The sequence below is a fragment of the Anaerostipes faecis genome (genome assembly GCF_910574135.1).
Lineage (GTDB): Bacteria > Bacillota > Clostridia > Lachnospirales > Lachnospiraceae > Anaerostipes > Anaerostipes hominis.
On the sequence record NZ_CAJSYK010000022.1, the window covers coordinates 1 to 46,742 of the forward strand.

General features: G+C 44.0%; 48 protein-coding genes, 1 tRNA gene and 1 pseudogene. 7 read left to right on the forward strand and 43 right to left on the reverse strand.

Annotation, left to right across the window (positions count from 1 at the left end; translation table 11 throughout):
• Nucleotides 1-495 precede the first annotated feature (495 nt).
• Together QGT46_RS13065 and QGT46_RS13070 are read left to right on the forward strand one after the other, a co-directional pair.
• Nucleotides 496-1,212 carry a hypothetical protein gene (locus tag QGT46_RS13065; protein ID WP_024727130.1) on the forward strand — a complete coding sequence of 239 codons (717 nt, stop codon included), beginning with the start codon at nucleotides 496-498 and terminating at the stop codon, nucleotides 1,210-1,212.
• 193 nt (nucleotides 1,213-1,405) lie between these two features.
• Nucleotides 1,406-3,010: a recombinase family protein gene (locus tag QGT46_RS13070; RefSeq protein ID WP_024727129.1), complete on the forward strand. Its 1,605-nt coding sequence runs from the start codon at nucleotides 1,406-1,408 to the stop codon at nucleotides 3,008-3,010.
• Nucleotides 3,011-3,049: 39 nt separating this feature from the next.
• Here the strand turns inward: QGT46_RS13070 and QGT46_RS13075 are convergent, their stop codons facing one another.
• The 9 genes and pseudogenes from QGT46_RS13075 to QGT46_RS13115 form a co-directional block, all read right to left on the reverse strand.
• Nucleotides 3,050-3,904 (reverse strand): LysM peptidoglycan-binding domain-containing protein, encoded by an 855-nt coding sequence (locus QGT46_RS13075; protein WP_034549186.1) that lies wholly within the window; start codon nucleotides 3,902-3,904, stop codon nucleotides 3,050-3,052.
• Nucleotides 3,905-3,907: 3 nt separating this feature from the next.
• Complete coding sequence (locus QGT46_RS13080) at nucleotides 3,908-4,345, reverse strand: YjdF family protein (RefSeq protein ID WP_024727128.1); 438 nt, start codon at nucleotides 4,343-4,345, stop codon at nucleotides 3,908-3,910.
• A gap of 356 nt (nucleotides 4,346-4,701) precedes the next feature.
• Nucleotides 4,702-5,772, reverse strand: coding sequence for an NADH:flavin oxidoreductase (locus tag QGT46_RS13085; protein ID WP_270433246.1), 1,071 nt, complete (start codon nucleotides 5,770-5,772; stop codon nucleotides 4,702-4,704).
• Between the two features lie 53 nt (nucleotides 5,773-5,825).
• A pseudogene (locus QGT46_RS17550) lies at nucleotides 5,826-6,618 on the reverse strand (diguanylate cyclase domain-containing protein); the annotation flags it as partial.
• A 56-nt stretch (nucleotides 6,619-6,674) separates the two neighbouring features.
• Complete coding sequence (locus tag QGT46_RS13095; protein WP_270433248.1) at nucleotides 6,675-7,331, reverse strand: M23 family metallopeptidase; 657 nt, start codon at nucleotides 7,329-7,331, stop codon at nucleotides 6,675-6,677.
• Between the two features lie 205 nt (nucleotides 7,332-7,536).
• On the reverse strand, nucleotides 7,537-7,791 hold the full coding sequence (locus tag QGT46_RS17060; protein WP_334300625.1) for a hypothetical protein: 255 nt from the start codon (nucleotides 7,789-7,791) through the stop codon (nucleotides 7,537-7,539).
• A 261-nt stretch (nucleotides 7,792-8,052) separates the two neighbouring features.
• On the reverse strand, nucleotides 8,053-8,817 hold the full coding sequence (locus tag QGT46_RS13105) for an arginase family protein (RefSeq protein ID WP_024727124.1): 765 nt from the start codon (nucleotides 8,815-8,817) through the stop codon (nucleotides 8,053-8,055).
• Between the two features lie 10 nt (nucleotides 8,818-8,827).
• Nucleotides 8,828-9,103, reverse strand: a complete 276-nt coding sequence (locus QGT46_RS13110; RefSeq protein WP_024727123.1) for a hypothetical protein — start codon at nucleotides 9,101-9,103, stop codon at nucleotides 8,828-8,830.
• 178 nt (nucleotides 9,104-9,281) lie between these two features.
• The gene (locus QGT46_RS13115) at nucleotides 9,282-9,677 is read right to left on the reverse strand and encodes a DUF3783 domain-containing protein (protein ID WP_024727122.1); all 396 of its coding nucleotides are present in this window, start codon (nucleotides 9,675-9,677) and stop codon (nucleotides 9,282-9,284) included.
• A 119-nt stretch (nucleotides 9,678-9,796) separates the two neighbouring features.
• On the opposite strand from QGT46_RS13115, the gene QGT46_RS13120 reads away from it, so the two are divergent.
• Nucleotides 9,797-10,117, forward strand: coding sequence for a DUF1622 domain-containing protein (locus tag QGT46_RS13120; protein ID WP_024727121.1), 321 nt, complete (start codon nucleotides 9,797-9,799; stop codon nucleotides 10,115-10,117).
• On the opposite strand, the gene QGT46_RS13125 is transcribed toward QGT46_RS13120, so the two are convergent.
• The 32 genes from QGT46_RS13125 to ruvA all read right to left on the reverse strand — a co-directional run bounded on the left by QGT46_RS13125 (nucleotide 10,114) and on the right by ruvA (nucleotide 41,452).
• Nucleotides 10,114-11,292, reverse strand: a complete 1,179-nt coding sequence (locus tag QGT46_RS13125) for a PLP-dependent aminotransferase family protein (RefSeq protein WP_024727120.1) — start codon at nucleotides 11,290-11,292, stop codon at nucleotides 10,114-10,116. The two genes, QGT46_RS13120 and QGT46_RS13125, sit on opposite strands and share 4 nt — an antisense overlap.
• A 131-nt stretch (nucleotides 11,293-11,423) precedes the next feature.
• Entirely contained in the window at nucleotides 11,424-12,440 is a 1,017-nt protein-coding gene (locus QGT46_RS13130; protein ID WP_034549182.1) for a nucleoid-associated protein, read from the reverse strand.
• 178 nt (nucleotides 12,441-12,618) lie between these two features.
• On the reverse strand, nucleotides 12,619-12,963 hold the full coding sequence (locus QGT46_RS13135; protein WP_270433252.1) for a hypothetical protein: 345 nt from the start codon (nucleotides 12,961-12,963) through the stop codon (nucleotides 12,619-12,621).
• Between the two features lie 579 nt (nucleotides 12,964-13,542).
• Nucleotides 13,543-14,580 (reverse strand): electron transfer flavoprotein subunit alpha/FixB family protein, encoded by a 1,038-nt coding sequence (locus QGT46_RS13140; RefSeq protein ID WP_024727118.1) that lies wholly within the window; start codon nucleotides 14,578-14,580, stop codon nucleotides 13,543-13,545.
• 26 nt (nucleotides 14,581-14,606) lie between these two features.
• The gene (locus QGT46_RS13145) at nucleotides 14,607-15,389 is read right to left on the reverse strand and encodes an electron transfer flavoprotein subunit beta/FixA family protein (RefSeq protein ID WP_006565763.1); all 783 of its coding nucleotides are present in this window, start codon (nucleotides 15,387-15,389) and stop codon (nucleotides 14,607-14,609) included.
• A 15-nt stretch (nucleotides 15,390-15,404) separates the two neighbouring features.
• The gene (locus tag QGT46_RS13150; RefSeq protein WP_148459979.1) at nucleotides 15,405-16,556 is read right to left on the reverse strand and encodes an acyl-CoA dehydrogenase; all 1,152 of its coding nucleotides are present in this window, start codon (nucleotides 16,554-16,556) and stop codon (nucleotides 15,405-15,407) included.
• 19 nt (nucleotides 16,557-16,575) lie between these two features.
• Nucleotides 16,576-17,415, reverse strand: a complete 840-nt coding sequence (locus tag QGT46_RS13155; protein WP_024727116.1) for a 3-hydroxybutyryl-CoA dehydrogenase — start codon at nucleotides 17,413-17,415, stop codon at nucleotides 16,576-16,578.
• 45 nt (nucleotides 17,416-17,460) lie between these two features.
• On the reverse strand, nucleotides 17,461-18,237 hold the full coding sequence (locus QGT46_RS13160; protein ID WP_024727115.1) for an enoyl-CoA hydratase-related protein: 777 nt from the start codon (nucleotides 18,235-18,237) through the stop codon (nucleotides 17,461-17,463).
• Nucleotides 18,238-18,262: 25 nt separating this feature from the next.
• Complete coding sequence (locus QGT46_RS13165; RefSeq protein WP_024727114.1) at nucleotides 18,263-19,444, reverse strand: acetyl-CoA C-acetyltransferase; 1,182 nt, start codon at nucleotides 19,442-19,444, stop codon at nucleotides 18,263-18,265.
• Nucleotides 19,445-19,808: 364 nt separating this feature from the next.
• Entirely contained in the window at nucleotides 19,809-20,069 is a 261-nt protein-coding gene (locus tag QGT46_RS13170) for a DUF2000 domain-containing protein (RefSeq protein WP_081723803.1), read from the reverse strand.
• A gap of 70 nt (nucleotides 20,070-20,139) precedes the next feature.
• Nucleotides 20,140-20,586 carry an Hsp20/alpha crystallin family protein gene (locus tag QGT46_RS13175; RefSeq protein ID WP_024727112.1) on the reverse strand — a complete coding sequence of 149 codons (447 nt, stop codon included), beginning with the start codon at nucleotides 20,584-20,586 and terminating at the stop codon, nucleotides 20,140-20,142.
• 310 nt (nucleotides 20,587-20,896) lie between these two features.
• Nucleotides 20,897-21,394, reverse strand: a complete 498-nt coding sequence (gene ilvN, locus QGT46_RS13180; protein ID WP_006565772.1) for an acetolactate synthase small subunit — start codon at nucleotides 21,392-21,394, stop codon at nucleotides 20,897-20,899.
• A gap of 11 nt (nucleotides 21,395-21,405) precedes the next feature.
• Nucleotides 21,406-23,145 carry a biosynthetic-type acetolactate synthase large subunit gene (gene ilvB / locus QGT46_RS13185; protein ID WP_148459978.1) on the reverse strand — a complete coding sequence of 580 codons (1,740 nt, stop codon included), beginning with the start codon at nucleotides 23,143-23,145 and terminating at the stop codon, nucleotides 21,406-21,408.
• Nucleotides 23,146-23,158: 13 nt separating this feature from the next.
• Entirely contained in the window at nucleotides 23,159-23,734 is a 576-nt protein-coding gene (scpB, locus tag QGT46_RS13190) for an SMC-Scp complex subunit ScpB (RefSeq protein ID WP_024727110.1), read from the reverse strand.
• Nucleotides 23,709-24,479, reverse strand: a complete 771-nt coding sequence (locus QGT46_RS13195; protein WP_148459977.1) for a segregation and condensation protein A — start codon at nucleotides 24,477-24,479, stop codon at nucleotides 23,709-23,711. Before QGT46_RS13195 ends, scpB begins: the two co-directional genes overlap by 26 nt.
• 10 nt (nucleotides 24,480-24,489) lie before the next feature.
• A complete protein-coding gene (locus QGT46_RS13200; RefSeq protein WP_024727108.1) occupies nucleotides 24,490-25,359 on the reverse strand; it encodes a metallophosphoesterase in 870 nt (289 codons plus the stop codon).
• Between the two features lie 179 nt (nucleotides 25,360-25,538).
• Nucleotides 25,539-25,892 carry a PTS glucitol/sorbitol transporter subunit IIA gene (locus QGT46_RS13205; RefSeq protein WP_024727107.1) on the reverse strand — a complete coding sequence of 118 codons (354 nt, stop codon included), beginning with the start codon at nucleotides 25,890-25,892 and terminating at the stop codon, nucleotides 25,539-25,541.
• A 29-nt stretch (nucleotides 25,893-25,921) separates the two neighbouring features.
• Complete coding sequence (gene srlE, locus QGT46_RS13210) at nucleotides 25,922-26,935, reverse strand: PTS glucitol/sorbitol transporter subunit IIB (protein WP_006565779.1); 1,014 nt, start codon at nucleotides 26,933-26,935, stop codon at nucleotides 25,922-25,924.
• A 22-nt stretch (nucleotides 26,936-26,957) separates the two neighbouring features.
• On the reverse strand, nucleotides 26,958-27,512 hold the full coding sequence (gene srlA, locus QGT46_RS13215) for a PTS glucitol/sorbitol transporter subunit IIC (protein WP_009290547.1): 555 nt from the start codon (nucleotides 27,510-27,512) through the stop codon (nucleotides 26,958-26,960).
• Nucleotides 27,513-27,527: 15 nt separating this feature from the next.
• Nucleotides 27,528-27,983, reverse strand: a complete 456-nt coding sequence (locus QGT46_RS13220) for a transcriptional regulator GutM (RefSeq protein ID WP_024727106.1) — start codon at nucleotides 27,981-27,983, stop codon at nucleotides 27,528-27,530.
• Nucleotides 27,984-28,000: 17 nt separating this feature from the next.
• The gene (locus QGT46_RS13225; RefSeq protein ID WP_024727105.1) at nucleotides 28,001-29,923 is read right to left on the reverse strand and encodes a BglG family transcription antiterminator; all 1,923 of its coding nucleotides are present in this window, start codon (nucleotides 29,921-29,923) and stop codon (nucleotides 28,001-28,003) included.
• A 36-nt stretch (nucleotides 29,924-29,959) separates the two neighbouring features.
• Nucleotides 29,960-30,775: an SDR family oxidoreductase gene (locus QGT46_RS13230; protein WP_024727104.1), complete on the reverse strand. Its 816-nt coding sequence runs from the start codon at nucleotides 30,773-30,775 to the stop codon at nucleotides 29,960-29,962.
• Between the two features lie 234 nt (nucleotides 30,776-31,009).
• The gene (locus QGT46_RS13235; protein ID WP_148460340.1) at nucleotides 31,010-32,194 is read right to left on the reverse strand and encodes a D-alanyl-D-alanine carboxypeptidase family protein; all 1,185 of its coding nucleotides are present in this window, start codon (nucleotides 32,192-32,194) and stop codon (nucleotides 31,010-31,012) included.
• A gap of 132 nt (nucleotides 32,195-32,326) precedes the next feature.
• Entirely contained in the window at nucleotides 32,327-32,959 is a 633-nt protein-coding gene (locus tag QGT46_RS13240) for a hypothetical protein (protein WP_148460339.1), read from the reverse strand.
• A 14-nt stretch (nucleotides 32,960-32,973) separates the two neighbouring features.
• Nucleotides 32,974-33,492 carry a matrixin family metalloprotease gene (locus tag QGT46_RS13245; RefSeq protein WP_148460338.1) on the reverse strand — a complete coding sequence of 173 codons (519 nt, stop codon included), beginning with the start codon at nucleotides 33,490-33,492 and terminating at the stop codon, nucleotides 32,974-32,976.
• 216 nt (nucleotides 33,493-33,708) lie between these two features.
• The gene (locus tag QGT46_RS13250) at nucleotides 33,709-34,161 is read right to left on the reverse strand and encodes an NUDIX hydrolase (RefSeq protein WP_006565785.1); all 453 of its coding nucleotides are present in this window, start codon (nucleotides 34,159-34,161) and stop codon (nucleotides 33,709-33,711) included.
• 105 nt (nucleotides 34,162-34,266) lie between these two features.
• The gene (locus tag QGT46_RS13255) at nucleotides 34,267-35,751 is read right to left on the reverse strand and encodes a peptidoglycan D,D-transpeptidase FtsI family protein (RefSeq protein WP_024727102.1); all 1,485 of its coding nucleotides are present in this window, start codon (nucleotides 35,749-35,751) and stop codon (nucleotides 34,267-34,269) included.
• Entirely contained in the window at nucleotides 35,645-37,060 is a 1,416-nt protein-coding gene (locus QGT46_RS13260; RefSeq protein WP_024727101.1) for an FtsW/RodA/SpoVE family cell cycle protein, read from the reverse strand. Before QGT46_RS13260 ends, QGT46_RS13255 begins: the two co-directional genes overlap by 107 nt.
• Before the next feature lie 8 nt (nucleotides 37,061-37,068).
• On the reverse strand, nucleotides 37,069-39,444 hold the full coding sequence (locus QGT46_RS13265) for a peptidase U32 family protein (protein ID WP_148460337.1): 2,376 nt from the start codon (nucleotides 39,442-39,444) through the stop codon (nucleotides 37,069-37,071).
• 4 nt (nucleotides 39,445-39,448) lie between these two features.
• Nucleotides 39,449-39,835, reverse strand: a complete 387-nt coding sequence (locus QGT46_RS13270) for a cell division protein ZapA (protein WP_148460336.1) — start codon at nucleotides 39,833-39,835, stop codon at nucleotides 39,449-39,451.
• A 12-nt stretch (nucleotides 39,836-39,847) separates the two neighbouring features.
• On the reverse strand, nucleotides 39,848-40,846 hold the full coding sequence (ruvB, locus tag QGT46_RS13275; protein WP_148460335.1) for a Holliday junction branch migration DNA helicase RuvB: 999 nt from the start codon (nucleotides 40,844-40,846) through the stop codon (nucleotides 39,848-39,850).
• 9 nt (nucleotides 40,847-40,855) lie between these two features.
• Nucleotides 40,856-41,452, reverse strand: coding sequence for a Holliday junction branch migration protein RuvA (gene ruvA / locus QGT46_RS13280; RefSeq protein WP_024727097.1), 597 nt, complete (start codon nucleotides 41,450-41,452; stop codon nucleotides 40,856-40,858).
• Between the two features lie 126 nt (nucleotides 41,453-41,578).
• Here ruvA and QGT46_RS13285 point away from each other — a divergent pair, with 126 nt between their 5' ends.
• From QGT46_RS13285 to QGT46_RS13295, 3 genes are read left to right on the forward strand one after another with little or no spacing between them, the layout of a single operon-like run.
• Nucleotides 41,579-42,511, forward strand: coding sequence for a ribonuclease H-like domain-containing protein (locus tag QGT46_RS13285; RefSeq protein WP_148460334.1), 933 nt, complete (start codon nucleotides 41,579-41,581; stop codon nucleotides 42,509-42,511).
• A 1-nt stretch (nucleotide 42,512) separates the two neighbouring features.
• A complete protein-coding gene (locus tag QGT46_RS13290; protein WP_148460333.1) occupies nucleotides 42,513-42,890 on the forward strand; it encodes a CidA/LrgA family protein in 378 nt (125 codons plus the stop codon).
• Nucleotides 42,871-43,551 carry an LrgB family protein gene (locus QGT46_RS13295; protein WP_024727094.1) on the forward strand — a complete coding sequence of 227 codons (681 nt, stop codon included), beginning with the start codon at nucleotides 42,871-42,873 and terminating at the stop codon, nucleotides 43,549-43,551. The genes QGT46_RS13290 and QGT46_RS13295 overlap by 20 nt, the downstream gene beginning before the upstream one ends.
• A 36-nt stretch (nucleotides 43,552-43,587) precedes the next feature.
• Here the strand turns inward: QGT46_RS13295 and QGT46_RS13300 are convergent, their stop codons facing one another.
• Together QGT46_RS13300 and QGT46_RS13305 are read right to left on the reverse strand one after the other, a co-directional pair.
• Entirely contained in the window at nucleotides 43,588-44,310 is a 723-nt protein-coding gene (locus tag QGT46_RS13300) for a phosphatase (RefSeq protein WP_148460332.1), read from the reverse strand.
• A gap of 71 nt (nucleotides 44,311-44,381) precedes the next feature.
• Nucleotides 44,382-46,202 (reverse strand): serine hydrolase domain-containing protein, encoded by a 1,821-nt coding sequence (locus QGT46_RS13305; RefSeq protein ID WP_148460331.1) that lies wholly within the window; start codon nucleotides 46,200-46,202, stop codon nucleotides 44,382-44,384.
• Nucleotides 46,203-46,392: 190 nt separating this feature from the next.
• On the opposite strand from QGT46_RS13305, the gene QGT46_RS13310 reads away from it, so the two are divergent.
• Nucleotides 46,393-46,464: transfer RNA gene (locus QGT46_RS13310), tRNA-Glu, on the forward strand.
• Nucleotides 46,465-46,742: the final 278 nt, after the last annotated feature.

A 46,742-nucleotide genomic window follows, 5' to 3' on the forward strand; every position in this document is an offset into this window, starting at 1 on the left:
TTTTTGTAACTGTTATATATAAAGTAAGGGCGAAAAGCCTGTTTTTCAAGACTTTCGCCCTTCATTATCATAGAAGAATCTTATTTACAGACTTTTTTTCATAGTCTCTTTGAAAAGGCACCGGCCGGATTAAACTCCGATGCCTTCTACAAAAATCTTATGAGCATATTCAAATACTAGTCTAACTTGCGCCGTATTCATTTTTGTAATTAATTTGAAGATGCCAATTATGTAATCATATTTTGTCATTTGTCTGTTTCTCCTTTGTTATTCATAGAATGTTTTTTATTGTAAATTAAATTGAGGTCTTAAATACGATTAAGAACATTTATTTTGCAACCTGTTACCGAAAGCACCATAAAGGTTAAGGAGTAAACATGTTTATCCTACAGTAATTCATATCTCTTTTTTTGGTTTTTTATAAATTACCATAATTTACATGCTATAGTACACTTAAGAGGGACGTAACTTTAAAAAGCACTAAGGAGGTAGCACATGAAGGAAAAGAAAAAGGGCGGATGCCTAAAGACACTATTAATCATTTTTGGAGTCTTAATTGTAATCGGAGTAATTGCCAGTATATTTGGTAATGATGAAGATGATACGAAGCAAAATTCCAAAAGCAATAACAAAGTCACTACTGAAAAGATTACCGAATCCACTACTGAGAGAAAGGTTGAACTAGTAAACTTTTCAAAGACATTTTCTCCTGGATATTATACTGCGGGATATGACTTTCCATCTGGTACATATAATCTAAAAGCTACATTCGGGGGCGGAAATGTAATTTCAGAAGGTGCAGGACTAAATTTAATAATGGGCCTTAAATCTGATGATATGTATACAAAAACATATAACAATGCATCTTTCAGTGAAGGAGATATAGTACAAATAGCATCAACATTAAAGTTGAAGTTCAAAACGACAGAAAAGGTAGAAAAGAAAAAATTATTAAAATACGGACGAAAAGGTGAGAAAAAAACCTTATCTCCAGGGAAATATCTAGTAGGAAAAGATATTAAACAGGGAATTTATGATATAACTCTAGTAAATGGATCAGGAAATGTAATATCTGATGATGGAGTCTTAAATGAAATCATGGGTTCAGGAGATACAAGCATGTATGTTAAAAAATTTATGCATGCACCTTTACAAGATGGGACAACCGTTGAAATTGACGGTGTAACTGTCAAAATTTCACCAAGTAAATAGTTTGAAAAAAAGTCCGCCCGGCGGCAACCAGGCGGAAAAAGTTGATACTATTCATGTATGACGTTGAAAATGAATAATACCGTACTCGCAATACATATTATACCATTTCAAACGCCGTGCTTGCAATAGGCGTTCTTTTTGTACTCATTTTTATTACAATATAGATCATAAAATAAAATGGAGGTATAATATTATGCTGAAAACAGACGGAAAATACTGCATCTACTTGAGAAAATCCAGGGCTGATCGTGACACTCAATTATATAATCATAGTAAAGAAGATGTCTTGAAAAGACATCGTGAAATACTTCTCTCTACATCAAGGAATTTAGGTATTCATATCTCTAAAATTTTTGAAGAGGTTGTTTCCGGTGATACCATTGCAGCAAGGCCGGAAGTCCAAAAACTTCTTAGTGAGGTTGAAAATAATTTATGGGATGGCGTTCTTGTTGTAGAGGTAGAGCGTCTTGCTCGTGGCGATACAAAGGACCAGGGCACAATCGCAGACACTTTTAAATACTCTGATACACTAATTATCACCCCTCAGAAAATATATGATCCCAGCAGCGAATTTGACGAAGAGTATTTTGAGTTTGGTTTGTTCATGAGCCGCCGTGAGTACAAAACGATCAACCGCCGTCTAAATCGTGGACGAATAAAGTCCGTGAAGGAAGGGAAATGGATTGCGGCTGAAGCTCCTTACGGATACAGAAAAGTTAAAATTAAAGGTGATAAAGGATATACTATTGCATTTCTTGAGGGTGAAATTGACGTTGCCCGAATGATATTTAATTGGTTTCGTATTGGTGAGTTACAGGAAAACGGCACATACAAGACACTTAGTCCAGACAATATTGCTGTACGTCTTGATTCAATGGGGATTAATCCTCGCAAGGCGAAAAAATGGAGTAGGGCTACGATAAGAGATATCCTTACAAACCCAGCCTATGCTGGTATGGTTCGTTGGGGCTATAAAAAAGAAGAAAAAAGGATGGTTGGTGGTATTCTTTCAGTAGAAAGGAGACGGTCTAAAGATTTTCATTTGTATGATGGCATTCATCCAGCCATAATTACAAAAGAAGATCATTATGCTATTCTTAGGAAATTGACTGGCAATGCCCGATCTTCTTCAGTAAATAGCAACAATAAGCTGAAGAATCCTTTATCTGGATTAGTCTATTGTGATAACTGTGGTCATCTCACAACCAGGCTTGGACAAAACTCAAAAAACAAATATGAAACAATTAAGTGTCCAAATAGAAATTGCGATAATGTTTCTGCACCCTTGGTTTTAGTGGAAGAAAAGATATTAGCTTCATTAAGTGACTGGCTTTCTAAATATAAATTAGAATGTGACAATAAGGATTTTGCGGCGGAAGAATTACATCTAAAGCAAGCATTAATTAGTAATTTATACAAAGATAAAGAAAAAGTCAAAAGACAGTTAGATAAAACATACACTTTACTTGAACAGGAAGTATATACAATTGAGATCTTTGTGCAGCGAAATAAGGCATTGACAGATCAACTACAAGCTATAAACACCAATATTATTGACCTGGAATCTGCCTATAACGCAGAACTTAATACAAAATATGAGTATGAAGAATTGATTCCCAAAATGGAGAATATTATTGATATATATTTTAAAATTGAAGACATACAAACTAGAAATGAATTATTAAAATCTGTATTAGAAAAAGTTACATACAAAAAAACAGTACGGAACACGAAGGGTAACGCACTGAACGCAAACTTTGAAATTACAATTTTCCCGAAACTGCCTAAAAAGAAATAGGTTTTTTATTTTTACTTATTACCATAGACGTGATGATCCTTATGTATATCCCCATTCGTACGTCATCAAAAATACGGAATCTGCATTAGCACCCAAAAGTCCGTAGTCCATTCCTTCATATAACAGGCCTGCCTGTTCTGCAGAAATTTTAGGTGCTAAAGCGACAGACACCTTATATCCTAAGGGATTCATCCGCTCTCTTAAGTTACCTACGAATGCGGCATATCCCTCCCGGTCCTCCGGAAGGATGTATTCAAAATCCACATCCACTCCGGCATATTGCTTTTCCTGAACCGTCTGAACCAGATTCTCAATAAGAACCTGCTGCATCTGAAGATCTTCCGACACAGCCTTAACCAGCTGATTGTTAAAACTTCCGGTCTCTGCAAACGGCGTCAGCACAAGCATGGGATCAACCCCAAACTCCAATGTCTGTTCAATCAGAGGCTCTTCCATAGCCGGCGGTATGAGCGTTCCTTCGGTTGTAAAGCCATAAGAAAAGATCAGAAGTTCATTCAAATATAAGAGTACTTCTCTTAAAATCTCCGTGCTGATATATGGATAAGCATATCCCGTTACATTGAGGTTCCCCAGCTGCTCCTGCCGATAGCGGATCGTTAGCACATCTCCCGGCATCAGATTTGATTCATTCAGCAGATATGGATTTTTTCTGACAATCGAAGAAACCGAGGTGCCGTACTGCTGCGCAATAGATGTCAGCGTATCTCCTTCCTGTACCGTATGGACAACAGAGGGCTCCAGAATGAGCAGTGCCTGGCCGGGCACAACTCTCCCGGCATAAATCTGGTTGTCATAGATCAGCCGGCTACTTGAAATATGAAACTGCCCTGCAATAGAATTAATCGTATCCCCTTCATTTACTACATATATCATACTTCATTCCTTTTTTTGGTCTTTTTCTAAATATATGCACCCGTCAAAAAAGGAATTCCTGGGCTTATTCTTTTCATGCTGCTTCCGTTCTTCCCGCAGATCTTTTCTGCGCTCTTTCCTTACGGTTATTTGTTCTTCCCTCCGGGCAGCCAGCGCCTGCTGGGACTTGGTTCCCAGCCCTTCGTTCCTGTGCCTTCGAAGACTTCTCTGCATTCGTTTGGGATTCAGATTTTTTACCTCTTTGACCGAAACATCCACGGGAGGGCTGAAACGAAGTTCTCCATGATGCTCCATCAGAAATGCCAAGACCTCATAGTCTTTTGGTTCTGCCCCGAACGTAATTTTGGACACTTCCAACCCTCCGTCCAGAACACGTTCATAAATCCCGACCCAAAAGGGTCCGTCAAAATATACTGTCAGCCTGCTCTCGATTTTTTGCATAAAAAACACTCCTCGCTTTCGACAGCAAAGAACGGACAACCGAGGAGGCAGGTTACTGACAGATTTTATCTCTGCGCCCGGACTACCGGCCGGGACTGTGTTTTTATCTTTGCACGATTTAATTTTACATGTTTCATTTTAATCCATTCTCCAGTGGTTTTCAAGGCATGACTGTGTCGGTGGGCCTGCTTTTACCCCAGTCTCCGGCTTCTGATGTGTTTTTCTATCCGGGACAGACAGCGTCACACTCATCACCGATAAAAATCCGGACTTTATGGTTGAGAACATGATCCTTGTGGGTACAGAATAAAAAAGCTCCTTTCAGTGCCAATAAATTCACACTGAATGGAGCTTTTTTATTCCCCTGTATTTCTCTTTCTGTTCAGCAGGACCCTTCCTGCACATTTTTCGGCATCGATCCTCCACTGACATTCTTTGCAGTGCAGGCATCTGCCGGTATTTCTTCCTTCTCTCGCATCTATGGCCCAGTTATAATTGACCAGTACACCCCTGCCGATATCCACCATATCCACACCGGTGCGCTCTAAAATGTCTTCTGCCATCCGGGCATCCGTTATGCTGTTGACCGCAAAAACAGGAACCGATACATGCTTTTTGATCTCCCCCGCGGCATGGATCACATCTTTATACGGAAAATCTTTTGGAGCCTCAGGCTTATCTTCCCCTGAAAATCCATAGGAAATATCCAAGAAATTAATTCCGTGCTTCTCCAGAATCTTTGCATGACGGATACCGTCTGCAAGAGCGGGTTCAAAGGCTCCCAGCCGGATTCCCACAACAAAATTTTCTGGTACTTCTTTTTTGATCCTCTCCAGAATCTCCAACGCAAACTTTTCCGGATGCCGTCCGTATTCGTCGGTTCTTTTGTTGACTCTCGAATTGAAAAATTCACACATCATATACCTGTGGCAGCCGTGCAGCTCCACCCCGTCATAACCGGCTTCATATGCTCTCACCGCAGCTTTAACAAACTGATCCTGCACCTTATGAATCTGTTCTTTCGTCATTTCATGGCCGATTCTTTTCTCTCCGTCTTTGTCCATCTCATAATCGCTCGGACACAGAAGATACTCACCGGAGCCGTTCACCCCTGCGTGATGGATCTGCAAAAATATCGGGCAGCCTTCTTCATGCACCGCACCGACGATCTCTTTCAGCCCGTCAATCTGTCTGTCCTCCCAGATGCCCAGCTGGTCCTTGGAGAGTTTTCCATCCGGGTCAACACAGGTGGCTTCCTGAATGATCAGCCCGGCACCGCCCCTGGCAATGGCTCTGTAATGTTCAATATTTTTGTGCACCACGCAGCCGTCTTCCTTCACCCAGTTATAGCATACCATCGGCGGCACACAGATACGATTCTTTATTTTTAAATGCTTTATGTAAAACGGCTCAAACAATCGTTTCATACGTTCCTCCTGTCATTTTCTGCATCTGATCCTCAGGCATTGATTTTGCATAATAGAAGCTCATCGCCCTTCTGCTGTCCGCATGTATTGTTAACCTGGTGGAAATCCCTCAGAGAGACGACGACAAGTATAAACTGCTTCTCGGGCAATTTTTTGATCATCAGCCCCAGCATATTGAAAAATTCCTTCCGGTTGGGCACATTGATCAGATAATCCATCGAAATCTGCTTATTCTGCAGGTGCAGATAAATTATAAGCAGGGCACAGGTTGCTGCAGATCCGGACAGAATTACATTTGGATACCTCTGCTGGACCAGAATAACCAGTACGGCCAGAATCGGAAAAGCCGCAAGTATATAGTATATATTTCTGTCAATCTTTCTCTTGTTCAGTACGGTGACCACAATGCTGATGGCACAGTACGCATAAAAGATCAAATAAGTGTAGACTATCCACGGCCTCCTTACATAACCCTGCCCAGGGCTGATATCAAACAGATTTCTGGTCAATGGGTTGATCAGAACGAGCACACTGTACACTAGGGCAGGTATGATTCCAAAGCCTATGACCTTTCTCAGTTCCTTCCTCTCTGTATAGACGATAGATACGGTGTAAAGCCCCCATCAGCGGTGTCAGAATATAGTAAACCATTATTACAGGCCAGGTCATCCATATGGGAAACTCATCGACACGTTAAATCATGGCCGTAGACAGAATGTTGGTCAAAATTGATCCTGACGTAATCAGAAGACACCCCTGAAAAATATTATTTTTTAATGTGGTGAGATGGCTTACCTTTCTTGAATGTACCCACATGATCCCCTCATTTTTTGTCCCCTTATACATATCCTTATCTTACCATGACTTCTCTTGAAAGAAAATGATCATTTTACTCTTCCCACTCATAATACCTGCCTCAAAAAGCGATATGGATTTACACTGTATTCTCCATGCCCTGCATCCTTCCGATATATGCCGAGGTGCAGATGTACCGGGAACTTCCCCACTGTTCCCTCTTCCTTCCCATATCCTGAATCCCCCATATACCCGATCATATCTCCCGCATGAATCTTTGTTCCCTGTTTGATTCCGGGAGCATAACTGTAAAGGTGTGCATAATAAAAATAAATACCTTTCGGAGAACGGATGCCGACACGGTAGCCTCCCAGTTTCAGCCATCCGATCTGCTCTACGACTCCGTCAGACATACTGAGCACAGGTATTTCACCTCTCTTCTTCGATACCGTATCGGACATAATATCCGTGCCCTCGTGATGCCTGTCTCCGCCAAAATTCCTCGCCTCATTCCAAGAATCCGAATAGTTTACAAACGGTATATATTCATCCGGCACCGGAGGTCCCTTGATCTCCTCTTGTATCAGCGGATCCGGTCTTCCGCTTTTACATCCGGTATTTCGGTATTCCTGATATACCTTTTCTTCTTCGATGGCTTCGTTCCGCCTTAGAATCCTTTCCACAGTCACACTCTCGGCTGTGACCAAAAGTCCCAGGAAAAACACCGTGCAAAGCAGCCAAAAACTCCTTTTTGTATTGTTCATCCGCTTCATCCCCTATTCTTTTCTGCACTATGTATATGCAAAAAAGAATAGAGTTACAACCTAAGGATTTCCCAGAAGGTATTCATACAGCATCTGTTCAAATGCTTTCACATCGATTGGTTTCGCAAAATGCCGGTCCATGCCCGCCCGCTTTGCATTTCCGGCCGTCTGTGTCTGCAGCTTGAATACTCTTCACAAGACTGTCTTAATCGTCCGGATGAATCAGATTCTTTTGCTTATGTTTTTTCAGCAAATCCTCATTGCAGTAGGATCCCAACGCAAATACCGTAGTCGGAACCCAATACATCTTTCCCTTATCTTTCATCTTAGTCAGCATTTGATCTGTATAGTCCGGAATCGTATGAAGGCCCGACAGATCTGCCACCTGTTCTTTCGCCTTCAGTTTCAGAAGGATATCGTGATTGATCATGAAAACATCAGCACCCTTCCCTGTTTCCATCCGCTTTTCCAGGGCTTCAAAGTATTCTGCCCCTTTCAGGCTCTCATATGATCTCCTCGATTACTTTGACATTTTCAGGCTCATATTTGTTCCGGAAAAACGTAATAAATAATAGTAACATCCTCAGAATCTGTTTCTTCATTCAAGACCGTATTTTTGCCGCTGCACCCGCTCAGTGCCAATGTACAGATGAACACAGCACCTTGTCATCTTCCTTTTCTTCATTGCACCTATCCCCTTTTCTGTGTAAATAATGATTCTTTACGTCTGCGGATCATCGGAAAGGGGCAACAGCCCGTCCAAACATTCCAAAACTTCTTTGTTGACACGGTCACTTTGCATGATCTCTCTTCCGTCGGACAGCAGGCCGCCCTGATATTCACCGCAGATATCGGCCCCTAAGATTTTTCTTTCCTGTGATATCATTGTACATATCCTGCAGACCTGCCCGACGGTCATGCTGCCCTGGTCCCAGTTTGTGGACATCTCGCTCTGGCTCAGCACATCCTTGTCCAAAGACAGATAGACATCCGTCAGGATCTCTCTTTGAAGCCATGTCTTCCAGTCAAAATCCGGGGATATAGCTTCTTCCTCCGGCACTGCCGCCATGTGGTTTCTGTATCTCGGCTCCACCTCCCGCAGATATGCGGCCGAAGTACCGATCAGAATCACTTTTTTTAGATGTTCAATCTCGTCCATGGCCCTCCGCACCCAGCATCCGCAGGATAAAAGTTCAGGAAACAGCGGCTTCTGAAGATCAGTGTGGTAGTCAAACAGCACCAGCGTAAAATCCCTGCACATCTCTTTTTGCAGAAGAAAGGAGACATAATGGTAATTTCCGGAACCTAGAAAATAAATATGAGAGGGCTTTCCTGCCCTGATCCTTTCTCTGATCGTCTCCGCCGCAGTATCCTCACAGTATCCGTTGGTCCCCTGAACTTCTGTCAGGCCGATCCGCTGATAAGGGGCTGATTTATAAAACTCTTCCTTATCGTATAAATCGTCAAAGTCCAGGACCGTAATCATCTGCTGCACATCACTCACTCCTTTTCGGTCTGTTAAAGATAAATCTTAATGAATTCCTCCGGCGGGACCGGCCTGCCGTAATCCTCTCTCTCAGCAGTACGCCGGCTCCTGCGAACAAATGAGTAATCATGACGATCGACAGCAGATTCAGTATGGATAAGTTGAACAAATACTCTGCTCCCGCCGTATGCATCGCTTCAAACTTCTTTGCCGCCCTGACACTCAGCCGGAACAGCGCACAGGATAGCATCGTGATGCACATGGCCGTAGCATCTAAAATATTCAAAATCCGCCCTCCCAGGAAAGCGGTTATAAATTCCTGATAAGGCGGATATGGAAAACTCTTAAATAAAAGTACAAAGGAACCCAGAATTAAGCCCCTGCTTAACCGATAAAATCGCTGTCGATTTCCCAAGATCCCTATAATAATTCCTGATTTTCATTGCATAACTCCCCAGATTCGATCACTGCCCGGACATCTGTTCATGTTCTTCCCTGAGATTCTCATATAGAGTCATAGAGTCCCAAGTCTGGTTTGTATCCGTCAGAACGGCCTTTAAATTTATCTTTTTAAGCTTCTCTTTTCGGAAACTCAAAATCATCTCATCAATCTGACGGCCGGAGAAGCCTTTCATGACAAGCATCTCTTCTGTGAATCCGGGGCCGTCATAGCAGCTGTCTCCTGGTTCAATGCCGGGAACTCCTGCCAGTGCCCCGATTGGTTTCAGATAATCTTCTTTTTTTATATTTTTTATCCGTACACCCATGCGGATCAGGATAAACTTTATCTTTCTTGCCCGCTCAGAGCTGTCTAAATTATATAGCAATACAGCTGCACTGCCGTTTTTTGCTTGATTCATTTTTATTTCCTGCCTTTTTGTTATAGTAGTTTTATTATACCATATTTGAATGAAATCTTACAAACATGCAGACTATAAAATGAAGCTATTTTACAAAAACATAGAAAGCGTACAGCAATATGCCTGATCATCTTTTAACGGAAACCGTGATGCTCTGCATCCACCTCTTGGAACTTTTCGGGATCTTTGTCATCGTCTTTGGCTGTATCAAGGCTTTTCTCCAATATCTCCGGGCAGGATTTACCACGGAGGGAAGGGAGATCAAACTGGAATTGGCCAAAATGCTGGCTTTTGCCCTGGAGTTCAAACTGGGAGGCGAAATACTCAGGACCGTCATCACCAAAAACATGAACGAACTTTATATGCTGGGAGCCGTCATCCTTTTGAGATCTTTTCTGACTCTGGTGATCCACTATGAAATCAAGTTCGAGTCAGATTAATAACTCTCCATCAGCCTGCCGAGCCGCCGGATTCCCTCCCGGATCACTTCCGGCTCGGAATTCGTATAATTCAGGCGGAATGTGGGCACCGGCTTCTCATCGTTCACATAAAACGGATTGCCCGGTACGAAAGCGACCTTTTCTTTCATCGCACGATCAAATAATTCGAGGGATGACTCGCCTTCCGGAAGAGATCCCCATACAAACATGCCTCCTTTCGGCATGGTATAAGTGACAGTGTCCGGAAAGAAATCCTTCATTGCCTGGAGCATGACATCGCTCTGCTCTTTATAGAGGGCTTTGATTTTGCCGATGTGTTCGTTTAATTCATGGTTCATGAGATAATCATACACTGCATACTGGGCAAATATATTGCTGTGCAGATCGGCCGCCTGCTTTGCGGTCACAAGATGCTGCATCAGTTCTTTGTCTTTCGTGCAGATCCATCCAAGTCTCATTCCCGGTGTGATGATCTTTGAAATCGTCCCGAAGAGCACACTCTTTTTCAGGCCGAACGATCCGATATAAGGAAGCGCCTCTCCCTCAAACTTCAGCTGTCCGTACGGATCATCCTCGATCAAATAGGCAGAATAGCGGTTTAAAAGACTGCACAGTGCATTTCTTTTCTCCACAGAATATGTAAGTCCGGTTGGGTTTTGAAAGTTTGGAACCGTATACAAAAGTTTTACATTCCTCTCCTCCAGGATCTGCTCCAGCCTGTCCAGATCCATCCCATCATCCAAAAGAGGCACCGGGCAGAAATCCGGCTCAAATACGGTAAATGCCTGAATAGCTCCCAAATAGCCGGGTTCTTCGATCGCCAGCGCGTCACCGGGATTGATCAGTACCTTTCCCATCAGATCCAAAGCCTGCTGCGACCCTGTCGTGATCAATACATCGACCGCCTGTACATCCATCCCGTATTCGTCCCGGTATCTCTTTGCCACCCATTCCCTGAGCGGCCGGTAGCCTTCCGTACTGGAGTACTGGAAGACCTCATCACCATATTGGTCAATGACCCTTTCCATAGACTGTTTAAGATCTTCCTTTGGAAAGGAAACCGGATTAGGCAGTCCTCCTGCAAAGGAGATGATGTCATCCTGCTGGATCACTTTTAAAATTTCCCTGATAAAGGATGCGGGCGTGTTTAAGATTCTCTCTGAAAACTGTGTCATACTTTTGTACCTCTTCTTTCCGCGATGATGTAAGAAAAGCTCTAAACCGGACATCCTCCGGCCTAGAGCGTTCAAATAATGAATTTTGCTTATTATATTCCTTTCTCTTCTGTCTGTCAAGAAATCGCGGACTATTTTATCTTCACCTGTTCTATGTTCTTAATGATGATTGTGCTTCCTCCTCCCTGTTCTTCCAAGATCTCCACATTGTCTTTTGTGATATATTCTTCCATGGGGATCTTAATCTCGATCCCTGCGTCGGTCTCAAGAATCTGATATTCCAGCTTCTTCACGGTATTTTCTTTGGCCACCGTAAAGGTATCATACTGCAGGTCATATCTCTCGATGCGGTCATCAAACTCCTGTTTCTTCTCCGTGCTGTCTCCAAAGATCCTGTCGCCGATCTCGTTGACCCGAAACTCATTTTTTTCCGCGAATTCTTCTCTCAACTTACTCCTGGCATCCAGTCGGTTTCTAAGAGGTTCATTCTCGTACCGGTTATTGATGTCTGTGATCACCTTGTTTAAGATCTGGAACTTCTTTTTGGGAGCCATGTCCGCATGGCACTGAAGAAAGCGCTCCGAAATATAGTTAATCTTGTCGCCTGTCAGCATCTCAAACTTCTTTTCCACCAGCTGGACCTTATACTCCAGAAGATCCACGATCACGGCCTCTGTAAGCTTTGCCCCGTCCATAGGCATCACCCGCTGCTTTACAATGTCGTTGACTTCGTTTTCTTCCTCTTTATGTATGTAAGTCTCCTTATAATTCATTTTCAGAAGCGCCAGATGTACGACGCTGTAAAGCTGGAAACTGACCACGATCAGGTCTGCCGCCGGAATCGTCACACTGTCGCACATAATATCAAAAAGACTTTCCGACAGTACACGGCTGGCTTCCACAAAGCTTTCGTCCTCCTTTTCATCCATCGATTCCAAAAGGCTTAAAACCGGTGAAAGACTTCCGTCAAACTGGCATTTTTTTGTGTCATCGCTTTCCAGTATTTTAAAAATGTGTCCTCTGATAAACTCCATCAAGTCCGGACCCATATCCAGCAGGTCATTGGACAGGCCAAGGTATCCGTTATGGCTGTCCAGTATATGGATGATTCCTTTTCTGATGATAATATCGTCTCTCTGTATCTGCATGTTTATCCTACTTTCTAATAAATTTTCTTTAACTATTATACTAGAAAAAATCCGTCCGGACAACTCCGGACGGATCTCCATAACCCCTTCACCTTACATTTCTGCAAGAACATTTTTGACATATTCATAAGCTCTCGGGCAGTGGCTCTTTAAAGAAGCTCTGTTCATAGAATACTCTTTAAATACCTCTGTAAAAAACTCTTTGTTGTTTGATACTGCATATGCACGGTTGTCGCCGGCAAAATTGTTCTTTTCTGCCGTCTGCCCCTTTCAGCAAAGAAGAATTCGGATTCGTCTGGATGGTCATACCCACTCTGTTGAATTCGCTGATTACTTTGTCATCGACGATGCCCTTTAACTGACCGATATTTGCATTTCCTGCCTGCGCAAAATTTGTTGTTTTGATAACCTTTTTAATGATTGTTGTTGTTTTGACAGTTTTTTTCTTTGCTTTTTTTGTTGTTTTTACAACAATGTCAGTCTGAACTGTCTCTTCTACTTTTTTAGATACGCTGGTGATCACTTTTTTAGTAGTCTTTTAAGTTTTTTTGTTGTGACCTTTTTACGTTTTACTATTTTCTTTAATTTATATATCTTTGTTTTAACTTTTTTGGATGTACTTGTTTTGACCGTTACTTAATTGCTGGCTGCTGCCACAGGTTCTGCTGCCGGAGCTGTGAACCCGATAACAAGCAAAACTGCCAATGCACTTACCAGAACTTTTTTGATTGCTTTCTTCATGATCATGTGCCTCCTCATTTCACAGATACAAGCCAGTGACCATCTTAATCTCTGGTACGAAAAAAGCAACCTGCTTATTTCTTACACATGAGCTTCTCTCATGCGGCAACCGGCTGTCATAAATATAGTCACTTTTCAGCCATCTTCTCCTGAGACATTTTTGCCTGCTTGCGCAGGTCTTTTAATTTTGTAGAAAACATTTTATGTTCCTCCTCTGTTTTGATGGTGAAAGTATAGCAATCAAAGTTTTTTCCAGCAAGCAACTATAGTTTACATCTGAGTATTTTATGCAACTTTCCGTAGCAAAAGAGGTCCTGCACGGATGCAGAACCTCTTTTATAAGTTTTATTGATGTTTATAATTATTTTACTACAGTCTTTAACTGTTCTGTCAGCATTGGAACGATCTTATTTAAATCTCCAACGATTCCATAGTCTGCTACATCGAAAATCGGTGCTGTGTCATCTTTGTTGATTGCAACGATAATGTCAGCCTCTTCCATACCTGCCACGTGCTGGATTGCTCCTGAGATACCAATTGCAAAGTATACATTTGGGCGTACAGTCTTACCAGTCTGTCCAACCTGGATATCTCTAGGCTTCCATCCTGCGTCTACTACCGCACGGGAACAGCTCACTTCTCCACCTAAAACTTCTGCTAAATCTTCTAAGATCTTGAAGTTTTCAGGGCTTCCGACTCCACGTCCGCCGGATACAAGGATGTTTGCATCCATGATATCCACAACGTCAGTCACAGATTTTACAACTTCCATGATCTCAACATATTTATTGTCCGGAGTAAATCCAGGATTGAATTCAATCACTTCCGCTTTTGCTCCTTCGATCTTGTCGATCGCCTGCATAACACCAGGACGTACTGTAGCCATCTGAGGACGGTTATCCGGGCATGCAATGGTAGCGATCGTATTTCCGCCGAACGCAGGACGTGTCATCAGTAACTGGTTATGTTTCTGCTCTTTTCCCGGAATTGCTACTAATGGGAAATCACCGATTTCAAGGACTGTACAGTCAGCAGTAAGACCAGTTGCAACTCTCGCAGACACACGAGGTCCTAAGTCTCTACCGATTGCTGTCGCACCAACTAACATGATTTCTGGTTTGTATTCATTGATCACAGATGCAAGTGCATGTGTATAAGGCTCTGTTCTGTATTCTTTCAGTTCAGGATCATCAACTACGATCACCTTGTCCGCACCGTAAGCTGCAAGTTCATCTGCAAGGTCTTTCACTTCAGATCCAATTAAAACAGCTGTAACATCTGTATCTAAATCTTTTGCAAGGTCTTTGGCTTTTCCAAGTAATTCAAAAGCGATGCCGCTTAATTCATTGTCCACCTGCTGTGCAAAGACATAAACTCCTTTATATTCTTCTAAACCCATTTTATTCACCACTTTTCCTTTTTAAATTAGATTACATGTTTTTCTTTCAATTTGTCCATGATATATGCTACGGATTCTTCCGGATCAAGGGTTACCTTTTCCCCTGCACCTTTACGAACCTTATCAGATGCTTTCGCAATCTTTGTAGGTGATCCGGCAAGTCCGATGTTTGCATCATCGACATCTTTTAAGTCTTTTCTTCCCCAAACAGTCACTTCTGCATCGTATGCATCAAAGATTCCGCCCGGTGTCATGTAACGCGGCTCGTTTAATTCAGAAAGTGCTGTGATCAGGCAAGGCATTTTTGCCTTTACAACATGATATCTGTCTTCATACTGACGTTCAACAACAACATTGTCTCCGTCGATTTTGATATCCTGAGCGTAAGAAATAACTGGAATATCCAGATGTTCTGAAATCTGAGGACCTACCTGTGCGGTATCTCCATCGATTGCCTGACGTCCTGTGATGATCAGGTCGTAGTCAAGATTTCTGATCGCACCTGCAAGCGTTGTAGAGGTAGCCCATGTATCTGCTCCTCCGAGAACTCTGTCTGTGACAAGGACTCCCTTGTCTGCTCCCATAGCCATAGCCTCACGTAAAACTTCATCTGCTTTCGGAAGTCCCATCGTAAGAACAGTAACTTCTGCATCATATTCATCTTTTAATTTTAATGCCGCTTCCAATCCAGCTTTATCATCTGGATTCATGATGGTCAGCATTGCACCTCTATCCAAAGTACCATCCGGGTTAAATTTAACTCCGCCCTTAGTATCTGGTACCTGTTTTACACATACAACGATTTTCACAGTAAAGTACCTCCCTTATTTTAACAGATTTCCAGAAATGACCATACGCTGAACTTCAGATGTTCCTTCGTAGATCTCTGTGATCTTAGCATCGCGCATCATACGTTCTACATCGTATTCTCTGATATATCCGTAACCACCGTGTAACTGAACAGCCTTTGTTGTCACTTCCATTGCCACTTCTGCTGCATATAACTTCGCCATAGCTGCTTCCACACTATATACTTTCTGTGTAGCTTTTGCCATTGCCGCTTTATAAACTAACAGTTTTGCAGCTTCCACCTTAGTCGCCATATCAGCTAACTGGAACTGTGTGTTCTGGAACTGTCCGATCGTACGTCCGAACTGTTTTCTTTCTTTTACATATTCGATGGTTGCTTCTAATGCACCTTCTGCCAGTCCAAGAGCCTGGGAAGCGATACCGATACGTCCGCCGTCAAGAGTATGCATTGCGATTCCGAATCCTTTGCCCTGTTTTCCTAATAAGTTTTCTTTTGGAATGCGGCAGTCTTCGAAGATCAGTTCATAAGTGGAAGATCCGCGGATACCCATTTTCTTTTCCTTTGTTCCAAAGGAGAATCCTGGAGTTCCCTTATCTACGATGAATGCAGAGATCTCTTTTAATTTTCTTCCGCGTTTTTCAATGATTCCTGTAACAGCGATCACGATGTAAACGTCTGCTTCTTTACCATTTGTGATGAAGCATTTAGAACCGTTTAATACCCACTCGTTACCGTCTAAGACAGCCTTAGTCTGCTGTCCCTGAGCGTCGGTACCAGCTCCCGGTTCAGTCAGGCCGAATGCACCTAATTTCTTACCGGATGCAAGATCAGGAAGGTATTTTTTCTTCTGTTCTTCTGTACCGTAAGTCTGGATTGGATCACAGCACAGAGATGTATGTGCAGATACGATAACGCCTGTGGTACCGCAGACTTTTGATAATTCTTCTACACACATAACGTATGTCAGAGGATCACAGCCCTGTCCGCCGTACTCTTTCGGAATCGGGATACCAAGAAAACCATTCTTAGCCATCTTCTGAACAGTTTCTTTTGGGAACTGTTCTGTTTCATCCACGTCCTGTGCAAGAGGCTTTACTTCATTTTCGGCGAACTCTTTGAACAGAGTTCTTGCCATTTCGTGTTTCTTACTTAATGCGAAATCCATTTCTTATTCCTCCATTTAATTATTTACTATAATCGTAGAATCCTTTGCCGGTCTTCTGGCCTAACATACCGCCGCGTACCATCTTTCTCAGCAATGGATGCGGACGATACTTGGTATCTCCAAACTCATTGTAAAGCACTTCCATGATAGCAAGGCAAACGTCTAATCCGATCAGGTCACCCAATGCTAACGGTCCCATCGGGTGGTTAGCTCCTAATTTCATGGCTGTATCAATACCTTCTACAGATGCTACTCCGTCTGCATAGATTCCGATTGCTTCGTTGATCATAGGGATGAGGATTCTGTTAACAACAAATCCAGCTGCTTCTTCTACCTGAACCGGTGTCTTTCCAATATCTTTAGAGATCTCGATAATTCTGTCAACCGTTTCCTGAGGAGTATTGATTCCTGCGATAACTTCAACAAGCTTCATAACCGGAGCCGGATTGAAGAAATGCATACCGATCATCGGACGGTCAAGTCCTGCTCCGATTTCAGTAATAGAAAGGGAAGATGTATTGGTAGCGAAGATTGCTTCCGGTTTGCAGATATCCTGTAATTCTTTGAAAGTCTGCTTTTTGATCTCCATGTTTTCAATCGCTGCTTCCACAACAAGGTCACAGTCAGTGCAGATGTCTTTCACACCAGTTGTGATTTTAGCTAAAATGGCGTCAGCTTTTTCCTGATCCATCTTACCTTTTGCTACTCTTTTTTCGAATCCTTTTGCGATTCTTGCTTTTCCGTTTGCTGCGAATTCTTCATTGATATCGCAAAGGTAAACTTCATAGCCTTCTGTCTGCGCAAATGCCTGAGCAATTCCGCTGCCCATTGTTCCAGCACCGATAACTCCAACTTTCATTATGATTCCTCCTGTATTTAAACTCTAATTGTTGCCTGACACTGATTATTTATTTTTGAATCCGTCGACTTTCGTCTTGTTTAAGAATGCTTCCATGCCTGCTCTCTGGTCTTCACTCTCGAAGCAGCTTCCGAATGCTTTTTCTTCCACGACAATGGCCTGATCCATGTCCACATCCAGTCCTTCATTGATGGCTTTCTTTGAAGCGCGGACTGCAATAGGAGCATTCTTAGCGATCTTCGCAGCCATCTTCTTTGCTGCATCCAAGAGATCTGCCTGCGGATATACAGCATTTACAAGTCCGATCCTGTATGCCTCATCTGCTTTGATATTGAAAGCAGTATAAATCATTTCTTTTGCTTTTCCAGCGCCTACAAGACGGGCAAGCCTCTGAGTTCCTCCAAATCCAGGAGTAATTCCAAGACCTACTTCCGGCTGGCCGAATACTGCGTTTTCAGCACAAAGGCGGATATCACAGCTCATGGAGATTTCACATCCTCCTCCCAGTGCAAATCCGTTCACTGCGGCGATGGTCGGAATAGGGAATGTCTCTAACTTGCGGAACACGTCATTTCCCTTCTTACCGAAGGCTTCTCCTTCTGCTTTTGTCAATGTACTCATCTCAGCGATGTCAGCTCCGGCCACAAAGGATTTATCTCCTGCTCCGGTAAGGATCAAGGCTCTTGTATTTTCCAGATCAACAGCATCCAGTGCTTCCTCAATCTCGCCGAGCACCTGGCTGTTTAATGCATTTAATGCTTTTGGACGGTTGATGGTGAGGATACCTACAAAACCTTCTGTTTCATATGTGATGAATTCCATGGATTCAATCTCCTTTCAAATTAAATTAGTCCATTTCAACGATGGTAGAGCATCCCATACCGCCGCCGATGCAAAGTGTTGCAAGACCTTTCTTAGCTCCCCTGTCTTTCATTGCATGAAGCAGAGTAACCAAGATACGGCATCCTGAAGCTCCAACCGGATGTCCGATGGCAATCGCTCCGCCGTTTACATTTAATTTGCTTAAGTCGAATCCTAAGTCTTTTCCTACTGCTACAGACTGAGCTGCAAATGCTTCATTTGCTTCGATCAGGTCGAAGTCATCAATGCTCATTCCTGTTCTTTCCATAACTTTTCTTGTAGAAGCAACTGGTCCGATACCCATGATCTTAGGATCTACACCGCCGAGTGCTCCGGCAACCCATGTAGCCATCGGGGTAACGCCTAATTCTTTTGCTTTTTCTTCACTCATAACTACAACTGCTGCTGCACCGTCATTGATTCCTGAAGAGTTAGCAGCTGTCACCATTCCGCCCTGTTTGAACGCTGGTCTTAATCCTGAGATTCCTTCTGCTGTTGTTCCCGGACGAGGACCTTCATCTTTGTTTACGATAATGGTTTCTTTTTTCTTTTTTACTTCTACCGGTACGATCTCTTCGTCGAATTTTCCGGCTTCCTGAGCTGCAACTGCCTTCTGCTGGCTCGCTGCTGCAAACTCATCTAATTCTTCACGGGTAAGTCCCCACTGGTCACAGATGTTCTCTGCTGTCATACCCATGTGGTAGTCATTAAATGCACACCATAATGCATCATTAACCATAGCATCTTTTAATACGCCGTTGTTCATACGGTATCCGAAACGTGCCTGATCTAATACATATGGAGCCATTGACATGTTCTCACATCCGCCTGCTACGACAACGTCAGCGTCACCGCTTCTGATCATGTCTGCAGCCATGTTTACCGCCTTCAGTCCGGAACCGCACACAACGTTGATCGTTGTTGCCGGAACTTCGATCGGAAGACCTGCCTTGATGGATGCCTGACGAGCAACATTCTGTCCTAAACCAGCCTGGATAACACATCCCATGTATACTTCATCTACCTGCTCTGGCTTAACATTCGCTCTGTTCAGCGCTTCTTTGATAACGATTGATCCTAAGTCAGCAGCCGGAGTTGTGCTCAATGCTCCGCCCATCTTACCTACTGCTGTTCGACAAGCACTTGCAATAACTACTTTTCTTGACATATCAATTCCTCCATAATAATTCTGTGTTATATAGTGTTTGGCAGTTTCCCGCCGATATGTTAATAGTATCACAATCACTTTTTCATTTCAATTACTAATTTTTTTCAGGCTTTAATCCAGGCTTCATATCATCTTAAAAACTGCGTATTTAAGCCATTTGTTTTAGTCTTTTGTATACAGTATAGATTGTACTTTTTTAAATACATCCATATGTTCGTTTTTTTATTTAGAAAAATTTCATATATTTTTAGACATTGTATCCCTTAAAATCAACATAAAATCGTCACAAAATTAACAATATACACTGTTTTCATGATGAAGGCTTATCATAAGCATCTGTGCCTGTCTCTTTTTCCTTCATTTTTTATCTTAAAAGAGGCAGGCTACCGGTTAATTTATTCACCATCTTTTTGGGTCCGCACAGGGCAATCCCGAGATAATCGAGCTGTTCCTCTGCCGTCTGTAACATTTTTTCAATAAACTCACTGTAAATCATACAGCCCTGAGCCAGATCAGAGAAGTCTGCCGCGATAAGTTCTTTAAACTCGGGCAGATTTACTTTATACCTCAATTCTTTTAAAATTTCACGGCTGCCTTTCAGGACAGGCACAGGAAAAGTTATGATTCCCGGATGCCTGAGGAATAAAAGATTTGACCGGGGTACCTTTTTAACACCCCGGTCAAATCTTTTATCGTTATCCCTCTATTGAAATGTATTCCTCTGCCGGAACTTCTTTTCTTTCCTCGGCCTTTGGAAATCTCAGCACCAGTTCGCCGTTGTCAAACTTCGCCTTGATATCCTCCTGTTTCAGTTCTTTTCCGACATAGAAGCTTCTGCTGCACTGTCCGGAGTAACGCTCTTTCCGGATATAGTTGCCCTCTTTGTCTTTCTCATCTTTTGCTTCGTTCTTTGCCGCACTGATGGTCAGATAACCGTCTTTCAGCTGGGCGGAAATATCCTCCTTGCTGAAACCAGGAAGTTCCATACTTAATTCATATCCGTCTTCTGTATCTTTGATATCTGTCTTCATGCCGCGTTCAAAATCTCCAAAGCCAAAACGGTCAGCAGGAAATGCATTTTTAAACGCCCGGTCCATCCATCCGTCAAAAACATTTTCTCCAAAAATACTTGGCATCAACATAAGTCATTCCTCCTATTCTATCTCCTGTACGGGAATACCCGCACTGTTATATGTTGTTTATTTGTTCTATGTGTAATATAACAATTATCTTTCAATATGTCAACTCCTCCAATAAAAGTTCACAGTTTTTTCACAAAACAATCATTCAGAAAAAGGCTCGGGAGCCTGTTTGCTCCTGAGCCTTTAAATCACATATAGTATTTGTCGAAGAAGTTTCCCACCAACGGAAGGAAACATCCAGAGGCAGTTTTTTATCACTATTGTAGGAACACATTTCAAAGCGTGACGGAAATAGTAATAAAAAACTCAATTATCTGTCCTGCATACTGATGGAGTCGATCGCGACACTTCCGCCCCGCACCACCTCAATACTGGAAAACCTTTTCTTAAAAACTTTTAATATAGAGTTGTTCTTCGCTTCTGTCCGTACAGATTCGATCAAAATACTGTCTTTCCCCATATCCTTCACACGAAATTTGAATACCTGCGCCATCTGAAACACTTCATTTCTGTCCTTCTGGGTACAGCCTTTCACCTTGATAAACATGATCTCTTTCATGCGGATAGACATGTTTGTGTAATCCATGACTTTGATAACTTCCACGCTGCGGTTCAGCTGTTTTTTAATCTGCTCAAAGGTGGCGTCATCGCTTTCTACGCTTATCGTCATTCTGGACACCGTCTCATCTTCTGTCGTTCCCACCGTGAGACTCTGCAGATTGTAGGATTTTCCTGAGAACAGACCCGCAATCCTCGCCAGCACTCCCACACGGTTTTCAACATATAAGGATAACCATCTTTTTTCCATAGAAAAACCTCCTATCGATCCATAATCATTTCGTTGATGGAACCGCCTGTCTTCATCATCGGGAATACCAGCTGCTCACTGTCAATAATGAATTCTATCAATGTCGGTCCGTCGGTCTTTTCTTTTGCCTTCTCAAATGCTGCATCAATCTCTTCCGGCTTGGTCACACGGATACCCTGAGCTCCGTAGCTTTCCGCAAGTTTCACAAAATCCGGTGTATACGGAGGGCACGGATGGTTCTCCGGCGTACAGTTACCTTTGCAGCTCTTTCTATATTTCAGACATGTACTTGCGAACCTTCTATTATAGAAGAGATCCTGCCATTGTCTCACCATGCCCAGATATCCGTTGTTAAAAATACAGAATACCACAGGAAGCTCCTGCACTACTGCCGTCGCCATCTCCTGGATGTTCATCTGGGCTCCGCCGTCTCCGCTGATGCATACCACTTCCCTTCCGGGATTTCCGATACATGCACCCAAAGCCGCCGGGAATCCGTAGCCCATAGTGCCCAGACCTCCCGAGGTGAGCAGCTGGCGATTTCCGTGGAGCTCCACATACTGTGTCGCCCACATCTGATTCTGCCCTACATCTGTGACAACGATCGGTTCTTTGAAATCTTTATTGATGGCCTCTATGATCATCTGAGGAGTCAGATTTCCTTTGGCACCCTCCATCTTGATCGGATGGGATTTCTGCCAGCTCTCCATCATAGAGATCCAGCGCTCCACATTAAGAGCCGGTTCTTTCTGTGCCAGTTCCAGAATATCTAAAATGGCTTCCTTTGCATCTGCAACGATTGGGATATCCACGGTTACATTTTTAGAAATGGCCGCCGTGTCGATATCAATATGTATGATCTTTGCCTTGGACGCAAACGTACCAAGTTTTCCTGTGATCCGGTCATTGAATCTCGTTCCGATGGAAAACAGGACATCACAGTTGGCAATGGCTTCATTTGCAGCAAAATTTCCGTGCATGCCGATGTTGCCAAAATAGAGCGGATGGTCTGTAGGCAGTACTCCGCGACCCATAATCGTGGACACCACAGGTACCTTCAGTATTTCCGCAAGCTTTGTCATCTCTTTGTGGGCTCCGGCAATCTTTGTTCCTCCACCGATAAGAAACAGCGGCTTCTTGGACTTATGAAGAGCTTTCATGGCTCTCATCACCTGTCCGTGGTGTACTTTCGTATTCGGTTTATATCCTCTGATATTGACGCTGTCCGGATACTCCTCGCTGCCGAAGGTGCCCATCACATCCTTTGGAAGATCGATCAGCACCGGCCCCGGTTTTCCGGTCCTTGCGATATAAAAAGCTTCTTTGATGATACGGCCCAGATCTGCCCTGTTCCTGACAACGATCACAAATTTGGCGACATTCCTTGTCACTCCCACGATATCTACTTCCTGGAACGTGTCATTTCCGATCAGCGGAAGCGCCACCTGTCCGGTGAAGCACACAAGCGGTACACTGTCATAATTCGCCGTGGCGATTCCCGTCACCAGATTAGTCGCACCGGGGCCGCTGGTAGCAAGACAGACGCCCACTTTTCCGGTAGCCCTGGCATACCCGTCTGCCGCATGGATCAGTCCCTGTTCATGTCTCGGAAGGATCACGTCGATCGTGTCATCTTTGTATAACTCGTCAAAAATATCAATGACGCAGGCCCCCGGATACCCAAAGACGGTATCTACGCCTTCTTCTTTTAATGCCTTTACCAAAAGCTGGTTTCCTGTAATTTTTCCCATATGCTGTCCTCCCTTAATTTTGTTCCAGTTCCTCTAATGCATATTTTACTTCCTCCTGAGCTTCTTGTTTAAAGTCCTCTACCTTATCCTGATCGATTTCAGGAAGCTCTTTTATGGATTCCACTCCAAAACAGCGCAAGAATTCTTCCGTCGTTCTGAATAATATCGGTCGTCCGACAGCGTCTAAACGCCCGGCCTCCCGGATTAAGTTATACTCTAATAACTTATTTACCGGATGGTCGCATTTGACCCCTCGGATGGCTTCTATCTCTTGTTTTGTCACCGGCTGCTTATATGCGATGATAGATAATGTTTCCATCATGACATCGGTAAGCTTCGGTTTTTTCGGCTGGTTTACAATTTTAATTAATTGATCATAGTATTCCGGCCTGGTACACAGCTGGTAAGAACCGTCCAGCTCAAGGAGCCTGATCCCGCTGTCTTTTCTGTTGTATTTTCTTTTTAACTGATCAATTAAGTAAAAAAATAAATCCTCCGGGATATCCAGAGCCGTCATCAGCTGTTTCTTCGAGACGCTCTCTCCCATGGAGAATAAAATTGCCTCAATCATTGCCTGCTTCTGTCTCATGCCTCTCTAACACCTCAATCATTATTTCCTGTCCGATCTTTTCCTGGACAGCCCGTATCTTTCCAACCTTCATCAGTTCCAGAATTGAAAGAAACGTGACCACAACCTGTTCTTTGGTCATCTGTCCTTCCAGCAGCTGTCTGAACGACAAGCGTCTCCTGGAAGATATCAGATATTCCACTTCTTCCATCTTATCTTCCAGCCGGACTTCCTCCTGTTTGATCTCTCCAAACTTACTCCTGATGGGATCGATCTTATCTTCCCTCTTGCGCATGACAAATTGAAAAATCCTGTTCAGGTCTTCCATAGTGACATCCCTGCTGATCTCCCGGACGTCAACCGGACGGCGGTATCTGAGCACCTCTTCCGGAACGGCCCGTTCTTTAAAGAATGTCTTCTCCGCCTCGTACTCCCTCGCTTTCAGTTCTCTGGACGCGTACTTATATATTTTGTACTCCAGAAGTCTTAAAACCAATTCCTCCCTTGGATCTCCTTCCTCCTCATCATCTTCTTTGGCCGGAAGAAGCATTTTGGCTTTGATCCTGAGCAGTGTCGCCGCCATCACAAGAAAATCACTCATCACATCCAGGTCTTCCTCCTCCATCTCACGGATATAGGCGAGGTATTGCTCTGTGATCTCAGAAATGGGGATATCATAGATATCCACTTTGTTTTTCTCAATCAAATGGAGCAAAAGATCCAAAGGCCCCTCATAAACATTTAATTTTATATCAATCGCTGCCATACTCAATGTCCTACTTTTTCTTTAATGTAATACACGATACCTCAGGCTTGTTAAACAGCCTGATCTTAATGGAATGGTTGCCCAGTCCGCGGCTTAATATCATGATCGATGTGCCGATCTGGTATTCTCCCGCATCATACTTTGGAAACAGCTGAAACTGAGGAGATATCACGCCTCCTACCTTCGGAAGCCTGACCATGCCTCCGTGAAAATGTCCTGACAAGACCAGATCACACCCCCACTTGGAATACTGTCTGAAGTAGTTTGGATTGTGGGCCAGGAGCACCTGAAAAAATTCCGGATCTGCATCTCCGAGCGTATCGGTCATTTCCTCCGACGAAGGCGGTGCAGGATGGAACTTGCGGTACTGTTTTTCTTCCATATCAAAAGCTGTCAGGCAGATGGCAGAAATTCCGCTGTCTACCATGATACTTTCATTGGACAGATGAACGACTCCGCATTCTTTGAGCTGGTGGACATATTCTTTATAGGCCACTCCGTAAACTTCTTCATTTCTTTTGAGCCTCAGTTCATGGTTCCCGTCCGCATAATAGATACGGTATCTCCGGGAGAGTTCTCTCATCAGATCCAGCGCGACTTCATAAGACGAGTCCACCCTGCTCACGAGCATATCCCCGCCCACAAAAACGGCATCCGGGCTGCATCCGTCAATCATGTCAATCAATGCCTTATTCTGGTAGTCAAATTCGTTGCAGTGCAGATCCGTCAGGAACACGATTTTATAGCCGTCAAATTCCTCCGGCAGTTTTGCAGAAACAACCGTATATTCTTCCAACGACAGGTTTTGATTTTCATTCATACTCGCAAAACATACAGCCGTCCCCAATATTACGGCCGCAGTTAAAATTATAAACAACATACTCTCTCACTTTCCCGTTATTTGGAAGTCCCATATCCATAAAGGCCATTCCCGTACCTTTCTTGACAGTCCGGGTATACCTTTCCCTATTTTACTAAATAATTTGAAAAAAAACAAGAGGGACGGATGCCTCACCCGGGCTTCCGTCCCCCATTGTCCATTGTTATGAAAAATAATATTTATTCTGTAATAGAAATTGTGCTTCCAACTTTTAATGTCGGCACATCTGTTTTCTCTACACAGATGCTTCCCGGAAGGCATTCTCCGCTTCCGTTGAATGAGTATGTCACGTGTCCCAAGTTGTTCAGGTTTTCTCTGGCAACATCTCCAACCATGGTAATCTTGTATTCCTGTCCGTCGATCACGAGCTTATTGCCCGGTTTGATCTCTCCCTGAACCGGAGTCACCTCTACGGAATAGCAGAAATCTTTTAAAGTATCCGGAGCGTTGTCCCCAAATGTTACGAAGATTCCCTCTCCAACAAATGCTTCTACCTGATCTCCCATTCCTTTGATCGTTGTCTGATAAATCATGTTCTTCTTCCTTTCCTGCTAAAGCTGAATTATTTGTATAATCCAATACTTGCTACGAATGCTACGAGCACACGCGGCACACCTATTATGAACCTTGAGTATAGCACAGAAGGCACACCGACTTCAACTGTTTCCGGATCTGCTTCCGCAAGTCCCAGGCCTACCGGGATGAAGTCACAGGCACACTGTGTGTTGATGGCAAACAGTGCCGGCAGTGCAAGTCCAGGTGCAATGTTTCCTTTTCCGATTTCCACACCGATCAGAGTACCGATGATCTGAGCAATAACGGCTCCAGGTCCTAACAGACAGGACAGGAACGGGATAGAACAGATCAGTCCAAGGATCACAAGTCCCACGATATTTCCGCAAAGTGGCTTTAACATCTGTGCAAACCAGTTACCGAAACCGGAGCCCTGGATAATACCGATCAGCAGTGACACGAACCCCATGAACGGGAGAATCGTATGTAATACGGTGTTTACGGATTCTTTCGCAGCCGCGTTGAATGTCGCTACGACTTTACCTGCACCCATACCGATCTTCTGGATGAAGCTGGATTTTTTTCCGCCGTTTCCGCCCATCTGCTCTGAAACTTTCTTGTCTGCACTGTATTTGAATTCTCTCTCTTCTGTCTTAGGCGCCTCTGATCTGATCGGAGCCGCAGACCCGTCTGCTGCGCTGATCTGGTTCATGCCGACACCGGAAACATAGATGTCTTCTGTGATGTACTTCGCCATCGGTCCGGATTTTCCAACCGGGTTTACATTGATGGTAGGAATTCTTTTCTGAGGGTAAATACCGCAGCGAAGAGTTCCTCCGCAGTCGATGATTACAAGGAAAATTTCCTTTTCCGGCACGGTTGTCTTAAATCCGTTTACTGCACGGCATCCGGTAAGGTCTACGATCTTCTGAACGATATCAGGTTCTGCTCCTCCTCCGGTGATGAATAATAAAACGTCTTTTCCTTCTTCTGGTTTTACGGTTAAAGGTCCGCCGAATCCGCCGCTTCCTTTTTCAATTTTAATTGCTCTGTATTCTGCCATGATGAATCCTCCTTTTCTCTCTTTATTGATCCTCTAACTTAATCTCGTTGCTCAGTTCGATTCCCTGCTGTTTCATAACGATCTTTGTCGTAAAGTCTGTTACCCATCCGGCAAAGAAGTTCATGACAAGACCGACTAACAGGTACCTCAGTGCAAGGTCTGTTTCGTTTAAACCGAGTTTCTGGATTCCAGCCGCAATTCCCATGTAGATGAAGATTTCACCCGGATTGATATGAGGGAAAATACCGCTGTTTGTATGGCAGTGATAAGCTGCTGAAGCATAGTAGCTTGGTTTCTGGCGTTCCGGCAGGAATTTACCCATGGAAAGCGCCATAGGGTTACCTAACATGAAGGCTGCGATAAATGGCAGCACCCCGTAAGCCAAAATAACATTTTTAGAGCACACTTTCGCAAATTTGTTGATCCTGTCCTGTCCGACCAGTGCGATGATGGTATTCATTAAAATAAGTAACAGTAATACCTTCGGTACAATTCCTGATACCCAGCCGATAAAAGTCTGGGCCCCAGTGTCAAATAATCCCATAAATCCTGACGCAAATTTTACAATAACGTTCATATATATTTCTCCTTCCTATTTACAGGCTTTTCTGGATTTGCCGAGAAGCATGTCCGCAATTCTCGTCAAGAGTCCCGGCGTCTCCACTACTTCGCCTCCGTCCATGATCGTGTTGTAGTTGGAGGCTGCATTCAAAACGGATCTTCTCAAAGAATATTCCATGCCTTTGCAGTCTTCTTTCGTAATCAGTCCCACATTCTTTCCGTTGAAATCATCAAACTTTTTAAATCGTGCAAAGATTGTAAATCCCCGCATGAAACATCCTTCTTTGATCATGCCACGCTTATCAATTGCAAACATCACCATAGCTCCGGCATGAAAACCGCCTTTGCTTTTTCCAATCGCCACTCTTCCGATCTTTCTCAATCTTCCGTAGTGGACGTTAAAGCCCTTCATCTGAACCATTGAAAACAGAAACTGCAGTATAAATGCCGTCAGCAGCGCACCTGCAATCAATAAATAGTATGACATACGCATCCTCCTTAACTTTATTTAAAAATATTGTTCTCTTCCACAAAATATAGAAGTAATTCCCTGTAAGTCTTCATCTGCCGAAGCTTCTTCACCACGTCCGGATCATGGGCGATCGCCAGCATATTGTCATAGAGCTGGATCAGCACGGAATCATTTTTCATTTCTTCCGGGATGGCCAGCAAAAACACCAGCTGAACCTCGTCCTCCCCTTTTGCCTTCTCTTTTTCCGGAAATACACCGAAGGCAAGGGTCAGCTTTTGCAGTTTATTCGTCGTATGAGGAAAAGCAATATTTTTTTCAAATATCATTGTCGATTCCTGTTCCCGAATGCGGAGTCTCTCCTCAAAGCCGTCGTCCACAAGTCCCTGTTTAAACAGCTCTTCGGTCATCATGTCCACATTCTCTTCGTAGCCAAGATCCGGCCTAAGCACAAAGAACCGTTCCTCGTCCAGCATGTTTAGAAACACTGAATCAATTCCCCGGCGGATCGGTATTCCCATCTCCGCCATGTTTTTTACACTTTCCACTTTGCTTTTCAGCAGATTCTTGTCGAACACCTCATCAATGTCGATGATCGGTGTCGGCCCTTTTGTCTTTAAATTTGTTGTCGTAATAATCAAGTCGTAGGAATCTTCTTTTTCCGCTTCAAAATCTCCATTGAAATAGTAATCGATGACCGGTTCCACCTCAAAAATATTTTTCAGCTGGCTGGCGATCAGTCTTCCGATAATCTTTCCTGACCCGCATACAATGGCAATTCTGTACTGCTTTTGTTCCGGCGCCTGTTCTAAAAGAAACACGCCGAAATACATCGCCAGAAATCCCAGCTCGTCCTTCGTCACCTCGACTCCGGTCCTCGTCTCGATGACATCTTTGGCAATGCCGGCCATCGTGTAGGCAACGGAGTATTCATCTTTTACTTCTTCCACCAGGGCATTCCGGATATGAAATCCATATTTCAGCCGGTTGATCATGAAAAATACATGATAGACAAAATCGTCAAACAGTTCATTTACGATCACTGTGACACCGATTTCATCCTGGATACGGTCTAAAATCTCAATGATCAGATCCGCCGCCTCCTCTGAAATCTGGATATAATTCTCTATCCCCTCGGTGTTTACCGGAGTCCTCATCCCTGCGATCGGCAGGCAGAGGAAAATCCTTTCCGGCTTCGGTATTTTGAATGGAACAGCCTCTTCCACTTTGTCCGCAAATTCGTCCGCAATCTCGTATACTTTGCTGTCATAAAGCTCCAGATACCTGTGGTCCAGAGACTCAATCGTATGTCCGTTCCCAAGGCGGTCGACCATGACTACAAAAGCCCTGAAAAATTGTCCGAATCCCAAAGCATCCAGAGAATATTCTGTCTGCATATCGTACAAAAGCTGCCTTAACTGGCTGCCCAGCGGATAGTTCAGATAAATCTGCTCATAGACATTTTCCAGGAGAAACAGGCGAATCTTAATCTCTTCCCCGCAAAGGGAGAGCCCTGTGTTTGCCTTTCCTTCCACTGTCAGATCATACTTTTTTATCTGTTCCCGGATACGGTTTAAATCTCCGACGGTAGTCGTTCTCCCTACCTTCATCTCCTCCGACAGGTCATCGATCAGATATGGCTTTTTGGCATCCATCAGCTGCCAGAAAATATACGCCATCCTTGTCTGAGGGGAATTAAAATATTCTTCCTGTTCGTATATCTTGTCTCGGATCTCCTCATAACCCTTCTGATCGAATACAATAAGCTTATACTGTCCTTTTTTATTGCTGATGACTGCATATCCGCCCATCAGGCAGTTCAGCTCTTTTACATCGTTCCGCACAGTCTTTGTGGAAACGCTGAGCTTTGCCGCAATGCGGTCTACGTCGGAGGAATCCTGTACCTCCACGTTCCTTAACAGAGCAGCCATTCTGTTTTCATCATTAAAAAGTTTCATAAGCTTACCTAATACCACCTTTTCTCCGTATGCAGATTAACCTCTTGTCTTTCCGCCGGCTACATTGATGGTCACACCGTGTACATAAGAAGATCTTTTGCTTGCCAGATATACACACATGTCTGCCACTTCGGAAAGCTTTCCGGATCTTCCGAGCGGTGTTGTTGACGTCTTGCTGTAGCCCGCTCTTAAGTCATCCACTGTGATCCCTCTTGTGTACGCCAGCGCTGATTCATACGCCAGTGTCCTTAATCCCGTCGCTTCCATGATGCCTGGTGCCACGCCTACTACGCGCACTCCCTGTTTACCCAACTCTTTTGCCCAGCTTCTGGTCAGGGAATTCACTGCGTTCTTTGTCGCCGCGTACACGCTCTGTCCCTCGGACCCTTCCAGTCCGCTCTCTGAAGACATGTTGATGATGACTCCCTCTCCCTTTTCCACAAGAAGTCTTCCGACCGCCTGTGCACAGAAGAACACTCCCTTTAAGTTGACGCTGCATACTTTATCCCATACTGCTTCGTCCAGTTCATACTGTCCTTTCGGCTCTTTCGGGTCTACCAGGAGTCTCGGGATATTGATCCCCGCGTTGTTTACCAGTACATCCACGGTTCCGAATGTATCCACCACTTCTTTTACCATGGCATCCACATCTTTTGCACTGGTCACGTCTGTCTTCACGTAATGGAACCTGCCGGCTGCAGTGTCAAACTCCGGCGCTTCCGGCGCCATGTCAGAAACAACCACATTGCATCCCACGTTTAAAAATTCCTGGGCAACTGCTTTCCCGATTCCGGATGCTCCGCCGGTCACGATGACTGTTTTGCCTTCAAGGCCCAACCATGATTCGCTCATAAATAATCCTCCTAACATGTGACTTGTTTACTTGATGGTCTCATTATAAAGTCAAAGAGGAAGAAATTTAATTCTGTCTTTTTCCATGCCGATGAAAAGAAGTGTCTTATTTATAAAATAAGCGAAAATTATACTTTATATATTATTCAGATTTGTTTATAAAATATTTATACCCAAAGTATTTTATTATAACTTATGAAAAAATCATAATCTACTTTTTTTGTTCACTTTCACTCAAAAGTATCGCTCCGCCAACCGGGTCAGGCTGGTAAGAAAATTCATTTTCTCCACACTTTCTATGGCTTTCACCGGTTTTTTCAAGAGAATTTCATCTCCTCTTTTATAAATGATATAGCCGAGCACCTGGCCCTTTTTCACCGGAGCTTTTACCTGTCCGATGCGGATCTGTTTCTTTACATCACTTTTGCTGCCCTTCACCAAAACGATTTTGGCAGGAATATCCCTGCTGTAAGAGACCGTCTCTTTCTTGCCCTTTGTCACGGTGATCTTTCCGATGTCCTTCGCCCTCGTGTGGTCCTCCATCACCTGACAGTGAGAAAATCCATAGTCCAGCAAAGCACTTGCATCCTTCACCCTTGTTTTGGAATCGTCACTTGCCATGACAACGGCGATCAGATTGACTCCGTTTCTCGTAGCCGTGGCACTCAGACAGAATTTTGCGGTACTGGTACTTCCTGTCTTCAGGCCGGTACATCCATTATACTGCTTTAACAGTTTATTTGTATTGCTGAGACCGAATTCCTTAGTTCCCTTTTTCGTCTCATGGGTAAATTTGTCCATCCATATTTTCGTATATTTAAAGATATCCGGGTGTTTTGTCGTCAGTTCTCTTGACATCAAGGCAATATCATAGGCTGAAGTCTCATGTCCTTTGATATCCAGACCACAGCTGTTTTTAAATGTGGTATTTTTCATGCCAAGCTGCTTCGCCTTTTCATTCATCCGCTTTACAAAAGCGCCCTCGCTTCCTGCGATATGTTCCGCCATGGATACAACCGCATCGTTGGCGCTGGAGATCACGATACATTTAAGCATCGTGTCCACTGTCTGGCTTTCTCCAGGCTCTAAGAACACCTGGGACCCTCCCATGGAAGCCGCGTGCTCGCTGACTGTCACTTTATCTGAATACTTAAGATTTCCTTTGTCCAGTTCTTCAAAGATCAGAAGAAGAGACATGACTTTTGTCACACTGGCCGGAGGCAGTTTCATGTCTTTGTCTTTTTGATACAGTATGGTACCGCTCCCCGCCTCCATCACAACTGCAGATTTTGCAGTCAGGTCAAGTCCTTCTCCGTCCTGAGCCACTGTAAGCAATGTTTCCGGTTCTGTGGCACGCACCACTGTTCCGGATGAAATGCATAACAGTAAAGAAAGAATAAAAATTGCTGCTTTTTTCATAAAATAAACCTTTCACCTCTTATGTTACAGTTTAATAAGGAACAAGCCGATTTATTACAAAAAAACCGCAGAAGACATAGAAATAATGTCCTCTGCGGGAATACAGTTTTGGATCTTTGCAGAAATGTGGTCTTACTTTTTTAAATATTTCTTGTTTTTCTCGTAAGCAGCCTTATGAATCTTTTGAACGTCATCGGATAACTTACTGGACTTTAACCTTCCTGGTTTTGCATTTTTTGTATCGGCTTCTACTTTTCCAAGGGTTATTCCAAGAATTAAATATTCATTATCCGTTGTTGATTTTCTAACATACAAAAAATACTGTCCTCCTTCTTGCATCATAGAATAATCGTTGATACGATACAGGGTGTTGTCATCATGGTCATAAACCTCGCTCTCCAATACAGAAATTAGTTCATTTTGTTCTATGGTTTCCTTAGATTCATTTTTAATTACATTGAGCACTTTTACAGAAGATAATGTCCCCACAGGGATTTTAGCATTTTCCATATTTCCAAATTCCGATTTAATTTCTTTTTTCTTCTGTACCAAAAGTATGATTGGACTTGCTTCTTCAAGTTGTCCAAGTGTTTGATATCCATCTGTTTTCGCTTCGCTACAAATTAATCTAGGGTCCTTCTCTGAAATCTGGTAAACATCTTGTTTCTCTGTTTCTTCTGTTGATGAGTTTTCCTCTTTTTTAGTACAACTACATACAGATAAAATTATAATTCCTAACATTACTATCATTATTTTCTTTTTCATTGTATATGCCCTCCTCAATAAATTTTGCTGATTCCTTTTTTATCGTCACCCAAAGGGTACGCTTTATTATTAAATCCTAATGCTCGCATAACCGCCTTTTTATCATTTGTAGTTTGAGTATGGGCCAGTCCCAGTTGATGGCCAAACTCATGGACAACCGTTTCCTTCTTTTTTGTCTCTGACAGCTTACTAAATCCTTTAAAAAATCCTATCGTTCTTGTACTGCCACTTTTAGTCGCCGATGCATAGGCAGTTGTATCTTTGTTTAAGTAGGAAATCAACACCCTTTGTCCAGCCGGGATGTTAGAGACAGATTTTTTAATCTTTATCTTACTGGTATATTGCCAAGTCGAAATACCGCTGGACATGACAGAGGAGTATTTGCTTGCCGACTTGTCTATATTATATTCTATCTTTTTTGGATTTGAAAACTTCCAGCCTGAAATTAGTTTATAGGCTTTCACCTGTTGCCCAAAACAAAAAATACTGAGTAGAAATACAAATATCATATTAAACACTACAATTTTTCTCATATGACTTCTCCTTTCATAAAACCCATAATATAGTTATATTTGGTTTGATTATAATAACAGTTATACAAAATTAAATCAATGCTTTTATTTAAATCTTATTGTAATATTAATAATATATTCACATTATTCACCATATATTAACTCCTGTTATAGTTATGTATAAATATTCCTCATAACAAAAAGAACCATAGATGGATTCCCATCTACAGTTCCTTTTCATCTTCTTTGCCGTATTCCCCATTGATTTTTAGATTTTAATTTCTTGTATTCTTCGTATGCTTCCTTTAAAATCTCTTTTTCATTCGGGAACTTTAACAAGTGGTAGGCTTCGTGAAATTTGTAGTACCCAGAGTCAACGAAAAACTCTTCTTTCTGCGGCTTTGAATGATACCCTTCTGCCTCCATCAAATACCAGTGAACGCTTTTTACGATCTGCTCATGGAAAGAGTAAAAGGAATACTCGCTCTTTCCGACATATTTGATAATACGGGCATTGGCATCTGTCTCTTCTTTTACTTCACGCAAAGCGGTTTGTTCATGCGTTTCCCCTTTTTCAACTGTACCTTTCGGAAGTACCCAGCCGTCATATCTGTTCTTGTAACTTTTGTACAACAGCAATATCTTCCCTCTGTAAATTACGACACCTCCACAGCTTGTTGCCTCTGTCATCGCGGCCTCCAATCATCCTGCCTCAACGCTATTTTGGGTCTCTCTAGAAATTATTATAACGTTAATGGATATGCATTTCAACATTGGATTTTGCTTTCCCTTTACTTACCTGAAATAAGCGTCAAAGACATTTTTTGCAATCGGAGCTGCCACGCGGCCTCCGGATCCGCCGCCTTCCACGATCACGCTTACGACGATCTTTCTGCCGTTATGCTCCGCACAGCCGATAAACCATGCGTGGGAATCCTTATCATCGTTATACTCCGCAGAACCGGTTTTTCCATAGACTTTATATCTTGAAGAGTAGGCTGATGTACCTGTTCCGTTTGTCACAACTTTCCTGAGCATTTTCCTGAGTTTTTTACACTCCGCGGCGCTGAGCGGGCTGGCGATCTCTTTCGTCTTCGTCTCTTTGATCACCCCTCCGTTTACATTTTTCACCTTGTCCACAAGGTATGGTTCCATCATGACTCCGTCATTGACGATGGTGCTCATGACTGCCGCATTCTGAAGCGGCGTAATCAGTGTGCTTCCCTGTCCTATTGCGATCTGGGGAACCTGGCTGTCTTTGGAACTGCCGTCAAATGTAAACCGGCTGGATACCGCCGCCAGATTAATCGGAATTCTGGAGTTAAACATCATATCCTCTGCGAGGGAAGCAAATTTACCTTTATTCAGCTGGGAAGCCATATGGACAAAAGCAGTATTGCACGATTTTTCCACTGCTCCTTCCAGATCTACAGTTCCATGGGCAGTTCCCCCATAACAGCGGATTTTTACATTATTGATGGTCGTATATCCGGTGCAGTGGTAGGTAAAGTTTTTATAATCTTTGTGTTCCCTCATAAACTCCAGGGCAGTGATCACCTTAAAGGTAGACCCCGGAGGATACAGTCCCTGTGTCGCCCTGTTGATCAAAAGTGCATCTTCATCCGTATTCAGTTCTTTCCAGTTTTCCTTTACCAGAGCCGGACGGAAATCCGGTTTTGAAACCATGGCGATCACTTTTCCGGTTTCAGGGTCCATGGCCACCACCGCTCCTTTTTCACCGCTCAGCGCATCATACGCTGCCTTCTGTACCCTTGTATCCAGCGTAGTATAAACATTATCCCCGATGCTCTTTTCTCCTTTCAGATTACTCTCAATCTGGGATAAAAGATTTGCATTGGATTTCAGCAGATCAAAATTACATTTGGATTCCAGGCCGGACTTTCCTTTGGCATTATATCCCACCACATGGGCGAACATCCGTCCATACGGATAATCCCTTGTCTCGCTGTCTCCGTCGCTGACGGTCTGGGCCAAGACTTTTCCGTTCGCACTGATGATTTTTCCTCTCACCACATATTTCTCTAATTCCTGAAGCCTTAAATTGTGGGAATCGGTGATCACATTCCGGCTGTCTCTGACGACAAAGTGTATGATATAACCGATCAGCACAAGGAACAATCCGACAAAGATATATGTAATCTGAAGGATCTGTCTATTTGCGTGCTTTTTCTTTCTTCCCGCGCTTCGTCCTGTTTTTAGAGAAGGAGATTTCTTTGGTATCTCCGTTTCCGCTTTCTTTCTGCGTTTGAATAAGCTCATTTTCTTCTTCCTCACTATTTGCTAACATGTGCAGTCCCTGAATGACACTTAAAATAATCAAAGTACTCAGCACCGATGTTCCTCCGTAGCTTACGAGAGGGATGGTAACACCTGTGGACGGTATGAACTTGGTCACCCCGCCGATACTTAAAAATACCTGAAAAATAAAACAAACACCAAAGCCCAGACAAAGCAGCTTGTTGAACAGTGTACGGCTTCTGGTGGAAATGTCCATAAACAAGATAAAACAGCTGATCAGTACGAAGATCAGACAGATCCCGAAGATCACACCGAATTCCTCGCTGATCACGGAAAAAATAAAATCTGATTCCCGGACCGGGATATCAAACGGTCTTCCCTGGGTAAGGCCCATCCCGAACCAGCCGCCGGTGCCGATGGCAAATAGAGACTGGCATACCTGTGCACCTCTCCCCTCGATCATGGAAAACGGGTCCTGCCAGACAGCTACCCGGACCTGTACATGGGAGAACAAATGATACGCGATCACTGCCGCAAATGCTCCTGCCCCTAATCCGCCCAGCAGATAGCTCGGCTTGGCAGTCGCAACATACAGCATCATCAGATAGATCATAAAATAGAGGAGCGCTCCTCCCAAATCCTTTTCCACCACAAGCACCAGAACATAGAGGCCTGCGATAACCGTGATCTTGACAAGATCTCTGAATTCTTTTGCTTTGCTCAGCATGGCCGCAGCAAAAAACACGAAGATGATCTTGACAAATTCGGACGGCTGGAATGCCAGACTTCCGAACTGAACCCAGTTATAAGCACCGTTTTTCATAACTCCGAAAACAAATACGGAGGAAAGCAGCGCAAAGCCGCCGATGGCATAGACCCATCCCAGCTTATTCCAGAATGACAGTTTATGCATCATCAGGGGGATCAGTCCTGTGACGAGCACCCCGATGGCTACGATGGCAAATTGCTTCATTGCCAGTTCAAAAGAAAGCCTTGTGAGGATCACAAATCCTGTTCCCAAAAGGAAACACATATTGTTGATCAGAAGCCTGGATGACCTCTTATAAATTTTCGGATATAAGATCATGACGATTTCAAAAAACACGATCTGTGCCGCAAAAAATATTAGAACTTTCAATTCCAGTGTCTTTAAAAACAAGACCAGATTGCACAGAAACAAAAATATAAACATATAAATGACCTGATTGTCAAGCAGTGCCTCCTGCCGTTTTTTATTTTTCGGCCGGAACATAGTAAAACAAGAAAATGTATAGACCAGACACATGATCAGTATCAGGTATTTTGCAGCCACTGCAATGATTTGAATCATATTACCACCTATAATATTCCTCTCTTAAAGTGTCCTTTTGTATAATTTGGGAATGGAAGTTCAGCCGTCTTTCCCTCCAGTATTTCACAGATAGCCCGGTAGACTGCAAAAGCTTCCTCTCCTGTCTCTTTCGTGAAATGAAGGCGCAGATTCTGGGGAGCCAGCCTGCAGACTTTTCGGATCTCAGATCCAAGCCACAGAGGCTCTCCATTGTAGATTTCATTAAAACATCCTTTACATTGATTTTTGACATAAAAATCTTTTCCATACCGGTCTTTTAATGTCATCCATGAGCTCTGCCGGTCACATCCTATACTGTTTTTTCTCTGGCACTGCGCCGAAACCATGAGGGGCAGATGTCCGTAAAACAGAAAATCTGCATCTGTACAGGTCAGGTCCTGCAGTTCGTCAAAATTTAGTTCTGCGGGCATTGTCATGCGGATATCCTGTCCATATATCTGTTTCAGCGTCCGGTATGCCTCCCTGTTGTAACAATAGACCATATAATCGGCCAGTACATTCTTCCTGCATTGTTTTTCTCTGAGCCATATGAGTTCTTCTAAACTGCGGACACAGATTTCATCCACATCCGGACCGGACAACAGATCCCAGGACTGTTCCAAGAGCCGAAGCTCCGGTTCTCTCACGACCTGAGGCAGCATGACCGTGACCTGCTTTCCTGCCCTCCTGCACTGTGATAAAATCTCCGGTTCCTCCGCTGCTTCATAAAAGGACAGATAGATCTTTTCTGCCCTGTCCCATGTTAGAACCTCAGGAAGCAGGGACCGGTCTTCCAGAGAAATGCACAAGGCAGGCGTCCCATTCCCCTGTATTTCTGCTCTAACCTGCAAAGCAGGCATCGAATATGCTGCTGATCTCCTGCGGCTTTTTTTCAGAATCTCCTCTGTAAGTTTTTCAAAGGCATCTCTTCTCAGCTGTTTCAATGCCGCTACCGGGAGAAAGATATCACCATGGATTTCTGCCTCAAGCTCTGTAAAGGTAAAATCACTCTCTCCGGTTTTGGTTATCTGCTTTATGATGTCCTCTTTGGAGAGGGGGTGTTTCCTGGCCGGTTCTGCCGCGGCGCCCGAAACCTCCACTTCCAATTCTCCTGAAGTTATCAAAAGTTTAGCATACTTTCCAGGAGAAATTATAATTTTTCCCTTAATATTTTCTTTCGATTTCTGTTTCAGATTCTCTGCCGCCCTGTCCTTTAAGGACTGGTTCTTCGTCCGGAATATATGCATACCCGGTTTCAAATGTTTCAGCTTCTGTCCGTTTAAGAGTACTTTGTCCCCCTTTTTTCGGGAAGCCGGACAAGTAAGCTCCACTTTTTCTCCTCTTTCCAGAGATATCTCCAGCACATCTCCTTTTCCCAGATCCTCGGCTGCATGAAAAATAATATGCCGGCCCTGAACAGACTGGATTTTCCCAACGAAAATTCCCTGATGGTTCGGCCTGTATAATGACATCATGTCCCTGCCGTTATGCTTTTTATAATAGCCGGACGTAAATCCGCCCCTGTTAAAAAGCTCCAGAAGTTCCTTCTCATCTTTTTCATCCACCTGATACGGCTGTCCGCTTTCATAGAGATCCACATATTTTCTGTAAATCCTCGTGACAGTTCCCACATACTCCGGCTGTTTCATCCTGCCCTCGATCTTCAGCGAGTCCACGCCGTGTTCGATCAATTCAGGCAGTTCCCTGATCGTACAGAGATCTTTTGGACTGAGCAGATAATTCTGTCCTCTGTGGTTTAACTTTGTGCCGTTCTCATACAGATCAAAGGGCAGACGGCAGGTGCCGGCACACCTCCCCCGGTTGCCGCTCCTGCCTCCCAGCATACTGCTCATCAGGCATTGTCCGGAATAACAATAACAAAGGGCTCCATGGACAAAGCACTCCATATCCAGCCCTGTATCTTTTTTTATCTTTTGTATTTCTGTAAGCGAAAGCTCTCTGGCAGGGACGACTCTGCTTCCTCCCAGCTCTTTTACTATTCTTGCCCCATGGATTCCGGTCACGGTCATCTGCGTGCTGGCGTGGATCTCCATGCCGGGAAAACAGCGGCGGATCACACTCACGGCTCCTAAATCCTGAACAATAACTGCATCCAGTCCTCTCTCATAATAAGGTTCTAAAAACCCTGCAAGTCCCGAAATCTCCTCCTGCTTCATCAGGGTATTGACTGCCAGATAGACCTTCCGCCCAAAAAGATGAGCGTAGTCTATAGCCCACGGCAGCTGTTCCTGATCAAAATTATTTGCGTAAGCTCTCGCCCCATAGCGGCTCCCACCCAGATAGACGGCGTCGGCTCCGTTTAAGATGGCAGCCTTCAGGCTCTCGGGAGAGCCAGCGGGGGCCAGTACTTCTGTTGACTTCATATGATTACCGTTCCTTTTTTGCAACTGATTCCTCTTCCAGTACCCGAATCCTTTCCCGGTACTCTGTCAGCTGTTTTTTCAGTGATTCATTCTTGATCTGGAGTTCTACCAGTTCATTTTTCATATGGTACAATTCCGTATCCTGTATTTCCATGTCTTCCCGGCTTTTCTCGAGCGTATTTTTCATACACATATATTCGTCGGCCACACTCAGTGCCAGATGAAAACTCTGCATATCCGGCGGCAGCTTCAGGTAATGCTCCGAAGCTTTCATGTCACGGATCTTTGCGTTCAGATAAGATGCGATCTGGTGCATAAACTCCTCCGGCTCTTCTCCGCCAAGATAAAATAACTTTCCGTCTATGACTACTTCTACGACGTTTTTCTTCATAAGTAAGCCCTCCTATTCCGGGATTGGCAGTCCAAAATGCCGATAGGCAGCGCCGGTGACGATCCGTCCTCTCGGCGTCCTCTGGATCAGTCCGTTTTGGATCAAATACGGCTCATAGACATCCTCAATGGTTCCGGAATCTTCTCCTACGGCTGCAGCCAGTGTGTCGAGTCCTACCGGACTGCCGTGAAAGACTTCGATCATCGTCTTAAGCAGGGTCCGGTCGGTCTGGTCGAGTCCCAGAGTGTCTACCTCCAAATGGTTTAAGGCAGACATTGCCACCTCTTTTGTGATGACTCCATCGTACTTTACTTCCGCAAAGTCCCTGACCCTCTTTAAAAGCCTGTTGGCGAGTCTTGGTGTCCCTCTGGATCTTCTGGCGATCTCCCTCGCTCCTTCTTCTTCAATCGGAATGCCTAGCACCGCCGCCGAGTTAATGACAATGGTCATCAGCTCCTCTGTCTCATAAAAATTCAGCCGGTTGACAACACCAAACCGGTCTCTCAAAGGAGCCGTCAGCATCCCGGCCCTGGTCGTGGCACCCACTAAAGTAAATTTTGGAAGTTCCAGTCGGATAGACCGGGCGGCCTGTCCTTTCCCCACCAGGATATCGATGGCGAAATCCTCCATGGCAGGATACAATACTTCTTCTACTTGACGGTTCAGCCGGTGGATTTCGTCGATAAACAGCACATCCCCTTCCTGGAGATTGTTAAGCAGCGCGGCTATCTCCCCAGGCTTTTCGATGGCAGGTCCGCTTGTGACCTTTAAGTGTACTTCCATTTCATTGGCGACGATGCCGGCCAGCGTAGTCTTTCCCAGTCCCGGCGGTCCGTAAAGAAGGACATGGTCCAGGGACTCGCCTCTGCTCTTTGCCGCCTCGATGAAAATTCTCAGATTCTGCTTTACCTTTTCCTGTCCGATGTAATCGTCCAGGTTCTGAGGCCTTAGATTATTTTCTATTGTAATGTCTTCTTCCACCAGTTCCGTGGAAATCATTCTATCTAACATAATGTTCCTCTATATCAGCTTTGTCAGCGCCTTTTTCAGCAATTGCTCAGGGCCGTACTCTGCTGCATTCTCTACTTTCTTAATGGCCATCATCGCTTCAGACCTGGAGTAGCCAAGGCTTACAAGCCCCTGTGCCGTGATCGCCACAGAATCTTCTGCCGATGAATCCCCCACAAAGTCCATCGGTTCAGCCTGCTCAAATTCTTCAAAGTTCAGTTTGTCCCTGAGTTCCAGGATCAGCTTTTTTGCTCCCTTCGGTCCAAGCCCCGGAGTCTTTGATATCGTCTTGGAATCATCACTCATCACCGCAATCTTTAATTCATAGACAGACAGGGTGGACAGCACCGAAAGACCTACCTTAGGGCCGATGCCGCTGACTCCGATCAGCAGTTCAAACGCTTCCAGCTCCTCCTTCGTCCGGAATCCGAAGAGGCTTACATCGTCTTCCCTCACATGCATGTGGGTATAGATCTTGACTTCCTGTCCGATTCCTCCCGGAAATTCCTGTCCGGCCGGCATCATGATATCATATCCTATGCCGTTATTCTCTACCACCGCTCCCCCAGGCGTCATGGAAACTAAAATGCCCTTAATATATGAAATCACTCCATATCCTCCTTGCGACGTTTTGAAGTCATTATAACACAAATCTCTCGCCTGTGGTTAGGGATTGAAAAAATTTCACACAGGAACTATAATGAAGGACAGCAGTTTTGGAAAGGAAACCGGCCGATGGAAACAAAAGAAAAGCTTTTATATCTGGATATCGAGACTACAGGACTTTCGCCGGAAACCTCTGCCCTCTCAGTCATCGGATGCTGTGAGAAAGGCCGGGAGCCCAGGCAGTGGTTTAATGAATCCGGGCTGGAACAAAAAGATATTATAGCCTCATTTTTAAGCTATGCGGGTCATTTTGACACCGTCGTCACTTATAACGGCGGAACCTTTGATCTGCCTTTTTTGAAAAAGAAATGTGAGGAATTTGGTCTTCCTTATTCTTTGGAGTGCAAACGCTGCATTGATCTTTATAAAAATCTCCGCTCCTTCAGACACCTCCTCCCATTAAAAAATCTCAAACAAACATCAGTGGAAGAATTCCTGGGGATTCAAAGAACGGACCACATATCCGGACGGCAGCTGATCAGAGTTTATCAGGACTACATAAAAACCAAAGAACCGGAATTAAAATCTGCGATTTTGCAGCATAATAAAGAAGACATCTTATCTCTTCCCCGGATTCAGTCCCTCCTGATCTTTGAACCTTTAGCCGGCGGCCATTTTTCAGTGGAAGAATACAGTCTGTCGGAACATGCTTTTTCTGTCCGCCTTTCTCTCCCTTTCAATACTCCGGTGCCTCTTTCTTTTAAGAAATCAGGACACCGGCTTGAGATCGCCGGGTCAGAAGCAAACCTTTACTGCCCCCTGATACACGGCCAGCTGAAGCACTACCATAAAAACATAAAGGATTACCGGTATCTTCCTCTGGAAGACATCGTAATCCCTGTATCCATGGCTGCCTTTGTAGACCGGTCTGCAGTTTTAAAGCCGGTTCCGGAAAACTGTTATACCAAGTTTTGCCCGGATGAAACTTTTTGCTCCGACCCCAGTGACCTCTTTCAATACTGCAAAGATATCGTATATTACTTACTTAGAAAGGATAAATAACATGAGACACTTATTACAAATGAGCTTCCTTTTCTTCGTCTGTCTGGCCGGGGAAGGGCTGGCTAAGCTGCTTCCGTTTGCATTTCCGGGAAGTATCATGAGCATGTTCCTGCTCCTTTTCCTCCTGCTCTCAAAAATTGTAAAAGAGCATCAGATCCAGGATATCTGTGATTTCCTTCTCCATCATATGGCCTTTTTCTTTCTCCCCGCCGGAATTGGCATTATGGAAAAATACCAGCTGTTACAGGGCCGGATCATACCGTTTCTCCTGATCTGCCTGCTCACAACCGTTTTCACATTTTTTACTACTTCGTTATCTATGAAGCTCATCTTCGCCCTGCAAAAGAAAGGAAATGACAATGAAAGAACTGACTGCTAATCCAATGTTTCCAATCGCGCTTTCTCTCTGTGTCTATGAAGGATTTCGTATCCTGCAGAGAAAAACGAAAATTTCTGCGCTGAATCCTCTGCTGCTCTCCATTGCATTTATCATCCTATTTCTGAATATATTCTCCATACCGCTTGAAGATTATAACAGCGGAGGTGCTGTAATCTCCATGTTCCTGGCTCCGGCCACCGCATCTTTAGCTCTCTCCATCTACCGTGAGTTTGATCTGCTGAAGAAACACTGGGTGCCTATCCTCGTGAGCTGTTTTGTGGGATCTGTAACATCTATGTTAAGTGTCTGTGTCCTCTGCCGTCTCTTTGGTTTTAATGAGCATCTGACGGCCTCCCTGATTCCCAAATCCGTCACGACCCCGATCGCCATAGAAGTCAGCAGCCAGCTTTCCGGCATCCCGTCCATTACAGTGGCTGCAGTCGTTATCACCGGCATCCTAGGGGCCGTGATCAGCCCTGTACTGATCAAAATCTTCAAAGTCAATGATCCTGCTGCCGCCGGTGTCTCCATTGGAACATGCAGCCATGCCGTCGGAACCTCCAAAGCAGTGGAACTGGGTGAAATCGAAGGGGCCATGAGCGGTATCTCCATAGGGATTTCCGGTATCATCACGGTCATTCTGGCATTAATTCTTTTCTAATACAAAAACCTGCGCAAAAATTTACGCAGGTTTTTTTTATTTTCTTTTATTGCTCAGTGCCTCTTTAAAGGCCTCGACAGAACGGTTCACCACCAATTCTTCCGGAAAATCAACTTCTGAAAGCAGGGCTTTTGCCTCATTCAGGTTGCCTACCGCATATGGAGTATGCGCATCGCTGTTGACAATCACAGGTACATTATGCTTCCTGCACAGATCCAGCATCACAAAATAGTTTTCTCTGGCATTGCCCCGGAAGCTTTCGGGGCAAAGAGAACTGTTGTTGACCTCTAAAAGTGTTTTCGTCTCTTTTGCTCCCATCACCAATGCCTTGTAATCAATCGGAATCCTTCCGTCATCGGGATGGCTTATGATATCCACCAGAGGATGATTCATGGCTCCTAAGTATGCGGCGGTGTTCTGTTCCTTATCTCCTATTTTGTAACAAAGTTCATGAATTCCCGCAATTCTGATATCTAAAAATTCCTTCATCAAGGCATCATCAAGGCTGAGTCTTCCGTTATAATCGATAATATTGATTTCTGAACCAAACATCATCTCGATGCCGTACAGCTGCCTCGGCAGCACTCTCAAATTCTTAAAATAAATGTCTGTACAGGTTCCCGGAATCCCTTTGGCATGTTCCGTGATCCCAAACAGTTCAAAACCGCTCTCCGCCGCAGCAGCAGCCATCTCGCTGACGGTTCCGAACGCATGTCCGCTGGCAATAGTGTGAGAATGCACGTCTAATTTAAACTCCATAAATCTTACTCCTTCTTTTCAGTCAGTCTGATTCTTTCCCTCTTAAATTTTACACATTATATTTTATCATACTATAAAGTAAAAGAAATTGGAACCTCTCCAACGAATCTCTCCCCTGCCTCACGGTCTTCTTCTCCCAATACTTTGGGGCAGACCGTCTGATCCATCAGAAGATCCAGCAGCCCGATTGTGTCCTTTTCCATCAGACTGTCTAAGAGAAAACTGCTGGTCCCCCCGGTCATTACGGAATCAAGTCCAGTCATAAGAAGGTCTTTTCCCGGGCACTCATTCCACAGCATTTCTATATTTTCACCGATGAAACGGATCTTCAGCAGACGAGTCGATGCTTCCTCAATAAAGGAAAATTTTAGCTTCAGCACGGTATACCCGTCCTCATCAAAAGCTGCCTGTCCTTTTACCGCCACCAAATAAGCCTCTCCGTGCATATCGATCTCAGTGACCCTGGCTTCCTTCCATCCCACTTCCAGGCAATAAGGTTTCTCTCCTTCCCGGAAACAAAAATAGAATTTCCGGTCTTTTGTAAAAAATCCTGCCTCGCTGATCCCGTCAGTATAGTTATTGTGAAACACCTGCATGATTAGCGGGAAAAGGCCCACATGCTGCTTTTTCAGCTTAAAAAATCTTCCCCCAACTCCAAGGATCAGTTTTCTTTTCTTATAGAATTCACTTCCGCGCCAGAGAAGTTTTTTCAGCCCGCTATAAGAGATTGGCGGAAATCTGGTATCATGGCGTCCTGTCTTATTCTGGAATTGTAAAAGCTTTTCATAAGCCCGCCGGTTTTTCTTTAAATTTTCCCCGGGAGTAAACCCGTCTTCAAAATATTTGGCCACTGTGTCCAAGAGCAGGGATGTGTGAAATAATTCATTGCTTCCCGCATTGGTGACAATAATCATATCCAAATCGGGATATACCATGACATTCTGTCCCAGCATGCCGTTAAAGGCATAGCTCCCCGGACGGCCTGCCATCCACATTTGATAGCCGTAGCCATACTCCCCGAACTGCTTTGGAGTTTCCACATGACATATGGACGCCTCTTCAATCCATCTCTGCGGTATAAGCTGCCGCTGATCCCATTCTCCTTTTTGAAGACAAAGCTGTCCGATCTTTGCCGCATCTTCCGGACAGAGAAATAACCCCCATCCTCCTTTCGTAATGCCTTTGGGACAGCTCTCCCAAAAAATCCTGGTAATGCCAAGGGGCTCAAACAGTCTGGGTTTCAAATACTCCATCAGAGATTGTCCGGTTATTTCCGTCACAATGGCGGACAGCATATAGGTGTTCATACTGTTATATTCAAATTTGGAGCCTGCCGGGCCATTTACCGGCGAATCCAGAAAACCCTGGACCCAGTCATTGCAGGCCACGGCACCTTTTTCATTGAATGCCACCCGACTGGTCATGGTAAGCAGATGTTCCACTGTCAGATTCCTCTGCTGAAATCCTCTGATAGAGAATACACTTTTATCGAATATCCCCAGAATCTTATCATCAAGCCTTAAACTGCCCTCTTCGATCAGTATGCCAATGGCCATTCCGGTTATGCTCTTGCACAGTGAATGGGTAATATGCCAGAGATTTTCCGGATATGGCGCATAATGGCACTCTCCGATCACATATCCATGTCTTAAAATCATCACCTGATGAATGTCCACTTTAGAAAGATTCAAAAGTTCCTCCATCAATCTCCTGACCTGATCCGATTCGATTCCCTGTTCCTCAGGCGCCGACCTGGGCAGCTTCTGCCCTGACTCGGGCAGACTGTAAAATGACGGTTTCTGTGGAATAAAATCTACTTTGCTTATATGTTCTGTGTTTCCTCTTACTAAATTAAAAACAAGTTCCAGCATTGCCTGCTGCTCTTTTAACATCGCACTGCACCCTCTTCTATTACTGCCTGTTCTTCTTTTGCTTTCTGTATAATATAGCACATATTTAAAAACGGAAAAAGCACCTTAGCATTACGATTCTTCTATGTTTAAAAAAATATACAAAGAATTTAAAATTTTGTCTTTACTTTTTCTAAAAAACCTATATAATAGATAAAGGTGACAGCAAGACGGCCCCATGGTCAAGAGGTTAAGACGCGACCCTCTCAAGGTCGAATCACGAGTTCAATTCTCGTTGGGGTCATACAGCCGGAACATCGTATTTATGCGGTGTTTCGGCTTTTTTATGTCTGTGTGAAAAAGTTACTCACCAAAATTACTCACCAAAACTAAATTTTCGTTGCTTCATGTCTTTTTATATTAATATAGAAGCAACAATCGAGTAGGGGAGATTAAATCTCCCCTCTCACACCACCGTACATGCCGTTCGGCATACGGCGGTTCAACATAACTTCAAAGCATGACGTTCCATGTAATAATCGTAGCAACTCACAAGCCCTGCCTGTTTCAGCTTTTCTTTTG

Bases quoted from the DNA above. Each gene is read 5' to 3' on its own strand.
- QGT46_RS13065 (WP_024727130.1), top strand. From the start codon at position 496: ATGAAGGAAAAGAAAAAGGGCGGATGCCTAAAGACACTATTAATCATT.
- QGT46_RS13070 (WP_024727129.1), top strand. From the start codon at position 1,406: ATGCTGAAAACAGACGGAAAATACTGCATCTACTTGAGAAAATCCAGG.
- QGT46_RS13075 (WP_034549186.1), bottom strand. From the start codon at position 3,904: ATGATATATGTAGTAAATGAAGGGGATACGATTAATTCTATTGCAGGG.
- QGT46_RS13080 (WP_024727128.1), bottom strand. From the start codon at position 4,345: ATGCAAAAAATCGAGAGCAGGCTGACAGTATATTTTGACGGACCCTTT.
- QGT46_RS13085 (WP_270433246.1), bottom strand. From the start codon at position 5,772: ATGAAACGATTGTTTGAGCCGTTTTACATAAAGCATTTAAAAATAAAG.
- QGT46_RS13095 (WP_270433248.1), bottom strand. From the start codon at position 7,331: ATGAACAATACAAAAAGGAGTTTTTGGCTGCTTTGCACGGTGTTTTTC.
- QGT46_RS17060 (WP_334300625.1), bottom strand. From the start codon at position 7,791: ATGGAAACAGGGAAGGGTGCTGATGTTTTCATGATCAATCACGATATC.
- QGT46_RS13105 (WP_024727124.1), bottom strand. From the start codon at position 8,817: ATGATTACGGTCCTGGACTTTGACGATTTATACGATAAGGAAGAGTTT.
- QGT46_RS13115 (WP_024727122.1), bottom strand. From the start codon at position 9,677: ATGAATCAAGCAAAAAACGGCAGTGCAGCTGTATTGCTATATAATTTA.
- QGT46_RS13120 (WP_024727121.1), top strand. From the start codon at position 9,797: ATGCCTGATCATCTTTTAACGGAAACCGTGATGCTCTGCATCCACCTC.
- QGT46_RS13125 (WP_024727120.1), bottom strand. From the start codon at position 11,292: ATGACACAGTTTTCAGAGAGAATCTTAAACACGCCCGCATCCTTTATC.
- QGT46_RS13130 (WP_034549182.1), bottom strand. From the start codon at position 12,440: ATGCAGATACAGAGAGACGATATTATCATCAGAAAAGGAATCATCCAT.
- QGT46_RS13140 (WP_024727118.1), bottom strand. From the start codon at position 14,580: ATGGGTTTAGAAGAATATAAAGGAGTTTATGTCTTTGCACAGCAGGTG.
- QGT46_RS13150 (WP_148459979.1), bottom strand. From the start codon at position 16,556: ATGGATTTCGCATTAAGTAAGAAACACGAAATGGCAAGAACTCTGTTC.
- QGT46_RS13155 (WP_024727116.1), bottom strand. From the start codon at position 17,415: ATGAAAGTTGGAGTTATCGGTGCTGGAACAATGGGCAGCGGAATTGCT.
- QGT46_RS13160 (WP_024727115.1), bottom strand. From the start codon at position 18,237: ATGGAATTCATCACATATGAAACAGAAGGTTTTGTAGGTATCCTCACC.
- QGT46_RS13165 (WP_024727114.1), bottom strand. From the start codon at position 19,444: ATGTCAAGAAAAGTAGTTATTGCAAGTGCTTGTCGAACAGCAGTAGGT.
- QGT46_RS13175 (WP_024727112.1), bottom strand. From the start codon at position 20,586: ATGTTGATGCCAAGTATTTTTGGAGAAAATGTTTTTGACGGATGGATG.
- ilvN (WP_006565772.1), bottom strand. From the start codon at position 21,394: ATGGAAAAAAGATGGTTATCCTTATATGTTGAAAACCGTGTGGGAGTG.
- ilvB (WP_148459978.1), bottom strand. From the start codon at position 23,145: ATGGGAAAAATTACAGGAAACCAGCTTTTGGTAAAGGCATTAAAAGAA.
- scpB (WP_024727110.1), bottom strand. From the start codon at position 23,734: ATGAGACAGAAGCAGGCAATGATTGAGGCAATTTTATTCTCCATGGGA.
- QGT46_RS13195 (WP_148459977.1), bottom strand. From the start codon at position 24,479: ATGGCAGCGATTGATATAAAATTAAATGTTTATGAGGGGCCTTTGGAT.
- QGT46_RS13200 (WP_024727108.1), bottom strand. From the start codon at position 25,359: ATGTTGTTTATAATTTTAACTGCGGCCGTAATATTGGGGACGGCTGTA.
- QGT46_RS13205 (WP_024727107.1), bottom strand. From the start codon at position 25,892: ATGATTTATCAGACAACGATCAAAGGAATGGGAGATCAGGTAGAAGCA.
- srlE (WP_006565779.1), bottom strand. From the start codon at position 26,935: ATGGCAGAATACAGAGCAATTAAAATTGAAAAAGGAAGCGGCGGATTC.
- srlA (WP_009290547.1), bottom strand. From the start codon at position 27,512: ATGAACGTTATTGTAAAATTTGCGTCAGGATTTATGGGATTATTTGAC.
- QGT46_RS13220 (WP_024727106.1), bottom strand. From the start codon at position 27,983: ATGTCATACTATTTATTGATTGCAGGTGCGCTGCTGACGGCATTTATA.
- QGT46_RS13225 (WP_024727105.1), bottom strand. From the start codon at position 29,923: ATGAAACTTTTTAATGATGAAAACAGAATGGCTGCTCTGTTAAGGAAC.
- QGT46_RS13230 (WP_024727104.1), bottom strand. From the start codon at position 30,775: ATGAGCGAATCATGGTTGGGCCTTGAAGGCAAAACAGTCATCGTGACC.
- QGT46_RS13235 (WP_148460340.1), bottom strand. From the start codon at position 32,194: ATGAAAAAAGCAGCAATTTTTATTCTTTCTTTACTGTTATGCATTTCA.
- QGT46_RS13240 (WP_148460339.1), bottom strand. From the start codon at position 32,959: ATGAAAAAGAAAATAATGATAGTAATGTTAGGAATTATAATTTTATCT.
- QGT46_RS13245 (WP_148460338.1), bottom strand. From the start codon at position 33,492: ATGAGAAAAATTGTAGTGTTTAATATGATATTTGTATTTCTACTCAGT.
- QGT46_RS13250 (WP_006565785.1), bottom strand. From the start codon at position 34,161: ATGACAGAGGCAACAAGCTGTGGAGGTGTCGTAATTTACAGAGGGAAG.
- QGT46_RS13255 (WP_024727102.1), bottom strand. From the start codon at position 35,751: ATGAGCTTATTCAAACGCAGAAAGAAAGCGGAAACGGAGATACCAAAG.
- QGT46_RS13260 (WP_024727101.1), bottom strand. From the start codon at position 37,060: ATGATTCAAATCATTGCAGTGGCTGCAAAATACCTGATACTGATCATG.
- QGT46_RS13265 (WP_148460337.1), bottom strand. From the start codon at position 39,444: ATGAAGTCAACAGAAGTACTGGCCCCCGCTGGCTCTCCCGAGAGCCTG.
- QGT46_RS13270 (WP_148460336.1), bottom strand. From the start codon at position 39,835: ATGAAGAAAAACGTCGTAGAAGTAGTCATAGACGGAAAGTTATTTTAT.
- ruvB (WP_148460335.1), bottom strand. From the start codon at position 40,846: ATGTTAGATAGAATGATTTCCACGGAACTGGTGGAAGAAGACATTACA.
- QGT46_RS13285 (WP_148460334.1), top strand. From the start codon at position 41,579: ATGGAAACAAAAGAAAAGCTTTTATATCTGGATATCGAGACTACAGGA.
- QGT46_RS13290 (WP_148460333.1), top strand. From the start codon at position 42,513: ATGAGACACTTATTACAAATGAGCTTCCTTTTCTTCGTCTGTCTGGCC.
- QGT46_RS13295 (WP_024727094.1), top strand. From the start codon at position 42,871: ATGAAAGAACTGACTGCTAATCCAATGTTTCCAATCGCGCTTTCTCTC.
- QGT46_RS13300 (WP_148460332.1), bottom strand. From the start codon at position 44,310: ATGGAGTTTAAATTAGACGTGCATTCTCACACTATTGCCAGCGGACAT.
- QGT46_RS13305 (WP_148460331.1), bottom strand. From the start codon at position 46,202: ATGTTAAAAGAGCAGCAGGCAATGCTGGAACTTGTTTTTAATTTAGTA.